Here is a 45561-nt window from a genome sequence, read left to right on the forward strand (position 1 = left end):
ACCTAGTTATTCAATTAGGTGCCTCATATAATATATTATTTATCAATCAATATATGGCCATATTATTCATTAATAAACAGATTTACTTGTTCGACATCTCTAAATGCTAAGTCAACTTCTCTAATCGCTAACCTATAAGTATGATTTGGGTCGTTTTCTTCAGTGCATTTGTTATCACTATTATTTCTTTTTTTGTAAGTATCCGTGGAGATTATTTGATTATGTAATTTAGTAAACTCTTCTCCCTTTAAGGTAAAAAGGTTGTTCCAATCAGCTAGATGTTGTTTTACAAATTCTCGTCCCTCATCACATTTAATATCAGCTATATTGATATTGGGAACAATATGTTTAGTTAAATCAGCATATTTTTTGGGTTGATTTGGAAACTGTAATGTTTTGAGTTCTTCGTCAGTTTTAGCTAGATAATCAATAAAATCAGCTTCACGAAATAATTTATACCTTATTGGATCTGAAGAAGTACTTTTTTCAACGCTTATTTGCTCTGGCAATTTATCATTTATACCATAACTCCATGCTACACCATATTTACCATAATATCTTTCAATAAATACATCATTAATAATTTTAACTGGAAGTTCTATATCCCACGGCTCGCCATTGATAGTCACTTGGAAAGTCTTTACGTTTTTGATCATTTCGTTTTTTCTTGTTTGACCCTTAGTAGAATAATAGGCTTGATATATATAATAGTTAGATTGGGTCGGATTGATAAACCCATCATTATATGATTTCGTAGGTTTAACTATGAAGTTTAATGATTGACCATTATAAGTTAACTGATGTTTACCATATTCAAAGGTATGATTAACGCTTGATTTGGCCGGAATAACTAACTCATTACCATCAATTGATACTTTTATTTCCTTGTCGGTTGGATTATCTATTTGACGACTTATAGTATCTTCATGAGTGCTTGATTCGAAACAACCAACCAAAGAAAGGCTACATACCAAAAGCAAAGAATATTTCAATTTTTCCATAACATTCATTTATTTAATTTATATTTCAAGGATGCGAATCTTAACATAAAAAAAACGATGATGTTAACAGAAAAATTAAAAGGCACTAAACCTAATTGAAAGATTTAGTGCCTTTTATTGTAATAATTAAATCTTTTAACAAAGAACAATTTTCAAATTTTATTTGACAATAAAAAAGTATATATCACGTCCTTTAGTTAAAGCTTCATCTAAAGGGCTAATAGCTTTTGAATAAGTTTGTTCAGGATCTTTATCTGTAGGACAAAGTTTTTTAGAATCACGTAAGGCAAGCATGCCATCATATCCCCCTAATCCTTCATACTTACTGTCAAAATCACTTCCTGTTAAAGTAAAAAGTTGTTGCCATTTATCTAATGTATCCTGCAAATATTTTTTACCTTCATTACATGTAATACTTTCTAAATCAAGTTTCGGGAATACATACTGATTAATTTCAGACAATTTTTTAGGTTTATTAGGAAAACTAACTTCATCTTCCTCTTCTAACCAATCTTCTTTTAAAAACTTCAAATATTCACTTTCACGATACATTTTAATTTTACGAGCCTGATAAGATTGATTTTTATTAAGTTTTTCAGAAATTTCGTCTGGAATTTTTTCATCAATAGAGTAATCCCATCTATTATCTTCATCTTCAATAAAGAAATCATTAACCACTTTTACAGGAAGTTCAATCTGTACTTGCTCACCATCTATGATAACATCAACTTTATTAAGCGTTTTCTCATATAATTTGTCAAAGGTTTCATCACTAGTGTTGTCAGTTGCATAAATAAAAGTATGTAACATATAGTTGCTTTGGGTTGGATTAATAATGCCTGTACCATCAAATTTTACAGGTTTTACCACAATGTCAAACGACTCATTATTATAAGCTAAATTATGTTTACCATATTCGAAAGTATACTTAATTTTTGAGTTAGCAGGAATGACAACATCTTTACCATCAATTACTAACTTAATTTCATTGGCAGTAGGATTATCAATTAAACGAACTTGTGAGGTAGGACCATTAAAACAGCTACAAAGTGTTATGCTGCAAGCTAATATAAGAGAGTATTTTATTTTTTTCATCACATTTAACTACTTTTTTAAATAATATTTATATCAAAGGGTCTAAATATTAACACAACGAATTTTAGAGTAAATCATCAAAATCTAAAACTTTTTATTAAAAAATAATAAAATCAAATAGAGTCATTGATTTTATAACAACTAGCATCATAAATTTATTTTAATTATTTATAAATAATCAATATGATGTATAACAATATAAACTATTCTAATTTATTACTAGAATAGTTTATAAATAATTATTTGCTTATTGTTGGGGCCAGATAAAACGACCTTTCGCATCAGGATCTTCACTAATGAATTTTTTAAGTGCATCTGATTGGTAAAGTTGTTTAACCTCTTGAGCCCATTTACTGTTCAAATTTTCTTTTTTTACTACAACCATTAATTCTAAATTAGGTGTTAACTTTTCTTGTACTAAAACATTATCAGCTGGAACTTTACTTAACCATGCAACACCACCTGGCATTATCGCATAATCAACTTCACCTAGAGTTCTAGGAATTAATTCCGATAATATCGATTTAAATTTTAAATTATATCTATTTTCTGCTATGTCATTTAAATCTAATGTTCCCGATTTACTATCAGATTTTAAAGTAATCCAATTTAAGCTTTGTAAGAATAATAATGATCTTGCCTTATTTGATGGATCATTGGGAATGACAATTGTTTGATCATTAGCTATTTCATCAATAGAATGATGCAATTGAGAAAAAAGCGCAGCTGAAATAGAAGGAATATGGACTAAAGAAACAAGATCACTATTAGTTTCTTTATTATATACATCAAGATAAGCTTGATGCTGTGCTGCACTAAGATCAATACTTCCTTCAACTAAAGCGGTATTTGAATCTCTAAGAGAGCTGAAATTTACCAATTTAACTTTATAACCTTTTTGTTCTAAAGCGGGCTTAACAACTTTTTCCATCATTATATTGTGCATACTTGGTGGCATACCAACTACGATCTCTTTTTTATCTTGTTGACTTTTTTGGGCTGATTCTGATTTATTGTCACAACCAATTAAAGTCAAACCCAACAGCATAATTATGCAAATATATTTTTTCATTATCACTCCCTATTTCAATCAGTAAAATAATCTAATTGAACAACTGATTCTATTATTTAGAAATAACATTATAGATAGTGATTAACTATTAGGATAATACGAAAAAATTATATCTATATTCATATTAGATATATGCAATTATTCTTTAGTTTTAGCTAAGTTTGAGATAGCATTTTCAACCGACTGCTCAGCCAAATTTTCTTTTAACCATCTTACAAAAGCTTTAACTTTGGGATTTCTTCCCTTGGAAGCAGAAACAACATAGTAACGTTGTTTGCATGTTAACGTCATATTTGGAAAGGGAGTAACTAACTCCTTTGATTCAACATATTTATTGATAATATGTTTTCTTCCCATAGCAATACCTGAATGATTAATCGCCGCGACGATAGCTAAATCGGATCGATCAAATAACATTGTAGGTAAATCTTCAAAATCTAGATCAATATTAAAGTGCTTCACCCAAGATTGCCATTCGTCGAAGTTGGTATCATACCCCCAAGCTTGATTATCATGTATTATTAAGCAATTTTTTAGATTTTCAATATTTTCAGTAAGTTGATGATATTCCGCATATTGAGGGCTACACACTGGTACAATCGTTTCATTCATTAAATGATAAACATCCAAGTCGTTATACTCTAAATCATCAAAATAAATAGCTAAATCAATACGATGACGATCAAAATTGATTATTTCATTACCTGTTAATATATTCAAGATAATATAAGGATGTTTCTTGTTAAATTCTGATATTCTTGGAACAAGCCAGCCTTGCGCAAAGGAAGGACGCGAATAAATGGTCAACGGCCCGATTAATTCCTGACTCTTTATTTCAAAGATTTCTTTATTTAGTATCGACAAGGACTTTTTTAAAATATTAAATAAATTTTCACCATCAGGGGTCAACTCAATACGGCGATGAAACCGGTTAAATAGCTTAAAATTTAATTCTTCTTCAAGCTTATTAATTTGATGGCTAACGGCACTCGGAGTAATACATAATTCTTCCGCTGCGCGCATAAAGGAATTATATCGTGCAACTGCTTCAAAAGTGTGGAATTTAGCTAATTGATATCCTGATATCAATCGGTTAGTGGTAATAAAACGATCATCATCAAACATTGTACATCCTTCCTTACCTATTTTCTTAACATTTAACTAAAAATGTTAAATCAAATACAATTAATTAAATTAATGATTGTTACTTTCTTACAGCCTGACACTTATTCAACCGAATCTTATTCATGTGAACATGATTTATAATCATTTGTCAGTTATCTCTCCATAAAATCTAATACACGGTAATTTTTACTTTAATTATAATAGGAAAACATTATGGATTCACAAATTTGGGTTTTAGGTGTTTTAATAACGAGTATTTTATTAATTGTAATAAGTATTATCAAATTTAAACTTCATCCGTTTTTAGCCTTATTATTATCCAGTTTTTACGTAGGTGCATTAATGGGAATGAAGCCATTGGCAATGATTTCTTCAATCGAAGATGGTATTGGTGGTACACTTGGCTTTTTAGCGGCAGTAATTGGTTTAGGTACCATTCTAGGAAAAATGATGGAAATATCAGGTGCAGCTGAACGCATCGGTATTACCTTACAAAAATGCCGCTTTTTATCACCAGATGTTATTATGGTATTGATTGGTATGATTTGTGGTATAACGTTATTTGTTGAGGTCGGCGTTGTACTTTTAATACCATTAGCATTTTCAATTGCTAAAAAAACCAAAACTTCATTATTAATGTTAGCGATTCCATTATGTACTGCACTAATGGCCGTTCATTGTATTGTTCCTCCTCATCCAGCTGCATTATATGTCACTAATGCTTTAGGTGCTGATATTGGTAGCGTTATTTTATATGGATTAATTATTGGAATAATCGCATCATTATCTGGAGGTCCTATTTTTTTAAGAATGATCAAAAATAGAATTCCATTTAAAGCTGTACCGGAACAATTTTCAGATCTAAAAGTAAGAACTGAAGAAGAACTGCCTTCATTAGGTGCAACATTGTTTACAGTATTATTACCCATTTTTCTCATGCTGATAAAAACAACTGCTGAGTTGAACATGGATAAAAACACTTCGATTTATACTGTTTTAGAATTTATCGGTAATCCTATTACCGCTATGTTTATAGCAGCATTTGTTGCCTATTATATGCTAGGTCTAAGACGTGACATGAAAATGTCTGACCTACTCAATAAAACTGAAGATTGCTTTTCATCAATTGCCAATATTTTATTAATTATCGGTGCTGGCGGTGCATTTAATGGTATTTTAAAAGCGAGTGGCTTGAGCGATAGTTTAGCAAGTATTTTATCCCATTTAGATATGCATCCAATTTTATTGGCGTGGTTAGTAGCAATAATTTTGCATGCTGCAGTAGGTTCAGCGACAGTTGCAATGATGGGCGCCACAGCAATCGTATCACCGATGCTAGCTCTTTATCCTAATATCAGTCCTGAAATCATTACATTGGCTATAGGTTCGGGTGCTATTGGTTGTACAATAGTTACCGATTCATTATTTTGGCTTGTTAAGCAATATTGTGGAGCGACAATGAGTGAAATTTTAAAATACTATACCACCGCAACATTCATTGCTTCAGTAGTTGCATTAATGGGTACTTTTTTATTATCTAATTTTATTTAGATATCTTTCAAGGAGCGAATATGAATCAAATAGAGATAAAAACACTTATTGCCGATAAACCGTTAGTAGAAAATTTAATTAAACTTCAACCAAGCTGTTGGTTTAATCCTAATACCACTACTTTAGCAATCGGTCTTCCTTACGTTGGACTAGATCAAACGGATATAAAAAAAGCGAGTGAACGATTAAAACGTTTCGCACCATATTTATCATTAGCTTTCCCTGAAACAGCTATAACCAAGGGTTTTATTGAATCACAGTTAGTTGAAATTACTAATATGAAAAAAGCCCTTGAAGCCAGATATAATGTTGATATCGCAGGTAAGCTTTATTTGAAAAAAGATAGTCATTTACCAATTTCTGGCTCAATTAAAGCTCGAGGTGGTATTTATGAAGTCTTAACTCACGCTGAAAAACTAGCCATTGAAAATGGACTATTATCAGAACAAGATGATTACAGCAAATTATATTCTGATAAATTTAAACAGTTTTTTAGTCAGTATAGTATTGCTGTAGGTTCAACAGGTAACCTTGGTTTATCAATTGGCATAATGAGTGCTAAACTCGGATTTAAAGTTAGCGTACATATGTCTGCTGATGCTCGAGAATGGAAAAAACAGAAATTACGTGATCATGGTGTTAATGTTGTTGAGTATGAGCAAGATTATGGTGTTGCGGTTCAACAAGGCCGTAAAGCGGCAGAGTCTGATCCAAAATGTTTCTTTATCGATGATGAAAATTCTACTACCCTATTTTTAGGATATTCAGTCGCCGGTGAACGCTTAAAGCAACAATTCAATGAACAAGGAATTAAAGTTGATAAAGATCATCCACTTTTTGTCTATTTACCATGTGGTGTAGGCGGTGGACCTGGCGGTGTTGCTTTTGGTTTAAAAATGGCATTCGGTGATAATGTACACTGTATTTTTGCTGAACCAACACATTCACCGTGTATGTTACTAGGGGTTTATACTGGTCTACACGACAAAATTTCGGTACAAGACATCGGAATTGATAATATTACCGCCGCAGATGGATTGGCTGTTGGTCGTGCATCTGGATTTGTTGGACGAGCCATGGAACGTCTGTTAGATGGATATTATACCTTGTCGGATCAGGAAATGTATGATTTGCTAGTACTACTGGATAAAACTGAACACATTCAACTTGAACCGTCTGCCCTTGCCGGTATGCAAGGTCCGGTAGTTGTAACTAACAACTCGGAATATTTAGAACGTATGCAATTCACTCCTCAACAATTACAAAATGCAACTCATTTAGTATGGGCAACTGGCGGTGGAATGGTACCGAAAGAAGAGATGCAAAAATATTTAAATTCAGGAAAAATTTAGTGACTGTTACTGACAAATATCTCAATGATATTTGTCAGTAAATTTAATTTTATACATTGTGACTAATTAAAGTGCTCCGACAATACGATGAGGCAAGTAAAGTTCTTCAAGATAAGCAATATCATCCTTAGTTAATGAAAGCTTTAATGCGCCTACCGCATCATCCAAATACAGAGTTTTGGTTGCCCCAATGATCGGCGAAGCTACGCCTTTGGCAAATTGCCATGCCAGAGCAACTTGCGTCATGGTTACTGCATATTTTTGCGCAATTTCATTAACCCTTTTCACTATATTCATGTCGATTTGTTGCGTACTATCGTATTTAGCAACTGCAGTTTTATCAGTCTTACTACGTAGAGTATTGGTCTGCCATTCTAATCGGGAAAGTCTACCTGCAGCTAAAGGGCTATAAGGAGTTAATGAAACATTGAATTGCTTACAGACAGGAATCAATTCTCTTTCATCTTCACGATATAATAAATTATAGTGATTCTGCATCGAAACAAACGGCGTCCAACCATTTTGTTTAGCGACTAATTGCATATTATAAAATTGATAACCATACATCGCAGAAGCACCTAATGCTCGTACTTTACCACTCTGAACTAAATGGTGTAACGCAGCCATGGTTTCCTCAATCGGTGTACTGTAATCGAAACGATGGATAATATATAAATCAACATAATCGGTACCTAATCGTCTCAGGGATCCTTCAATTTCTCGCTCAATTGCTGTTTTAGATAAATGCCCTTCATTAAAATAGACTTTAGTAGCCAGTATTACTTTGTCTCGAGCTATATTTCGTTTAATCGCTCTTCCTACATATTCTTCACTAGTACCACTAGAGTATGTATTTGCTGTATCAATAAAGTTAATTCCTAGATCTAAGGCATGTTTAATGATTGTTTCACTTTGTTCTGGATTAAGTGTCCAATCATGCATTTTACTGGCAGGATCGCCAAAACTCATACACCCTAAACAAAATCGTGAGACTTCAATATCAGAATTACCTAATTTTATATAATCCATACTTTCTCTCCTAACTAGCTAATAATAGATTGATTAACTTAATAAATTGTTAAAAATTCAATCTTAGTTATGAGTATTTTATCGTTAACTTTTATTGAGATAAACGTGTTGTTCATTTATAGTATCATGAATTAAATTCATTAATTGTCTATTTATATCCTATGTATAACTATAATGAACTAAGTTATTTTATTACTATAGCTAAAGCAAAAAGCTTTGTTGGTGCAGCCAAATCTTTAGGTGTTTCGTCATCTGCACTAAGTCATAGCATGCGAAACTTAGAAACACGTTTGAGTTTACGGCTATTTAATCGTACGACTAGAAGCCTTTCATTAACAGAGGCAGGAGAACAACTTTATAAACAAATATCCCCTTTATATCGACAAATCAATGAAGAAGTTGCCGCTCTTGGTGATTACCTTGATACTCCATCGGGTACCATTAGAATTAATGCATCGAATATTGCTATTGAAAATTTTATATACCCTAAATTAAGCCAATTTTCACTACGCTATCCACAAATTAAAATTGAAATTCAATGTGACAATAACTTAGTTGATATTGTCAAACAAGGTTTCGATATGGGCTGCCGAATCGGTAATGATTTGGCAAAAGAGATGATAGCAGTAAAAATATCAGATCCATTGCGAATGGCTTTAGTGGCTAGTCCTGATTATTTGCATCAGAGAATAAGACCAAAACAGATAAATGATTTAGATCAACATTTATTAATTGGCAAAAAAGTTTCAACCCAATATGGAATGGAATCGATATGGGAGTTTGCCGATAAAGGTAATATTATTCAATATCACCCTATTTCTCACTTCACAATCAATAATCATTTAAGAAAACAAGCTACTCTTGATGGTTTAGGTATTAGTTGGATTGGTTATCCGGATGTAAAAAATGAATTAGCATCAGGACAACTTATAGAATTACTACCTGAATATTCAATTACATATGAACCTTTTTATATTTATTATCCAAGTCGCAAGGGGCATTCAAATGTATTTAGACTAGTATTAGAAGCATTAAAAAACTAGTTTAGTTTCAATATGGTTGATAAAAAATGACATGAAAAATTAATATTAAAATCTACAAATAATTTTATGTTTAATATTCGTTGTATAGTACATTAAAATGAAGCTTAGATAAGTTTAAAAATAAATTTTTTTCTTATGTTAAATAATGTATTGAACTTTATCGATATTAGATAATATCAGCTTAAATAATTAGTTATTTAACAAAAAATAACTAATTATCTTGCTGGCGCTATGTTATTGAACGGTTTCGATATGGTAGCGTTTTAATAACATATTACTGAATTTATTGTGCGGATCTAGACGAGCTTTAAGTTTAAAAAATTGCTCAGCTTGTGGATATGCTCTTTGAAATTGTTCTGTTGTCGCATGTAATTGATAAGGTAGATAATAACTTCCTTGATTTTCCAAAACAGCATCTATCAATTCCCTTGTCCAATTACCAACATGTTGTTTGCTTAATTCATCAGTATCTTGTTGATAATAGACCACAAACGCAAATACTTCCGATTTTGCCCAAGCCAGTAATGAACCACTATCTTGGTTGGCGTGACGAATAGAAATATTAATAACATTAACTTTATTTTTTTTCAAAATAGTGACTAATTTGGGATAAAAGTGATCAAATTGTTCAACAGGTATAAAATATTCCTGTAAAACAAAGCTTTTATTTTTAGTCGATATCGGCTGCAAATACGAAACATCATAACTAGCCTCATAATTACGCCACATGACTGGTTTTTTTATATAATAAAAATCATCAAATAATTTACGTAAATTTTTACCAGTAGACGAGGAAGATACAATTTTGATTGGCTTTTCCAGATTATGCGATTTTTTATCATCAGATCTTAATCGTTGCAAAATCGTTAATGGTTCTTCAGTCTGTTTATAAGTAACAGATCTCACTCTTTTATAGTCTGGTGGATAAATTATCGCATTATGGAATATTGATTTTTTATCAGAACGAATATATTGGGTAAAATATTGATAATAGTTTGTAATTGGCATAGCCTCACTAACGCGTTTTACTTTTACATTATCAGCAAGTTGCAATGTCACCTCAGTGATTATACCTAGACCACCATATCCACCAATAGCACCATAGAATATATCTTGATTTTGCTCAGGACTAGCTATTACTACTTTGCCATCAGCTAACACAATTTTAAATTGTTTTACCGAAAGAATTATAGGTCCTTCACCTATATATCGGCCATGAACATTAACACTTAATGATCCACCAATACTAAAATTAGCATAGCTTTGCATTATTTTTACAGATAAATCATAGGGATCTATAAGCTCCTGAACTTGAAGCCAAGTTGCCCCCGTCTCAATAGTCAACAGTTTTTGTTCAGGTTTAAAGTCAATAACATGATTTAATTTACGAGTATCAATTTGCACCGCCCCTTGGATTGCTGTTTGTCCTCCCATACTATATTTACCACCAGCGATACTAATTGGTCCAGTAGCCTTTTTAACTATATCAACAACTTGTTGAGTAGATTCTGGTTGCACAACTGCTGCAACTTGAATCGGTGTCATTCCAGTTACATCATTGACTTCTACTGCCATAACAGTCAATGGCAATAAAAAACCAAGTACAGATAATAATAAATTTATTTTTTTCATTTTATAGAAAAATAAGCACTATGAGATAAGATAAAATATGATAGCCTATTTGAGTTGAAAAGTATGTATCTTAGATTGGCTAATATTGTTCAATAAATTGTCATCCTCTAAGAATAATTAATTTAATAAATTTGAATATTATTAATATATAATTTACCCCCTTAAGTATTTTAAAAATATCTTAAGAGGGTAAAAATCAATTAATTATTTTGATGACTTATATTGACGTTTAACTTCTTCTGTAGCTTTACGAAGATCTTCTTGGAATTTAGGAAGAGTTTGTAAGCGAGAATATTCAACAGCACCAACAATTCGTCCAGCATCAACATCACTTTGCCAGTGAGCACCACAGATCATTCGGCTTTGACCAAATTCATAACCACGTTTTATAATGGCTTCTGCATGAGAAGGTGCCATTTGAGCAAGTACTAATGCCACAGTCCATCCATAAGAAGTATGCCCAGAAGGATATGATCCATTCTTACGCAACCGATCTTCTTCATTAACTGGTTGACATGTGTGATTACCAAAGAATACAAATGGACGTTCTCTCATATACGCTTCTTTTGCTGTTTTGGTAGCATTATCTGCTGAATCAACAAGAAGATCACCTAACATTTTATAAAGCGTCGGTGTTGTTTCTTGTGAAATAGTAATTCCCATTGGTTCAGAAAATATTTTTGCCATATTAGTAGTATGTAAATCTGCATCCATGGTTGCTTGCTTCCAGCGAGCTGTATCTTTAAATTTATAACCTTCTTGATATGCAGCTTTGTCCGCTTCAAATACTGCTGAATCATTTTTAGGAGGTCCTGGAAGATAATCATTACTACTTACTGCCTCAGCTGCTGTATGATAAGTAGGTCCAACTTCATGACCTAAAAAATCTTCTGTAGAACCTGGTTGAAAGGCCATTGTTGTTGAAGACATAAATAATGAGCATACTGCAATAGCGATTCCAGCTATTTTTAATGAATTTCTTTTATTATTCATATTATTTCCTTAATTGTAATTTTAATATTCCTAAATAGTTATTTTTTATTTTTCTGTCTTAAAACAGTGCGTTACTTATTTAATATTATTCCCAATTTTCCTCCTTGAATTTCATTTATCAGTTAGGTGAATCGATTCAACACATTTAGAAAAAAAATCCTTTTTTTAAATAATACAATATTAAAATTAGTGCCAACAAATTTTAATATTAATTAATGTGATAAATATCACATATTATTTTCATGATATAAAATTTAAGCACTTTAATTTATGCAATTAACACAATATATGTAATCAAGTAAATATTGTTCCAAATACGTGTTTCCAATTTATATTTAAAATACTCATATCTATTTATACTTCGAGCTAGTTATCTGACAATTTTCACAAAGTCTTATAATTGAATATTGAATCATTCTAATTTGTAAAAAATATTGAGGAGTCTATACCATCTTATTGATATTAGAATATGAATAAATCGGTCATAATGTGCGGAAATAATGCGGATAAGAGTTATCTATGGTAAAGGCACATACTAAGTTAAAATCAACCATATACAAAGAACCCACACAACCCATTACTGAGCGGTTTTACACCATGAGTTACAACACCTAATCTGGGCAGACCTAACCCCATACCACAACTGACCATTAAAGGTCGCTGGCTGGAAGCCTTCGGCTTTACCATCGGTAAGCCAGTCATCAACGATGTACAACAGAACTTTTGATTATCAGGATTAAAGGGGGCTGAGCTAAGAGGAGGGATTTATTCATTAGTAGATGGTTTCACACTGTATGCTTGATAGTTTTATTTTTCTTAAAAAAACACCCATTTTTTTTAAATACCAATTAAAATCTGGAATATCTTCCCCAAATAAATACTGACGATTTATTGACAATGACATAGATAAATAATTAGGGTAAATTAATAAATTACCGCCTGATTTATTATCATAAACCATCACTATACCGACTTTATCCATAATATTATGAGAGTTTATAAACTCGTCTAAATTGAACAAATTCATATCGATATTTAACCAGTTATAATCATCGATATCATTTGACGATAGATAAGTAACCGTATTTTGATAATAAATATTCCTGCCATTATTTATTAGGCACTTTAATATCTCTTTAGGAGAATATTCTTGTGCGAAATATATATTGCAGGTTCATAAGGCATTAATGACATTAATAATTCTGATAATTCATCTGATGAAGTCATACCATCTTTACCCATATGCCCGGTGTGCAGTTTTATCTGCTCAGCTAGCCATGTTGCAGTGGCGCCGGCTAGGCCACGAGTAAACTTACGAAGTAAATTGTAGACATAAAAAATCCCTGTTTTTGGCTGGGACAATATTAATACTAGCAATTATTTCTTTCTTCATATTTTAATCTGATATTAGTAGATGATAAAAGTTCATTTACTTTGTCCAGAAAATTGATACATTCTTGTGGTATTTCATACTGAAAAAAAATTTCTATCAGAAAATCAATTTTTCCTTTAGCTGCTGGGAAGCTTTCATATATTTCACCACTTTCAATGAATCTTAAATAACTATTTATCTTTTCTTGTAATAAAAATAAATGATTATTTATTTCATCATTCCATGATAAATGATCTGTTATACCCAAACTAATTACTGATTCATTGTTCTTGAGTATTCCAATCATATCAAGTTTATTTATATCTTCTATTGACATATTATTGATTGCCTTTTATTCATTTGGTCTTATTATTTCAACTTTTGAAGGTGGAATTATTGTTCTACCTTCAAACCCTAGTTTACCTTCTCCAACAATTACCCCGCCACTTTTTTCTAATTCAGGAAAACCTACTTTCTGATTCTTAGTTAATAGAGCAGTTTGTGAACTTTTGCATTCAATATATATTATATTTCTTTGTTCATCTTTTAACATGATATCGACTCTGAATGAGGTGTCACTACATCATCATTTTTATCTATTTGGTTGATTTCAGCGATTCGGTCTAGTGCTGCTTGTTTTTCATCTCCTTTTTTGATGGCAAACTAGCTTTTAATTGCTTTTTTTCTTTACCAAGCGCCTTACCCAAAGCATTATTCTCAACAGCATTTTTACTACTTTTAATAGCTGCACAGACATCATCAAAATCACCACAGCAGGCAGCAACGGCAAGGCCTGATGCCAGTTGAAATCGTTCGCTGATGGTTTGTTTTTCTTCTTCGGTTAAATCTATGACTTTGCCATACAGTTGTTTGCGGGAGGATATCTGCTGCAACTTCACCGACCACTGCACCGGCTCCGCTCGATAGCGCTGAGTTGCCTTGGAGCTTTGCGACTACAACACCAAGTATTCATCAAAGACAATTGCCTGAATCAACTCGGTTTCACCACAGGTCAATCCGTCACCATTATCACTAAAAAATGAAAATTAATTGTCCAACTTGCGAATTAGATCTCATTATTGGTAATTAATTAGTTTAGTTCTTCGATAAAGATCGTAGAGCTGAACTAATATAAATATCAACCAATTTCATATTCAACTACTGTATTAATTGTTAAAACAATCTTATTGACTGATTGTAAAAAATTGATACATTCATCTGGTATTTGGTACTTAAAGTATATTTTTATCAAAAATTTTTCTTTACCTTTAGCTGCGGGGAAATACTTATAAATATTCCCTGTCTCGATTATGTTTATATAACTATTTAATTTTTGTTGTAATTTATATAAGTGAGATTCATAAGGAAAATCCCATGATAAGTGGTCAGTTAAACCTAACTCAACATAATTGCTGTTGTTTTTAGGTATTCCAATCATATCAAGTTTATTTATATCTTCTATTGACATATTATTGATTGCCTTTTATTCATTTGGTTTTATTATTTCAACTTTTGTTGACTGATGGTTTCTTTATTTAATTGGGTTCCCTAGTAAGCTAATTATTTTATTTTTATGATACGATAAATCGATTCCTGAAGGTAATTCACTAATATAAGGAGAATAATTAGGTTGATTATTAGTTAAATGCAAATGTATTCGTTTTAAATTATTGTTAATTAATATAAGTTCAATTCCATGCGTAAAAAATTATAATATTTGAATTTTTCAGGGCCTATATTCTATAGGATCTTCTGATATCACAGGTTTTTCTCCTATAGAATTCATCAAAACAACAAATTTATCGGATGTTTCGAATGTACTGAAAGGTACAATAAATTCTTTCCATTCTAAGGTAATTAATAAATTCCCTTTTCTTTGCTATGTGTTTTTATCTTATTAATACAGCCAATGTTATCAAACAAAGAGTCCCATTTTTATTAAACTCAAAATGTAATGAATAATGTGTCATATGATATAATATCCAACGATTCACATATCCCAAAAAAGGGCTTTGTTCATTTCCACCTACTTTTAATGGTTTCCCTAATAACTCAATGACCATTTTTTCAGTATATTGAAAATCGATCCCATTCAATAATTTTCCATAATATATAGAATAATTATCCTTTTCCTTACAAAAGAATTGAATATGATTCAGATATTTTTTTCGAAAACCGATAAGTATACCTGTTTGAAAGAACTCATAATATTTAGTTCGATCAGGATCATTATATTCAATAAGATCTTCTGATATTTCAGGATTTTCACCAATTTCATCTTTTAGCGTATAAAACTCTGAAGAATTTTCAGATTTACCTAATACATCAACTAATTGCTGCCATTTAATCATGATCACTAGATCCCGTTTTCTTTGTTGCGTGTTTTTATTTCTGGCATCTTCTACTAACTTCGAATCATACCCTTTTTCTATCATATTTTTCGTAATGCGTCAGTATCTCTTTTAACCACATCATAAAGATTTTCTGCATCTTTCATGATTTGTTTTGCAGTGTTTTACCTCCATATGCTGGTCTTGCTTGATGGACATCTTTTGCAACTTCAACAGCTGTTGACTCTGCATATAGTTTTTTCATTTCAGTTGGAGTTAAAGGTCGTCGAAGCTTGGCTTCTTCAGCTTTTTAATGTATCAAATGATGGAATGTGATCCTGCTCTATCCCATGACCAACTTTTGCCTTTGCTTTAAGTTCCCTATAAGAGCCGACATTAAGAGCTTTTACTTTATTCTGAGCTTCTTGAACCAACTGACTAGCTTTTTATTTGTATATCGCCTACTTTTAATGCCGCTTTTGCTTCTTTTAAGAGCTTACCAGCTACATCACCTACACTAGGTATTAATCCAACTAATGCAATGGCATAATCAATAATATCTTCAGCTTCAGCAATTAGAGATAAGATAAAAGTAACTAAGTTGTGGTTTTAGGAATTTTGCCAGTCCACCAAATTGGTTTCTCGTCAGGTTGTAAATTATCGAAAACAGATAAAGGGATCATACTATAGCTTACACAATAAGGAATGGTAGTAATTGCTACCATTACAGGTTCGTAGTTATAATCAGGACGCGATTTAAACGCTTCATAACTTACTATAGCACATTCAATACACTCATAAAATGTTTCAAAATATTTACCAAAAATTTCAAATAAAGTTGATTTAGCTCTATCTAAATCACTTTTAACTTGACCTGATAATATTTTACTCCAATCAAATGCTTCTCTATCCAACTGTTTAAACTCTTTTTCTACCAATTTCATTAATGCTACGGCGTCATCTAACTCTTCTAATTTTAAATAACGACGATATAAGCGGTCAGTAATTAGTGACCAATTTTGGTCAGGATATTTAGGTAGAACATAATATGAAATACAGTCAAAAAATAGCCGCATATCACTATCTGTACCTAAATTAAATATTGAACCTCCACCTATAAAACCGTTTTTTAGTGACATAATTTATTTACCTTATCATTTAAAAAAATTCAATATTCTATTAAATATATTGTACTTATGCTGAACCATTCCAATTTAGTTTATCTTTCTGTTCGTTAGGTATGAGTTTACATAACTATTTTCTTATTGATACCTCCCTAGTATCAATAAGAAAAGTATTTGTTGTTGCCTATACATTACAAGATAATAATTGATTTGTATAAAAAGTTTCACCTGTTTTGTTATAAATTTCTATTTAATACTCTTGCTTCATTGTTATGGTCATAAACGGTAAGTTTCCTACTGGTCGGTGAAAAAACTGTCATTACTAGTAACAGTTCTAATTGATGATTATATTTTTTAGGTAATGGCTATTTTGATTTAGTTTATTGAGGTTTATTTGTAAAAATAATTGAGGAGTCTATACCGTCTTATTGATATTAGAATATAAATGAAGTGTTAATAATTTGGGTGAATTATGCGTAAAAGAGTTAACTATGACAAAGGATGTTACTCTTCACTGATTATCTTTAAAACCCTCTAGTTGGCTAAATTCTGATCCAACACAGACCATTCACCATTACCACTTAAAAAGACGAGTTAATTGTTCAATTTGTGAACTAGATCACTGAGTGGATAAATAGTTAGTTCAGTTCTGCGACTAGTCTCGCAGAACTTGATGACAGATGCATAAACTAAAGATCATCTGTACATACGACATCAATTGCACCACAAGCTCTAAATAACCATTTCAATGCACCTGATGAAAAAGGATCATCTAATGCTGTAACCTCGATTAAAAAATGTGTATTTTCAATTTCACCATCAAATTTATGAGCATTCCACCAAAACCACTCTCTACAATCGGGCTCTAGCCATGCTAACCAATTAGATAAAGTCCATGCTTTATCTTTTTTAGCTTCTTCTATTTTTTGCTCATAACTTAAGCTATCCCAATATATTTGTTGATTTTTAACTTCTTCTTCAGTTAATTCTTTAGCACAATGATTAATAAATATATCAGGTAATATTTTTTTCCATAATTCAAAAGAAGGCCAAACTAACTCTGAATTATAGTTTACTATTACTAACACTCGTTTAGCTAAGTTTAACACTTCATCAGCATTATTATTACAACGTATAATAAACCTAGCTATACCAACCCCTGTAGCTTTAACAGTATGATCTGGAGGATTTTCAAATCTTTCCCTTTCTAATAATAACTGTTTACTAAATTCACTATTTATTACCATCTTTACCATCTCTTGGGACAATAGAATTTATTAATTCATCAAATTGATAGAGTTTTATTATTTAGTTTGGTTAGAATGCTTACATCAGGTCCATTCTTATACTCCATCATTGTTAACCAATTTTACTTCAGCAGAGTCGGCGTTAGAGCGCCCATAATAAGATCAAAAACAATTACCAATTTTCTTTTGCCTCTAAAATTGTTTCTTTAAAAAAATACCGAAATCTTTTGCGAGTTATGTACTCATAATATACCTATTTTTTAAATTCATTCGCTCTATTTTTCTAGTATTTAGGATGCCATTTATTAAACCGATATAGATCTATCCCTGTTGGAATAAAACTATCATTAACATGGATTAAAATAGAAACTGCGATCTCATTATATACCTTCTTAAATTCATATTAAGTCGTTTTATAACTAGTGCCTTTTCAAGGATAATGAATTAAAACATTACTAACTTTATCTGTTCCTTTAACAACTCTCCTAGTGACCAACCTTATTACCTTGATCCCATATCATTGCACTTCATAAACCTGTTTGATTTATTATTTCGAAAGCACCCTCACCCAAATAGCCACCTTTCCAATCAATCCCCCCTTTTTACTGAGAACATTGACTAACCGGTTAGCATCTTCAATTATAGTGATCTTTATCTGCTAGCTATTGATAGATTTATTAAATGAATATTGATATGAGAAATTAAATATGATTGATGAATTTAAGGTTGGTTAAAAATTTTCAAAAGAAAAATCACTAACCATTTTACCGTCATTCAAAATTTTTTTGATATTTGACTTACAAAAGAATGAGAATTAACTAATTGATTTTGTTGGTGCCAGTGGTCGGACTCGAACCGACACGCTTTTAAGGGCGGCGGATTTTGAATCCGCTGCGTCTACCAATTTCGCCACACTGGCATTAGAAGTGTAAAAAAGTAAACGTTGGCAATTATACTAAGCTTTGCAATATCTGCAACAGATATTATTCTAAATGCAGTTGGTTGCCTAAAAATTCTACTACCATCTGCGTTTCCAGGCTGGTAATTTTTTTAAAATTGTATAAGCGGTCTCTTTGGCAACAGAATAATCAATATTATGATTATTGGCATACTTAAGTGTTACCTCGTGCCATTTTTCGTCAAATGATTTCATTGTTCCATCGTTATGAGCACAATGTTTACAGTAGTTTTTTGACATATCATGCAGAGGATAATCAGCAATAGCCGTCATGGGCATACCACATGCAATACACATTTTCATATTTTCTATCCCCATTAATTAGCTAAGGTAATTAATACAAAACCAGAATAATATACTTAAAAATGCTACTCCGAGTTGAGCTGAATTACAAGTTATGAAAAAAATAGATGTTTAAATATCAAAAATTAAAATCGATTTGTGAAGAGGTAATTTGGTTATTTTGTTGTCGTTGCTGTTGTAAAAATTGATAATAACGTCTTATGGCCCTTTGTTTACATAACCGCAAAACTTCTTGTTTTTGATGATTAGAATAATTTAGCCAATTAAATCTTTCGTCTCGAGAACGATAGCATTTTATACAATACCCTTGCCTATCCATTTGACATACTCTTTGGCAAGGATTTGGTATGTCAAAAAATTCAATTTGGTCCAATAACTACATCATCCTTTGTAGATTCAATCAAAGATTAATTATCTTCTAAGCCTAATCCTTTACTTAAGACTTTAAAACAATCATCACAATCATGCGTTGCAGCATCAAGCAGTGTTTGAGTCGGTGCGTGGATTAATTTATTGGTTAATTTATGCGAAAATTCAAAAATAACATCGTCAATATTGGCGCCTTGTTTGATCGCATTTAATGCTTTTAATTCTAATTGACGTTTGATAGTTTGAGCGTTATTACGGTACTGTTTAACATACTCTACCGCATGGCGTGTTTTTAACCAATCAATATATTGCTCTGATTGTTCTTGAATTATGTACTTGGCTTCATTGGCTGCGATTACACGTTGCTCAAGATTATTTTGTACCGTTTGTTGTAGATCATCGACAGTAAATAGATGCACATCTTCCAATTGGCTAATTTCTGATTCAACATCTCGAGGTACAGCTAAATCAATAAATAACATCTTTTTATTATTTCGCTCATGCATAGTGCGCTCTACCATCCCCTTACCAATGATAGGTAATGGGCTAGCAGTTGAGCTAATAACAATATCAACATCTTTCAGCCGATTAGCTATATCCGGTAATGAAATGATTTCAGCCTCAATAGATGAAGCTAATTTTAATGCTTTGTCTCGAGTTCGATTGGCAACAATGACATGTTTAAAGCCATGAGGTTTGAGATAACGTGAAATTAGTTCAATTGTTTCACCAGCTCCAACTAACATCACACTTAATGCAGACGTATCAGTAAAAACATCACGCGCCACTAGGCAGGCAGCATAAGCAACCGATGCAGTATTGGCGCCAATATTCGTTTCAGTACGAACAATTTTAGCTACATGAAAAATGGATTGAAAAAGTTTTTCCAATTCCGTTGATAAACAATTGTTTTGTTGTGAAAAACTATATGCTTGTTTAACTTGACCTAAAATTTGCGGTTCACCAATAATTAATGAATCAATGCCACAAGCTACCGACATCAGATGTTCAACTGCTTGCCGACCATCATAACAGTAAAGTGATGATTTAAATAAAGCCAAATCAATACTATGATATTGTGCTAACCAATTTTCAACCGATTGCCTTACCCGCAGAAAATCACTTTCATGATCATAACTTAAGTAAATTTCGGTTCGATTACAGGTTGATAGGATGGCACAACCAGCAATTAAAGGGTGCTGATATAAACTATATAATGCTTTATCAATAACCTCAGTAGAAAAAGCCAGTTTTTCTCTTAAAGAAACGGGAGCTGTTTTGTGATTGACACCTAATACAGTAATAGACATTGCATTGATTCTTTTATAATAGTTTGTAAAGTTTTTATTAAGAACTCATTATACCTAAAAAAAATAATAAAGGTTAATTTCAGTTACCTTTTCTTATTCAACCAATTATCAGCTATAATACGCCTTACTTTTGACCATACACAACTAAAGAGTTAATTTATGTCTAAAATTAAATATTTGTTCGTATTCATTCTGCCGTTTATTCTTAGTGCGTGCCAAACAACTAAATATCAAACAAATGTATCTGTAGAACAGCAATGGCAAAACCATAAACAAGTTCTTGCACAAATTAATTCATTTCAAGTTAATGGTAGTATTGCTCATATAGGAACGAAAACTAAAAGTTATGGTCGTTTTCTTATTACACAGCAATCTGAAAATTATTATGACGTAAAATTAACTACGCCAGTTGGCACAAATATTTTAACCTTAAAAGCCGAACCTAATTACGCCGAATTAATTGATAACAATGGCGCTCGCTACCAGGATATTAATGTGGAGCTATTAATGAAGAAAATATCCAATGTTAATATCCCACTTAATTCTTTACATAATTGGTTGAAAGGTTTTTCTGATGATAGCCAAGCTGATAAAATTGATAGCTCAGGCAGATTATCTTCCACCTCATTTATGCAAAATAACAATAAATGGTCACTAAAGATTAGCAGCTACTCTACTTATAACTATAAAAATAAAAAAATTGATTTACCTGCTATCATTGAACTTTCTCATGATGATGAATTAATTCGTTTGAAAATTAGCAATTGGATCTTACGATAACGGATAATAATGATGAATCAATGGTTATCACCAGCTAAATTAAATCTATTTTTATATATAACTGGGCGACGCCCAGACAATTATCATGATTTACAAACTTTGTTTCAATTTATTGATATTTGCGACAAATTGACCATTACGACTCGTGATGATGGGCAAATTAATCTATTAACCCAATTTGATAATATTCCTGCAGATAAAAATCTAATTATTATAGCCGCTAAGCGTTTAAAATCTTATGTAAACAATAATAAGCTTGGTGCAGATATTGCCATAGATAAAATGATCCCCATGGGGGGAGGACTTGGTGGCGCTTCGTCAAATGCAGCAACAGTACTGGTCGCATTAAATCAATTATGGAATTTAAATCTGTCGCAAACTACCTTGATGGAAATAGGTAGCACAATTGGTGCCGATGTACCTATTTTTATTTATGGGCATTCTGCTTTTGCAGAAGGTATTGGTGATCAGTTGCAACAAGTTGATATTCCCCAATATTGGTATTTAGTCAGCTCCCCTAATATAGAAATTTCAACGGTCACGGTGTTTAATGATCCAAATTTGCCACGAAATACACCTAAGCGTAGCATTGAACAACTGATGTCAATTTCTATTGATGATTTTAGTAATGATTGTGAAGCGGTAGTACGTCAGCGTTTCCCAGAAATTGATAACCTTATTCAGCAGTTATCGCGATATGCTCCAACCAGATTAACTGGCACCGGTGCTTGTGTTTTTACACGTTGTGAGTCAAAGCAACATGCGTTGTCAATACAGAACGAACTTAAATCCTGCTCCGTAAAAAGCTTTATTGCTAAATCATTAAACTCATCACCACTGTACACTAATTAAATAATTTTCTTAAAGCAATAATCATTGACCATATAAGTGATTTAAATTTATATGGTCTGTGATTAGCTATAAAAACATAAACTCATTTTACTGCATCATTAGGTATTACAAAAAGTCGATGATCATAATATTCTACACAATAAAGACCTTCAAAACTCTTATAACCTTGTTTTGCTAAGTTTGATTTTAACCATTTTTCATCTTTACCAATTTGTTTTAAAACATCATCTACTGGTTGTTCATTTTCTAATACAATAACTGATATATCTTTGTCGCCTTTTTTTACAATAGATAATTGTCCATTCGGTTCCAAAATAGCTTTTTCAACATCATGAATAGTAAAAACATTTTTCATTCTTAGTAATACAGCAAAACTGGCTAGATCTAAATTAATTGCGGTGAAAGCGTCCAATTTTAATTTACCCTGATCCATCAATATAATTGGGTTACCGACAATAAATGCCTTAGCATTTTGACTGCGTTTTTTTAAATAATTAGAGCTATACATAATTGCCGTCCACATCAACAAAACGATAATAAAATCATATATGGTTAATTTGGGGTTATAGATAATCCCGCCAGCAATGCCACCTAAAATCATATTTCCAATAAAATCAATGCTCGACATTTGTGACAATGAAGTTTTGCCGGTTATTTTTAAAAATAACACAATACAGATAAATACAACCAACAACTTCAAAGCAATAATAAGGAAATCAAGATAACTAAGCATAGTACTCTCCAAAATGTTAAATACCTAAGGTAATAGAAACAATTAGTACTAAAGTTGATGATAAAAACAGATTTAAATGTTAATTCTTCACAAGATATATTAATTGTAATGAACTAAGGAATGACTATTTAATAATAAAAACCGTTAGTGATAACAAGTGATGTATCAATATTAGATTGATAATAATCATTTTAGCAATTTATTTTTATTAAACAGCTAAAAAATTTGCTAAGAAAGTGAATAAAATAGTTGTCAATTTTTCGGTTGCACAACGTATAGCATTTTTAATAAGCTTAGGTCATAAATTTTCGAAATTACTAGACAAGACAGAATTAAATGCTAATAACTAACCCTAATCAAAAAGAGACTTATTACCAAGCTTTACTTGAAAGAGATCATAGCTATATTGGGATCTTTTATGTCGGAGTCAAAACCACTTCGGTATTTTGTATTGCAACTTGCCGAGCAAGAAAACCAAAATTTGCCAATGTCGAATTTTTTGATTCATTCAAATCAGCGCTTAATGCCGGTTATCGACCTTGCAAAATATGCAAACCAACCGAAAACGCTAATCAAGCGCCCGAAGAGATAATTAAAGCCCTAGCATTGATTAATAATAATCCCAAACAAAAGATTACTGATTATCAGCTAAGACAAAACAAACTAAGTCCTGAAATTATTCGCCGTTGGTTTAAAAAACATTACGGAATTACTTTCCATGCTTATCAACGAATGTATCGAATTAACAATGCTTTTCAAGAATTAAAATCAGGAAAAAATGTTATTAACACTGCGTTTGATACTGGTTACAATTCTTTAAGCGGATTTGGGTATACCTATAAAAAAATCATGAAAAAATCACCTTCATCAGACGATAAGCAAGACGTGATCTTAATCGACAGATTAACAACGCCTTTAGGTCCAATGTTTATCTGTGCAACAAACCAAGGAATTTGTCTATTAGAGTTTGTAGATCGAAGAATGCTCGAAACCGAATTTGAACAACTACAACGCCTACTTAAAATGAAAATTATTTTTGGCGAAAATAAACATATCAAACAAGCTAAGGTTGAAATTGCCGAATATTTTGCAGGAACAAGAACAAGCTTTACCATTGCCTTACATACACCAGGTACCCTATTTCAACAAACCGTTTGGGATTGCTTGAAACACATTCCCTATGGAGAATTGACCACTTATAAACAGCAAGCCCAAAGAATTAATAATCCACAGGCAATTCGAGCTGTAGCCAATGCTAATGGTTGTAATCGAGTTGCAATTATTGTTCCTTGTCATCGAGTAATAGGATCGAATGGAGAGCTAATTGGTTACGGCGGTGGGTTGGAACGAAAAAAATGGTTAATTGAACATGAAAATAAAAATCGTAAAAACTGATAATTATTCAAAAAATAATTATGAGTCAATCAATATGCTCAGTTAGATGATATTGTAAAAACTATAGAAGAAAATTGCTTTATACAACGTCATCTCTTTTTGAGATGATTACTTAAAATACTGAAAAATCAGCTCAATAGAGTGTATAGCAAATTTAATGTCTATAACCAATTCCATGTACCGTTTTTATTAAAGTTGGTATGCTTGGGTTAATTTCTATTTGTTTTCTCAATTTTGAAATATGTTGATCAAGAGTTCGACTATTAGGTAAAAAATCATATCCCCATACATAATCAAAAAGCATATCTCGAGTAACAACTTGATTTTTATATTGATATAAACATTCTAAAATCTTAATTTCTCGTAAAGTTAATTCAATAATCTGATCATTTCTTTTAGCGTATAATTCGGTAGGATATACATTTAAATCGCCAAATTGAAAATAATCTTCTTTAGAAAGATTTCGATGTTTAGATTTTAAATAACGTTTAGCAATAGCCTTAATTCTTGCTCTAAGCTCATGAATACCAAAAGGTTTATTCATATAATCGTCAGCACCTAGTTCTAAACCAATAACCCGATCGATTTCTTCATCTTTAGCGGATAAAAATAAAATTGGCACATCTTCATTTAATTTACGGATTGCACGGCAAACAGAATAGCCATCAAGCTCGGGCATCATAATATCTAAAATAATAAAATCGGGTTGGTATTGATTGAATAGTTCCAGCGCAACTTTACCATTAACAGCTTTAATAATAATGTAACCCTCTTTTTCTAACAAATCTGACATGCCATTAAGGATGTGCTTATCATCTTCAGCAATTAAAATTTTCATTCTACTACTCCATTAATATCAGTGAAAATGCCATTCCAGGATTATGATTCATAACTTTAATCTCTCCGTGGATCTGACTAGCTAACTGCTTGGCAATCGTCAAACCGATTCCTGTACCCGAAACTCCTTCAGTTATCGATGAATTGACTCGATAAAATGGTTCAAAAATCTGTTTTAATAGATGGCTGGCAATACCATCTCCATAATCACGAACAGTAATTGTTACCAGTTTTCCTTTTCTGGTCAAAGATAAATCAATTCGTTTACCATTAAAAGCATATTTCTCGGCATTGCTCAAAAAGTTATTGAGAATTTGCATGACACTATCTTCATCAGTATCAACTATACAATCATTTTCAAGAGTAGTGATGTTCAGTTGTAATGATTTAGCCTCTAAAATAGGTTTAAAAGTTTGATATATCTGTTTAATTAGTATGGTTAAATTTACTTGTTTTATATTTAAACGACTTGGCTTATTAAAAGTTAAAACATTTTGCACCAATCGAGTTAATCGTTTACTTTCAGCACGAATTATGTGCAAATATTCAGGAACAGGTGTCGGCTCATCTTCTAAATATTCGGATAACATTTCAGAATATAGTGTAATATTGGTCAAAGGGGTTTTAAATTCATGTGATACTTGACCAACAAAACTCACCTGCTGTTTTGCTAAACGCAAAGTTCGGCTATATTCTCGATAGGCATAGCAAATAAGTCCAAGCAGAACAATAAGGAATAAGCCAATAACACCTGCACCTAGCAGATATAAATTAACTAAATTTGGAGAGGGATAATAATAAGTTAAATGCCAATTTTGCAAGGGATAATCAAAGACAATCGAAATTTCATTATCAAATTTTTCACCATTGCTATAAATTTGTTTATCGCCATCAGATAATCTAAAATTATCAGCAAAAACTTGTTTATCTAATAAATTGATAGTGTCAAATGAAAATTTTATATTGGAAAGTTCAAAACCAATAATATTATCCGATTGGATTGTCCAATAAATTAAGTGGTTATACATTTGATACCAACCAGAGCTTGGTTGAAACTGTTCAGTATGATCTTGTTGATGGAGCAAAACAGAATTATCTAAAGCAATTGATTCAACTAATTTATGCCATTGAGAATCATCAAAATCACTTAAAAATAAAATCCTATTTTTGTTGATGATAAAAATATTTTTAATATCAGCTTCTGTACCTAATAAATATTCAGCTTTAGCATAGTTGTTATCAATTTGTAATGCCAAACGACTAAGATAAGAAACTCGCTGATTTAACAACGATTCAATCGATAATTTGATATTATTCATATGACTTTTAGCGAGTAAGGTTTCATTATTTTCTCGTAATAAAACCTCATGTTCAACGCTTCGCCAACCTAAATAACTTATAAATGTCATTAATATCAATAAAGATAAAATCGTTGTTAATTTCTTCATAACTATTTTTTAATTACATTACTTTTTGAGTCAAACTGTTGTTGAGTTATTATTTTACGAGAAACATTTCTATTCTGATTTTTAACGGCATCGGCCATAATATTATTTTTCTCAATTTGGCCATTTAATCTCGCTTTTGACGAAGGTGATACGATTATGTCTGAAAATGATGCAAGTCTACTGCTATTTTCTATAAGCATCATTTCTGCTTGCTCTTGCATACCTTGATCATAGAGCTCTAATGCTTTTTCATTGGCAATTGTCACTTTTTGAATTTCTGACTCTGCTAAGACATCTTGGATTATTGAATCCTCGACCAATTTTTGATTATTGGTATACGCAATGTTAACCGATTGAGTTTGATGTTCAATCTTATTTACCAATAAATTATCATACTTCAAATCAACTTGAGCTAAAGTTTTATTTTGACCCACTTTACCTTCATCAGGTATCACTTCTAACAATACATACTTTTCTTGGTTTGAAAACAATTGATTCATTTTAACCGTGATTTGATTCTCTTTGATCACGCCATCTCGACCGAGTAAACGCACAGGTTTAACACCATCTTTCAATTGAATAGTAATCACAACGTCTTGAGCAATAGTTGACATTACATCAGTAAATTCGTGAACAAACACATTTTCGAGATCGGCAGAATTATTTACAAATACATGATTTCCATCACTATAACTTGCGATCGATGACATTAATAATTCATTATAATCAGAACCAATCCCCATAGTGGTAATAGCAATATTCTTTTTCGCGGCAATAATAGCCAATTCAGATAGCTCATTTACTGAGCTTGGACCAACATTAGCTTGACCATCAGATAGCAAAATAATACGATTAACTTTATCTTTTGTCAGTTGGTTTTCAACTTGCTTAATACCTTTACTTAAGCCAGCAAATAAAGCTGTTCCTCCACCGGCAAAAACATTTTTATTAATTAATTGTATAATTTTTTGTTTATTTTTCACTTTGGTTGCAGGCACAATCACTTTTGCTTCATTATCATAAGCAACAATAGATAGCGTATCTTCTTCATTCAATAAATTAACCGCAAAAATAGCTGCTTCTCTCGCTCTTTCGATGCGCTCTCCACCCATTGAACCTGATTTATCAATAACAATCGCTAAATTAATAGGAACGCGTTTATTGGTATCAATTTTTTGGCCTGATAATGAGACTTTTAAGTAATTTTTTTCTGGATGGCCTTCCATTATAACTGGTGAAGACAATTCTGAACGAACTTGAATTTGTTTCACCCCACTGTTTTGTTCTGCATAGCTTAATAAGCTACAAATAGAAAGCCCCAACATGGCAAATATTTTAATAAATTTCATAGTGTTTCCCTTCCTGTATAAAGTTTATTCAATTATTCACCAATTGCCAAATAAACTGTCTAATTAATGTATTTAATTGTAGAAATTTGTAAAAAGTAAAATCATAACCGAGATAAAATTATCGTTTAAAAATATGTCTATTCGTACTTAAACTAACCAATCTCTAGATTTTACGGTGTGTTAACTGTTTGTTTATTGCCAGTCAAAACCGCATAGGTATATAATAAAATATTATTTGCTCTTAAAGAGAATAGTTAGAGAACATTTAATATGACTCAATCAAAACTTGAACTTATCAGAAATAGTATTATTACTATACCTAATTATCCTAAACAAGGGATTTTATTTCGGGATATTACCAGTTTATTAGAAGACCCAATCGCCTTCAGAACATCAATCGATCTTTTAATTGAGCATTATAAAGATAAAAAAATCGATAAAGTTGTTGGTACCGAAGCGCGTGGTTTTATTTTTGCCGCCCCTCTTGCTTTAGCCTTAGGTGTTGGTTTTGTGCCTGTTAGAAAACCGAATAAGTTACCGCGTCACGTTTATAGAGAAGAATATCAACTCGAATATGGTACCGATACTTTAGAAATGCATTGTGATGCCATAAAACCTAATGAGCGAGTATTGATTATTGACGATCTACTAGCAACAGGAGGGACCGTTGCAGCAACCGCTAAATTAATTCAAAAAGCGGGAGGGATCGCTGAAGATGCCGCTTTTGTCATCAATTTACCTGATTTACAGGGTAAAACCAAATTAACCGCTATGGGAATCAACTGCTATACGTTAGTCGATTTTGCTGGTGAATAATCTTTATATTATCGGGCGATAATTCGCCCTACTTCTAATCTCATATTAGCGATGCTTATTTTAAATATAAACAATTAATTGTTGTTGCTCACCATTTATAAATTCCTCTCAATATTTCTGATCAAGAAAATAGCATAAAAATGCATATTACAAATCTATAAGCTAATCAAAAAGCTTGATTTTGTTTTTTTAATGAATTATTATTCAAAATTACTGCATAATTATTACAAGGAATTTATAAGATGAAAAAATTTAGTCATATCATTGCTAGAACACCGGCGAAATCATTAATTAATGGCTTAACGTCAGCTAATCTAGGCAAACCTGACTATCAAAAAGCGCTCGATCAACATAACAGCTACATTCGAGCATTACAACAATGTGATGTCGATATCACCATTCTGCCAGCCAGTGAAGAATTTCCTGATTCAGTTTTTGTTGAAGATGTTGCCCTTTGTACACCTCATTGCGTAATCATTACTAGACCAGGAGCCGAATCTCGTCGAGCTGAAACAGAACTAATTACTGAGGCTGTTAGTCGTTTTTATCCAAATAAAGTTGAATATATTAAGGCACCAGGCACCGTAGAAGCGGGTGACATCATGATGGTTGAAAATCACTTTTACATTGGTCTTTCCGCTCGAACCAATCAAGAAGGTGCAAACCAAATGATTGCAATATTGCAAAAATACGGTTTAACTGGTTCGGTCGTCACTTTAGAAAAAGTATTACACTTAAAAACGGGACTTGCCTATTTGGAACACAATAACTTATTAGCTGCAGGTGAATTTATTACTAAGCCAGAATTTCAACATCTCAATATCATTGAAATCCCTGAACAAGAAAGTTATGCCGCTAACTGTATATGGGTCAATGAACGAGTGATAATGCCGGCTGGTTATCCTATTACTAAAGCCAAAATTGAAGCACTCGGTTATCAGGTCATTGAAGTTGATACTTCAGAATATCGCAAAATTGATGGTGGAGTAAGCTGTATGTCATTGCGATTTTAATTTAAAAAACCACAAAAATTAAACCAACTAAATAAGAAAACAATATGAATACACCAGTAAGAAAAAAGCTTGGCATACTTCCTCTCACATTACTGGTGGTGGGAAGTATTGTCGGTAGTGGTATTTTTAGCCTACCACAAAATATGGCTGAAGGCGCCGGTGCTGGTGCGATACTTATCGCCTGGGCCGTAACATTATTCGGCATGTTTATGCTGACACGAATATTTCAATATCTTTCTATTCGGTTTTATAAAATTAATGAAGGTTTATATGGTTATGTTCGTGAAGGATTTGGGGATTATATCGGTTTTAATGCCGCGTGGGGTTATTGGATATCAGCTTGGATGTCTTGTACTAGCTATTTAGTTATCTTATTTAGTGCATTAGGCTCTTTTGATTGTTTTGCATTTTTTGGTAATGGTACGACAATTCCTGCCGTTATTGCCGGACTTATCCTTTTATGGATTATGCACTTTTTTGTCATTAACGGAATTTACCAAGCATTTTTACTTAATTGCCTAGTAACGCTAGCTAAAATTGTACCTATCGGTTTATTTATCGTTTGTGTTGTTTTAGCCTTTAAAGTTTCAACTTTTAACACTGATTTTTGGGGAACACCACAATTAGGTTCAATCATTGATCAGGTAAAATATACTATGCTATATACAGTATGGGTTTATTTGGGGATTGAAAGTGCTACTGTCTATGCTGCACGAGCGAAAAATATAATCAGTATAAGTCGAGCCACCTTTTTTGGTTTTGCCATTACAAGTCTTTTATTAGTTTGTGTTTCTGTTCTTTCATTAGGCATTGTGCCACAACATGAACTCGCACAAATGAAAAATCCGTCAATGGCACTAGTAATTGAACATGTCGTTGGTAGTTGGGGGGCCACATTTATTAATATTGGTTTGATAGTTTCTGTAAGTGGAGGATTATTGTCTTGGTTAATGTTAGCTGCAGAAATGCTATTTTTAGCCGGTCAAGGTAAACAACATACTGTCCCTAGCTGTTTTGGTAAACTTAATAAAAACAGTACACCAGCCAATGCTTTGTGGTTAACGACCAGCTTAATTAGCTTGTTGATTATACTTGCTCATTTTTATGAATCAGGTTATAACACGCTGATTCAATTATCAACATCTATGGTGCTTATCCCATATCTACTTTCAGCACTGTTTATGTTTAAATTAGCAATACATCAACCTAGAAAATACCTAATTTTCATCGGCGCATTTGGTTCGCTATATGGACTTTGGTTAATCTATGCTGGCGGCATATCATATTTGCTACTATCAATGATCTTATATAGTTTTGGGCTGCTGTTTTATCTTTATGCTAGAAAGCAAAGACAATTGTCAGCATTTAGCTATTTACATGATAAAATCTATGCCATAGCTATAGTGGTACTAGCCATTATTGCCATTATTTACTTTTATATCATTCCTAATTAATCAACGAACTAGGCGTTATTTTCGAAATAGATAAAAATCGGCCAACAATTGTCTAAATTGTTGGGAATAACGCCCTTCTTCATCTCGCATACACAGTGATTGGCATTCAATATTAGCATGCTGATTAAATGAAAATGCCATCAATACTAATGAATAGTCTTTATTGGCTGTATATTTAACTTGCAGTTCATGACACAAATATAATTGATTTGACGTAGTCAATTGCTTAAATTGCTCGGCAAGATGATAAGGTAAAACCAAACAAAACAACCCTTGCGGATTTAATAATCGTTTTACTACATCAATAAGTTGTTGATAGTTGAGACTTTCAGTATAACGGGCTAACTGCCTCTCTGAACTTCTACACTCTACAGCTGACTGAAAATAAGGAGGATTAGTGACAATTAAATCATAATACCCTCGTTCAGTGGTTTTAAATTGATTTACATCGATATTTAATGGCTTAATATTTTTAAAGCCTGCATTTAAGCTATTCTCTCGACATTGCAATACCGCTTGCATATCAATATCAATCGCATCAATTTGACATGTTTGATGTTCTAAACGTTGAGCCAACATTAAAGCAATTACACCACATCCGGTACCAATATCTAAGACATGTTGTACATCGGATTTAATTGGTACCCATGCGCCTAATAAACAACTATCCGTTGTCACCTTCATTGGACTTTTGTCGTGAGCAACAAAAAAACGTTTAAAGGTAAAACCACCTTGTTTTAATGGTAATTGATTATTTGCCATGCTTAAATTTTCTAAATAATGGTTTATTCGATGCAATTGCATCAGCCCAGCGAGTTGGTTCAGGCAATCGATAACCTCGTAAACACTGTTTTACCCAATGTAATGCGCTAGTTTGGCTAATTTTGTGCCCTGCGGAAATAAATAACGGATTACAGTTATTTTTACTCTGCAAAACCCAACCAATTTGTTCATGTTTATCAAGCAAAGGGGTTACGTTACCCGCTTGTTTTGTTTGCTCTTGATATTGCCCACATAATTTGCTTTTTGCAACGCCAATAGTTGGCATATCTAACAATAAACCAAGATGGCTAGCGATACCTAATCGTCTTGGATGAGCAACTCCCTGCCCATCAACTAATAACAAATCGGGCTTTTGCTTTAACTGTTGCCATGCATTGAGCAAAGCAGGATACTCACGAAAAGACAAATAACCCGGAATATAGGGAAAGCTCGTATCCAATCGAGCAATATGATACTCAACTACATCAAAATCGGGAAAAGTCAATGTCACTATCGCTGCACGCGTTACCGAGCCATCTTGCTCAAACCCAACATCAGTACCACCAATTAGTTTTATTGTTGGATTAAAATTATCCACCAAGCTTACCTGCTCGGCTAATTGTTGTTGTGAAAGTTTTAATTGTGCTAAATTGATAGACATTTCAATTTTGCTCAGTATTATGAGTTACAATAAAACGATTTTACCAGAATTAGTATGCCTTATACATTAACAAATCCTAGCCAATTAACCGAAGAGATAAAAAAAAGCCGCTTTATTGTCAATGCAGCTCCAATTACTAATGCTCAGCAAGCAACCGAGTTTATCGACAACATCAGTGATCCAAATGCAACACATAACTGTTGGGCATGGAAAATTGGTCAACAGTATCGCTTTAATGATGATGGTGAACCAACCAGCACCGCCGGCCGCCCTATTCTATCGGCCATTGAAGGTCAAGATTGTGATCAGGTGGTAGTGGTGGTCACCCGCTACTTTGGTGGCATCAAATTAGGCACAGGCGGACTCATTCGGGCTTACGGTGGTTCGGCTAGTCACTGCTTACAACAAGCAGAATTAATCGAACTTATTGCTAGAACATCATTACAATTTCATTGCTATTACAATGAATGGCCAATTATTGAAAACCGCTTAAAAGAACTAGATGCAGTCATTGAACAACAAAATTTTGATGCTGAAGGTGTAACTGTCATTATTGCTATAACACAAGATAATGTAGTCATACTTAAAAAAAATATTAGCGATATTACTCGCGGTAGAGTGATTATCAAGACTTAAAACACCTGTGTAAATATCCATCCAAATACAGCAAAAAAATTGGTAGAAATTGTAGAATGCGTATTTTAATTATAAAACAAACGGTTATAATTAGAGTGTTCCCTATACACATAGGGATAAACCGGTTTTTAGTCGTGAATATTGGTCGGGAACACCTGTGTTCCCTATACACATAGGGATAAACCGGGAAAGGGCGAGAATGAAGAAATCACTGAGCCGTGTTCCCTATACACATAGGGATAAACCGCCTGCCATTTATGATTCCTTGCTATTTTCTATGTGTTCCCTATACACATAGGGATAAACCGTATATCTCAATCCAACACAAATTTTTGTTGTGGTGTTCCCTATACACATAGGGATAAACCGTCTTAAAACCAGAAGATGAAGTAGATTTTATTCTGCCTGGTTATATGCCTATCGTGTGGTCACGTTTTTATGCCAGTGATCTGCACTATGAAAGTATGCTAGGTAAAGGTTGGATACTACCTTATGAGCAGCACCTTTACCAAGAAAACAACATCCTTTACCACGTTGATAATCAGGGAAGAACGCTACCTTTTGAAATTATCGAAGAAGGCCAAAAAATCTATCTTGCTGATGAACAAATTTTTTTGATTCGTACCGAAGGTGGTCATTATGCCATCCAGACCTTAAATGACCAATTCTATTATTTTGGAGAGGTGTTCGATAATGGTGAAAAAGCTTACCTACAACGCATAGAAGATAAGTTTGGTCACTATATCCACTTTAACTATGACAATGACCAACTGACCGATATAACAGCAACAGGTGGTATTAGGCTACACCTACATTACCGACATCCCAAAGGTAAAGTTACTGAAATAGTGCGTATTATTGATAACCAAGCTGTTGAAACAATGGTGCAATATCGCTATAACCATGATGGGCAACTGATTGCTGTTATTAATCGTAATGGTGATACCACACGTTTATTTGACTATCAAGATGGTCTTATGGTGCAACATCAAAACGGTTTAGGCTTTAGCTGTAACTACCGTTGGCAAACCTTAGATAACCAGCCCAGAGTTATCGAGCACTGGACAAGTGATGGCGAACATTATCATTTTGACTACGATTTAAAAAATCGTTCAACACGGATTACAGATGCGTTAAAACGCCAATCAGAGATCCGTTATGATGAACGCTACCAGATGACCTATTGTCGAGATTTTGGAGGGGAAGCGTATCAACTCGAGTATGATGATAATGGCAACCTTATCACCTATATCCTACCCAATGACAATAAAATCAGCCTTAAATATGATGAACTCTCACGTCTTATTGAAGAGACAGACCCACTAGGTAGAAAAGTAAGCTACGCCTACCATCAAGCGACCGATTTACAAACACAAATTACCTTTCCAGATAATAGCTGCTGGCAAGCTGAATATGATGATAAAGGTTGCATCATTAGCCAAACAGATCAGCTAGGCAATACAACCTACTATTACCCAACAGAGGATGGTGTACCTTACGCTATTGTCGATGCCCTAGAGAACCGTAACACTATTCTATGGAATGAATTGGGACAAGTACAACGTTATACCGACTGCTCCAATAAAGTCACCGAATATCAATATGACGAAAATCTCCACCTGACCAGTAGAACCAATGCGATAGGTGAAAAAATTCGGCTGTTACGCAAACCACAAGGTGAAGTTACCCATATTATTCATGCCGATGGTATACAGGAAAGCTTCACCTACAATGCTATGGGCCAACTACTAAGCCATACCGATGGTAAAGGTCAAACGGTTTATCTATCGAGAAATCCTAGAGGGTTGCTCACCAAACGCTTTGACCCTAAAGACCAAACCATTATTTACCAATATGACGTAGTCCAGCGTCTGACCTCACTCTTTAATGAAAACAACGAAGCCTATCGTTTTAGCTATGATGATAGTGATAGACTAACTGAAGAAGTGAGTATTGATGGGATTAGCAAAAGATACAGCTATAACCCTGATGGCTACCTAACCGCTATTACAGAAATGGGCATTGATCAACATCTTAAAACTACTGAGCGAATAACCTTTCTTGAAAGAAATAAAGCGGGTCTTTTATTAACAAAAACCACCGAAGATGCTGTTTATCACTACCAATATACCCAAGCTGAACAGTTAACACAGATTGACCGTAAGCCCACAGCTAAAGGTAAAACACTCGGTATCATTGAAGACAAAGTCAACTTTAGTTATGATCTAAAAGGACGTTTACTTCAAGAAGAAAACCTACAAGGTCACTTAGCGTATCTATATGATGCGCTAGATAACCTCACCTCTTTGACCTTACCTGATGGCAAGCAGTTTATTCATCAATACTATGGCAGTGGTCATCTGCATCAAATTAGCTTAGATCAACTTATTATCAGCGATTTTGAGCGCGATGACCTGCACCGTGAAATATTAAGAACCCAAGGTCATTTAACCAGTCGTTTTGGCTACGATGCACAAGGTCGTAAACACTGGCAATATGCCTCCCAAAAACCACTAGAAGAGCTGACCACTCTAACCAACACACAGCAACTGCCCATAGATAGACAACTCAAAAGCCGTGATAATGTCCTCTTTAGGCAGTATCACTATGACCCCGCTGGCGAACTCACAACCCTGCTTGATAAAGCCAGAGGTAAAACAGACTATGGCTATGCAGAAAATGGTCAACTGCAAAGCGTCACTAGCCCCATTCAACAAGAACATTTCACCAGTGATGCTGCGGGTAACTTCTTACCTGCACAAGTTTTACCTTCCAAACGATTTGCTTTACACAATCGCATTACCGACTATGGCGATATCCATCTTAACTATGATGCATGGGGCAATGTCGTTGAAAAATCCATTGGTCTTACCAAACACCAAACATTCAGCTACGATTGTGAAAACCGCCTAATTAAAGCTCAGACCTATGACAATGGCAAACTTATCTTGGAAAGCACCTACCAATATGATTGCTTGGGACGTAGGATAAAAAAACAAATTGATGACCTTCAACGTAAACAAAAAACACAAACTCAATTTCTCTGGCAAGGACTAAGACTACTGCAAGAACAAACACCACACAAACAAATCACCTATATCTATGAACCTAATAGCTATATACCTTTAGCTAGAGTAGATAAAGTAAATAGCCAACAAGAGATTTACTACTACCATACAGACCAAATAGGAACACCGCTAGAGCTAACGAATCAACGAGGCAGCATTGTATGGCAGGCTAACTACAAAGCATGGGGTGAGGTAGAAAGTTTACGCATCAATGAAATAGAGCAAAACCTCAGATACCAAGGCCAATACTTTGATGAAGAAACAGAACTTCACTATAATACTTTTAGGTATTATGATCCGCAGGTAGGTAGATTTACTACTCAAGATCCTATAGGATTATTGGGCGGATTTAACTTGTATAGTTATACCATCAATCCTACAGGGTGGGTTGATCCTTGGGGATGGTGTGGTAATAACCAGCCATGGAAGACTATAGTAGAGGACGAGAAAGTTGTTGCACAAGCAGGAAAACTCAATCCCCAACAGCTTAGAGCATACGAAGAAGCAAAAGATATTTTAGCTCAAGGAAAACCTGGTAGAAACCAGCATGTACTAACAGGAGATAGAAAAGGAACTTCAGCTATTGATTTGGTTGGGTCAGGAAAGGGCCGAGGAAGAATGAGAGTCATTTTTTCAGAAACCAAAGATGGCGCAATAAATATACATGAGATTGTTGATTATCATTAATGAGAGATAAAAATGAAAAAAACCACATGGAACTATCGTGTAATGAATAGTCATTTGAATGGGTTAGGGATATATGAGGTCTATTATGATGAAGATGGAAATATAAACTACTTTAGTAATAATGTGGTTTCACCTAGAGGTGATTCTTTAGAAGAATTAAAAAAAGATTTAGTACTTTATATGGAAGCCTTGGAAAGGCCTATCTTAAATTATGACAAACTTATAGAACAGTTCGTGAAATAGCAAAATGAAAAAAGCAAATGAATTTAATAAAATTCAAAACTTTGATGATGTCATTATTAAACTTCATCACAAGGGGCTCTCAATCATAGACTCTATAAAATTTTTAAAAAATCATTATGGATTAACTTTGAAAGAAGCAAAAGAAATAGTAGATAAAAGTCCAGTATGGACAGATATAGTCGAACATAGTAATAAATTAATTGATAATTTTTTAGATAAGTGTGAAAAAAACAATAATTAAGTGATAGATTTGATATTTCCATACACAAGCCAACCTGTATTAGTTGGGATGAACTTTAGCCCACATAAGCTATTAAACTTTATCCATTAATGAAATAGTACATGTTAGACGTTGATCGGCTTGAGAAACATATATCTGACGCATTAGGAATCCCATTACATGAACTTTGGCCTTCTCGTTATGTTCGGGGAAAAAGGTAAGGAGTAAGTTTAAGGCTGCATTAAGCGCTATTTTGTTTTTTTATTTTTTGAACTGGTAATAAATTGATAGCGGCTTTTTTGCCAATCAATCCACTGGCTTAAAGCATCAAGTTGCATGATGTTTATTTGTTTTAAAAAATTTTTACGCCAATAAATTAAAGTCCGTTTTGAAACACCTAATTGTCGATCAATTCCAGCATGACTTATCCCTTCACTTATAAGGTCTATGTAGGGAAGCCATAAGTCTATAAAGTGCATTTTATGAAATGGGGTATTTGTTAATGGATTAAACGACTTATTACAATGCGTACATATAAATTGGGGACGATCAGGATTGATGATAGGGCTAATCAATCTTGGGCATTTTTTATGACAATGCGGGCATGTGTTCCCTATACACATAGGGATAAACCAGAATCAATTTCAATTTCATCAATAAATAAATCGTGTTCCCTATACACATAGGGATAAACCGAAGGTATCGATTTAATCGACCAGATTTTACCGGTGTTCCCCTATACACATAGGGATAAACCGGAACTTTTCGCGTCAAATTTTGTTCTATCTCCGTGTTCCCTATACACATAGGGCTATTGAGTTCCCTGTGTGTACAGGAATTAACTTCAAATTCAAACAAACCACCTTCTGGCGGTTTTTTATTGCCCAGAATTCCTAAATAACTTACTATTGCCAAAAAAGGAGATGGCATGAAAAGAATTACTTTATTTGGGATAGCTTGTTTTGCTTTGTATGGTTGCGGTAACGATAGTGATGGGCAAAAGGTCACTGAGGAGATGTTACTTGGTGAGTGGAACTGCAAAGTTAGCTCGCAAGAAGCAGAATCAAGGAATGGTAAGTTACAAGATTTTGGTGATCCAGAGTTCGAGGAAAATAAATACATTTTTACCAAAAAAGATGGAAAGCTTTTTGTAAGTTTATCTTTATATAAAGAAGATTTAATGCCTTTTAATCTAGAGGATATTTACAAAAGACCTGAGTATACGGAATATGATAGACAAAGAACTCAAAAGATTAAATACCTATCAAAAGATAGTTTTAGTCTAAACGGTACATATACAATCATCGATAAAAACAACAAACCAACTAGCAAATTTAAAGAAGAATATGTTTGTGATCGTATTAAAGAATAAGACGTTTGTTTTCTAGTGAAATTTAACTATTTTTGACCAGCAAAGCTAAATATTACTGGTCAAAAAATTGCTAAAATAGAGTTAAATCTTCGGTTCAATTATTTAAATACAACTAAATCTTTATAAGATTCATTAACAGCACTGATTAACGACCTCACTTGCGTATCACCATCAATAAAAATGTAAACATTATCTAATCGAGGATAATATTGCTTGAAAAATTTTCCACTTTTGGTACCTGCTGGACAAAAATGAAAGACAAGTACATCCTCGCTACAGCATATTGCCATAAAATCATCCCAATAAAAAATTCCTTCCATATCGATCGATTTGATATAAATACCTTCTTCGAAATAAGCACAATAACATTCAACAGGCCATTCAACATTTTTATAAAGTATCTTAGTCAAACGTATTTCTAAATATACATTGAAATAATAATTTACAAGATAGATTAAAATCCCTATATCAATCAATGGAATTAGAACCGAATACTCACCAATTTTGCGGGCCAAAGAAGGAGATGATAAACTTATGATGTACGTTACTATAATAGCTAGGATAAAGGCTATAATCATACCAACGAAAACAATTATTGTCTTTTTAGGGAAATACATACGACGAATTATTTGGGGAATTTTTGCAAAAAGCTCTGCTCGTGATTCAAACCTAATTGTACGCTCAAACAAAAAATGCGATTGTTTAGGATCGAAAGCATAATAAGGTTTTTTTATTCGTTGTTTCATTGATATTCCTAACATTATTCATCTAATGATAAACATAATTATTATAGAACATAATGATTGGATGTAAATTACCTCTTATATTTTGACTTATCGCATATAGATATTCCCCGATTATTTTATGCTATCCTATACCCTCAAAATATTTATTGTTAGTTAATGATGTGTAAAAATTATTAAGAGTCTTAATGTAATTCTATTTATCTTTCAACTCATATACTGTACCGTCACCCCAAGTACCAATATAATAGCTACCATTATGATAAGCTAACGCTACTGCTCCAGATAAATTGCCAACTAAGGTCGATACTTTTTTAGTTTTTACATCAATTTGTCGAACCATTCCAGCACCATTATCAATAACGGCAGCAATATTTGGTGCAACTGTGACAATACCAACTCCGGGACGGTTAAAATCCGAACCTAACTCAGTTTTATTACCATTAGGGCTGATCATGGTTAAACGACCACTGTATTGTGAAACAACTAAACTATTATCAGCTAATTGAGTAACACCAACTGGTGTTGTTAATCCACGAGCAATAATACTTTTTTGCTTGGTTTTAAGATCAAGAGAAACTATTTCACCTGTTGAACGATTAGTAATAAGTAATTGACCTTGATTAGAAAAAGCGATACCGGTAGGAGTATGATAACCATCAGATATTTTTTCTGATTTACCATTACTATCAATTTTTACAATGTAATCATCTCCATATGATGAAACATAAACATTATCTTCTCCATCAATAACGATACCTGCTGGTGAAGATATACCTGAATAAAAAGTCTCTGTTTCACCATTTGATTTGACTCTCGTAACTGAGTTACCTGACCAATTGGTTACATACATTAATCCCTTACTATCAAACGCAATGCCTGTTGGTGCACTAAAGCTTGAAGAAATTTTAGTTAAATCAGCCATACAGAATGCTCCATAAAAACAACAAAATATAAATAGTGAAAATTGTAACAATCTTTTTTTCATGATGAGTCTCCTTATTAATAAATACCTACAATTTTATTTTCTATGATTACTTTTGATAAGTTGAATGCCAACTAACGCTAAAATTAGATTAACTATTGCCAACACAACACAAATAACTATCACGCCATTCCAAGCCATATTTTGATAAACGATGCCTAATAAATAAGTACCAATACTGCCTCCGGCCAAACAAGAAAGTAAATATAAAGATGAAATTGCACCGCGCGAGTTAATTGGCACAATTTTGTTAAGCATAGCAATAACTAATGGCTGAAGACCAAATACAAATAAAAACAAACTAAAAATACCTAAGCCAATAATAAATAAACTTGAGCTATAGCCAATAGTCACAACCGATGCACCTATAGCTAGCAAATAAATAATTAAAAGATAGCGTTCATTTAAAACCTGCAATAATTTACTGGTAATTATGGTACCAATAACCGCGCTGAGACCGGCAAAATTAAGCCATCCCAAAACTGTTGCAGATAAAGAGAAAGGTGCACTTTTTAGATAAAATGTGAGTAATGAAGATAATCCTAAGTAAACAAAGAAGAGTACAAAACCGACAGATAAAAATATAATCACAGTTTTATCAAACAGTAATTTAATTGCCGCTAAATAAGTACCAAGTACACTGGTGGTTGAAGATTGATGACTCGATTGTTTTATACTAAAAGGAACAAAAAGACATACTATGGTTATCAAACCGGCATATATGGCGAAGGCAACTTGCCAAGACCAAAAATCTGTCAACATTGCAATCACACTTCGGCTAAAAATAATGCCAACAATCGAAGCTGAGATCATAATTCCCATTGCTTGGGATAATTTATGATTCGGTGTGTTTTTAGCCGTATAAGCGAATAATGCAGCAGGAACAGCTGCGGCAAAAAAGCCGATTAATGACATGATAACTAAATACAAATTAAAATTATCAATAATCACCGATAAAAGTAGGCAACAAACCGCCCCAATACTTCCGATTAGAACAAGTAATTTTGTTGAGACTTTATCTGATAGCGGACCATAAATAAAAAACGAAATAGCATAAAAAAAGCAAGATAAACTAAACACATTTCTGGCAGCTAAAATATCAATATGATAAGTTTGAGAGATCTCTTGAAAGATAAGTTGGCTGATATAAACCGAGCCAACTAACAGCACGATTAATAATGCTGACAGCACTATACTGGATTTTATTTGTACAGGTTCTTCTTTAGATATTGAATCCATAAACGAAATACTAATTAAAAATTGATTAAAGTTAAGAAAGGTTAGCTAACAAAATAAGAATAGAGAAATACATATTTTGTTATACGAAATTCGTATTGCAGAAAAATCACATAAACAAATGCAAAAAATAAAGTTCTCATTCATAATAATAGTCTGAATTGAAATAGATAAATTACACAACCATTTGCAAGCCAGTAAAATAGTTTATTAAGGATAATAAAATTTATGGATATCTATAGCAAAAGATTACCAACAATTAAGCAATTACAATATTTTATTGCTGTTTGTGAAGAACTCAGTTTTACTGGTGCAGCTGAAAAACTAGGTATTAGTCAACCACCTCTTTCAACACAAATTAAAAATTTGGAAGATACTTTACAAAACACACTTTTTTTAAGAAATTCACACAATGTTGTATTAACCAAAGAAGGTGAAATATTAAAATCAAAAGTAACCCAATTATTAAATGATCTTTGCAATATCACTAAATCAACTAAAACAAATACTCTTGAAAAAGTCACGATAGGGACAACAAAAACTCTATCATTTGACTATATTCCTTATTTCAAATTATTTTTGTCAGAGTTTAGAGATGAAACTAAAATATATAAACATAACTACACATCAAAAGAACTACTGCTTGAATTACAAAAAGGCAATATCGATTTTGCAATTGTCTCCGATTATCCAACTAGAGATTTTAGTGAAAACTCATTACTCATTTATCAAGAACCAGTAACATTAGTATTACCGGCAAGTCATCCATGTAGTCAACAAAACAAAGTAAATCTAAATGATGTAACTGATTTGCCGCTGTTTTGGTTTAAACAGCAGGTTAATCCTTTTTTTTACGATCAATGTGAACAAGTATTCAATAAACTAGCCCATCCACTATCTCGTCGAGCCGAACTTGCTGATAATTTATCTATGCTACTAGAGGTTGCATTAGGTAAGGCGATGATGCTTCTACCACAATCTATGGCGCAAGCTAAAGTTGATGGAGTTACCTATAAAAAATTGATCTCAAATCAAGATAAAAAATTAAAAATAAATATTTATCTGATTTGGCGTAAAGATTTAAAAATCACCGCAGTTAATCAGGCGATAATAAATTATTTTAAGCGCGGTTAAACTATAGAATGGCTTTATTAGGATCGCAAAAAACACCTCTCCTCAAAATTTTCATTTTTTAATATATTGGTGTTTACCGTAATTTACGTTGTAAACTTTCAATAAAGTTTTCGATAACAATATTGTTATCATAACCACGTTGCCAATTTCTTAAAAACATGACTTGTTTCGGATTTAAATAGATATGCTTGCCTTTATTTTCTACGCTTCGCTCATTTGAAAATAAATATGCAGAAGCTAAATGTGAATCTGATTGTTGAGCAGTGATATTTTTATTTAGATTATTATTAGTTTGAGCAAAAAACTGCTTAAACCAGTTATCATAATCAGCTAAGTCATATTCACCGGTTAATTGATAACCCCATGCTGTTTTGTGGATATTTTTAAAATAAAAATGCAAATTCCGTTTTGGAAAAGCACAATAAACAAATTGATATTGTTGTAATTTTCCAATTGTATATGCTGATATTTTAAAATTATGTTGCAATATTTGGGTAACAATAAAAGCCGATTGATTATAGATTCGTAAAAAAGAACCTTCATCAATTAGGCTTAAAAAACCTTGTCTTTGACTAACTTTTAATTTCTCTTTAATGTTAATGTTCATTTTTTGTTCGTAAATTCCTCGGCGTGATAACGCTTAACGCGCTATCACGCCGGTGACTTGGTGACTTTCTTTTTCATACTTTAGTCTTCATGATTTATTCAATACTTTTTATAATTATAAAGTTATAGCCATCAAAAGAAGTGACTAATTAAGCAAAATCACCATAATAAAAAGCATTGATTCCATCTTATTTTTGGCTTCTACTTGCAAACTAGAAAATTAGGAGCATTGACATCTTCAGCATCTACTCCAACTAATCCTGTCGAGATACTCACATCGACATGCTGTCCATAATCACTGCCATAATAACGATCTTTAGTCCAATATCTATCTCTATCATCCTCCCAATTAGAGTTCGGATAAGATTGCTGAACGGTATACCCCCATTCAGGCAAAAGCCCCTCACCAATTGCTCGTGTATAACCATTGACGATTTTAAAACTTCCACTAAGTTTGTATTCAGGTGCATTTGTTAATTCTTTATAAGAAAGCATTCTATCTTCTGTACATATATTGATAGCATCCATCCAATGACTCCAAAATCCTTTAATTGGTTTTGCCCATACACTAGTAGGATTAAAGGTATAATCATGTTTTATAGTTGAATCTCTCTTTAATATTGCACGGACAGTTACATTTCCACTGGGTTTACCATTTAAAGTGACATAACCTTTCTCATCGACTTCAACTTTTCCTCCTGGGTTATTTGGAATTGTAAAAGTATAATCACTCGCTGCACCTGTTAGTACTAACTGAAATTTGGCACCATCAAACCCCGTTGTAGGAAATTTTTTACCGCCAGATAAAGTAGGCTCAGTTTTAAATCCCCAATTAGGCACATAATCTGAATTATATCCACCACCAGCTAGAGTTCTAACCGTATAATTAGGGTCATTCCATCTAAGAAAATTAGAAGATAGGTCAAAGCTTAACCATTGATGCTCTGGATTTTTTTCTATAGCATAAGGTTTTGCATAGCATAACTTTGATATTGCAGTGATTTTGTATACTTTTTTTATTGTTACCAAATCACTATGTCTTGGAATACCATATTGTGAAAAAGTCTGTATTTGATTGCTGATCTCTAACATTAATGGCATTGAATAACCACTACCACAGCCAATTATCTGATTATCTCTAGGCATTATTTTATTACCATTAGCATCAAACCATTGCCAAATAGTTGTAGTTATTAAAAATGGTTGGAAAGGATCGATACCATCACCATCTATATCTTGATAATTAATTTGATTGTCTAATTCTTGATAATCAAATTTTTTTACGACAAATTGGGAGAAAGTTAAATCACCATCAAACTCTTTAATTTCTTCTTTTATATTACCTGTTGTTTCACTATAAAATACGTTATTTACAGTAAAACCGTACTTATCTGCCACTATTTGTTTATTAACCACCTTGGGACTATTTCCCTGTATAACATTGATAGTGAAACTGCTTAAGCCATAAGTACAAGGTACTATAGTTGGATATAAGAAAATAATAAGTAACTTGAATTTTAAAAAATGCTGGAAAGAATAGGATAATAAGTTAGATGCCCGATGCCCGATGCCCGATGCCCGATGCCCGATGCCCGATGCCCGATGCCCGATGCCCGATGCCCGAT

General features: G+C 32.9%; 46 protein-coding genes, 1 tRNA gene, 2 pseudogenes and 1 CRISPR repeat array. Of the genes and pseudogenes, 18 read left to right on the forward strand and 31 right to left on the reverse strand.

All coding sequences use genetic code 11. The features are described 5' to 3' along the window. Positions 1-62: 62 nt before the first annotated feature. From B6C84_RS09295 to dsdC, 4 genes are all read right to left on the reverse strand, one after another. Positions 63-980: a hypothetical protein gene (locus B6C84_RS09295; RefSeq protein WP_133052312.1), complete on the reverse strand. Its 918-nt coding sequence runs from the start codon at positions 978-980 to the stop codon at positions 63-65. 180 nt (positions 981-1160) lie between these two features. Continuing rightward, complete coding sequence (locus tag B6C84_RS09300) at positions 1161-2096, reverse strand: hypothetical protein (protein ID WP_086354298.1); 936 nt, start codon at positions 2094-2096, stop codon at positions 1161-1163. A 247-nt stretch (positions 2097-2343) separates the two neighbouring features. Then, positions 2344-3168, reverse strand: coding sequence for a MetQ/NlpA family ABC transporter substrate-binding protein (locus B6C84_RS09305; RefSeq protein ID WP_086319789.1), 825 nt, complete (start codon positions 3166-3168; stop codon positions 2344-2346). 138 nt (positions 3169-3306) lie between these two features. Continuing rightward, positions 3307-4293 carry a DNA-binding transcriptional regulator DsdC gene (dsdC, locus tag B6C84_RS09310; RefSeq protein WP_086319787.1) on the reverse strand — a complete coding sequence of 329 codons (987 nt, stop codon included), beginning with the start codon at positions 4291-4293 and terminating at the stop codon, positions 3307-3309. A gap of 213 nt (positions 4294-4506) precedes the next feature. Here dsdC and dsdX point away from each other — a divergent pair, with 213 nt between their 5' ends. Both dsdX and dsdA read left to right on the forward strand, forming a co-directional pair. Further along, positions 4507-5844, forward strand: a complete 1338-nt coding sequence (dsdX, locus tag B6C84_RS09315; RefSeq protein WP_065578722.1) for a D-serine transporter DsdX — start codon at positions 4507-4509, stop codon at positions 5842-5844. A 20-nt stretch (positions 5845-5864) separates the two neighbouring features. Next, a complete protein-coding gene (gene dsdA / locus B6C84_RS09320; RefSeq protein ID WP_086319785.1) occupies positions 5865-7196 on the forward strand; it encodes a D-serine ammonia-lyase in 1332 nt (443 codons plus the stop codon). A 66-nt stretch (positions 7197-7262) separates the two neighbouring features. Here dsdA and B6C84_RS09325 read toward each other — a convergent pair whose 3' ends face one another. Further along, positions 7263-8225, reverse strand: a complete 963-nt coding sequence (locus tag B6C84_RS09325; protein ID WP_086319783.1) for an aldo/keto reductase — start codon at positions 8223-8225, stop codon at positions 7263-7265. 161 nt (positions 8226-8386) lie between these two features. On the opposite strand from B6C84_RS09325, the gene B6C84_RS09330 reads away from it, so the two are divergent. Next, positions 8387-9268, forward strand: a complete 882-nt coding sequence (locus tag B6C84_RS09330; protein WP_086319672.1) for a LysR family transcriptional regulator — start codon at positions 8387-8389, stop codon at positions 9266-9268. Positions 9269-9502: 234 nt separating this feature from the next. On the opposite strand, the gene B6C84_RS09335 is transcribed toward B6C84_RS09330, so the two are convergent. Then, positions 9503-10900: an FAD-binding oxidoreductase gene (locus tag B6C84_RS09335; RefSeq protein ID WP_086354297.1), complete on the reverse strand. Its 1398-nt coding sequence runs from the start codon at positions 10898-10900 to the stop codon at positions 9503-9505. Between the two features lie 204 nt (positions 10901-11104). Beyond that, positions 11105-11893 (reverse strand): acid phosphatase, encoded by a 789-nt coding sequence (locus B6C84_RS09340; protein ID WP_034903278.1) that lies wholly within the window; start codon positions 11891-11893, stop codon positions 11105-11107. A 616-nt stretch (positions 11894-12509) separates the two neighbouring features. On the opposite strand from B6C84_RS09340, the gene B6C84_RS11855 reads away from it, so the two are divergent. Further along, positions 12510-12620, forward strand: coding sequence for a SymE family type I addiction module toxin (locus B6C84_RS11855; protein ID WP_086354418.1), 111 nt, complete (start codon positions 12510-12512; stop codon positions 12618-12620). Between the two features lie 45 nt (positions 12621-12665). Here the strand turns inward: B6C84_RS11855 and B6C84_RS09350 are convergent, their stop codons facing one another. The 13 genes from B6C84_RS09350 to hemA all read right to left on the reverse strand — a co-directional run bounded on the left by B6C84_RS09350 (position 12666) and on the right by hemA (position 20906). Then, positions 12666-12920 (reverse strand): hypothetical protein, encoded by a 255-nt coding sequence (locus B6C84_RS09350; RefSeq protein ID WP_086354417.1) that lies wholly within the window; start codon positions 12918-12920, stop codon positions 12666-12668. 98 nt (positions 12921-13018) lie between these two features. After that, complete coding sequence (locus tag B6C84_RS09355) at positions 13019-13270, reverse strand: hypothetical protein (RefSeq protein ID WP_086354416.1); 252 nt, start codon at positions 13268-13270, stop codon at positions 13019-13021. Further along, positions 13264-13602: a DUF6572 domain-containing protein gene (locus B6C84_RS09360; RefSeq protein ID WP_086354415.1), complete on the reverse strand. Its 339-nt coding sequence runs from the start codon at positions 13600-13602 to the stop codon at positions 13264-13266. Before B6C84_RS09360 ends, B6C84_RS09355 begins: the two co-directional genes overlap by 7 nt. Before the next feature lie 15 nt (positions 13603-13617). Then, positions 13618-13818, reverse strand: a complete 201-nt coding sequence (locus tag B6C84_RS09365; RefSeq protein ID WP_086354414.1) for a hypothetical protein — start codon at positions 13816-13818, stop codon at positions 13618-13620. A 70-nt stretch (positions 13819-13888) separates the two neighbouring features. Further along, positions 13889-14164, reverse strand: a complete 276-nt coding sequence (locus B6C84_RS09370; RefSeq protein WP_165755513.1) for a VENN motif pre-toxin domain-containing protein — start codon at positions 14162-14164, stop codon at positions 13889-13891. Positions 14165-14403: 239 nt separating this feature from the next. Beyond that, complete coding sequence (locus tag B6C84_RS09375) at positions 14404-14733, reverse strand: DUF6572 domain-containing protein (protein ID WP_174565015.1); 330 nt, start codon at positions 14731-14733, stop codon at positions 14404-14406. Positions 14734-15154: 421 nt separating this feature from the next. Next, positions 15155-15700, reverse strand: coding sequence for a hypothetical protein (locus B6C84_RS09380; RefSeq protein WP_086354412.1), 546 nt, complete (start codon positions 15698-15700; stop codon positions 15155-15157). A 491-nt stretch (positions 15701-16191) separates the two neighbouring features. Beyond that, positions 16192-16734 carry a hypothetical protein gene (locus B6C84_RS09385; protein ID WP_086354411.1) on the reverse strand — a complete coding sequence of 181 codons (543 nt, stop codon included), beginning with the start codon at positions 16732-16734 and terminating at the stop codon, positions 16192-16194. Positions 16735-17408: 674 nt separating this feature from the next. Beyond that, a complete protein-coding gene (locus B6C84_RS09390; protein ID WP_065651095.1) occupies positions 17409-17966 on the reverse strand; it encodes a hypothetical protein in 558 nt (185 codons plus the stop codon). Positions 17967-18798: 832 nt separating this feature from the next. Further along, positions 18799-18885 (reverse strand) — tRNA-Leu (locus tag B6C84_RS09395). A gap of 99 nt (positions 18886-18984) precedes the next feature. Next, the gene (locus B6C84_RS09400) at positions 18985-19227 is read right to left on the reverse strand and encodes a zinc ribbon domain-containing protein (protein WP_034902590.1); all 243 of its coding nucleotides are present in this window, start codon (positions 19225-19227) and stop codon (positions 18985-18987) included. A gap of 118 nt (positions 19228-19345) precedes the next feature. Continuing rightward, complete coding sequence (locus B6C84_RS11860; RefSeq protein WP_082205068.1) at positions 19346-19546, reverse strand: DUF1289 domain-containing protein; 201 nt, start codon at positions 19544-19546, stop codon at positions 19346-19348. Positions 19547-19634: 88 nt separating this feature from the next. Beyond that, a complete protein-coding gene (gene hemA, locus B6C84_RS09410; RefSeq protein WP_086354410.1) occupies positions 19635-20906 on the reverse strand; it encodes a glutamyl-tRNA reductase in 1272 nt (423 codons plus the stop codon). A 159-nt stretch (positions 20907-21065) separates the two neighbouring features. Here hemA and lolB point away from each other — a divergent pair, with 159 nt between their 5' ends. Continuing rightward, on the forward strand, positions 21066-21686 hold the full coding sequence (gene lolB, locus B6C84_RS09415) for a lipoprotein insertase outer membrane protein LolB (RefSeq protein WP_034902600.1): 621 nt from the start codon (positions 21066-21068) through the stop codon (positions 21684-21686). 9 nt (positions 21687-21695) lie between these two features. Further along, on the forward strand, positions 21696-22538 hold the full coding sequence (ispE, locus tag B6C84_RS09420; RefSeq protein ID WP_086354409.1) for a 4-(cytidine 5'-diphospho)-2-C-methyl-D-erythritol kinase: 843 nt from the start codon (positions 21696-21698) through the stop codon (positions 22536-22538). Positions 22539-22620: 82 nt separating this feature from the next. Here ispE and B6C84_RS09425 read toward each other — a convergent pair whose 3' ends face one another. Beyond that, entirely contained in the window at positions 22621-23271 is a 651-nt protein-coding gene (locus tag B6C84_RS09425; protein ID WP_086354408.1) for a DUF421 domain-containing protein, read from the reverse strand. Positions 23272-23607: 336 nt separating this feature from the next. Here B6C84_RS09425 and B6C84_RS09430 point away from each other — a divergent pair, with 336 nt between their 5' ends. Further along, positions 23608-24666: a bifunctional transcriptional activator/DNA repair enzyme AdaA gene (locus tag B6C84_RS09430; RefSeq protein WP_086320678.1), complete on the forward strand. Its 1059-nt coding sequence runs from the start codon at positions 23608-23610 to the stop codon at positions 24664-24666. Positions 24667-24820: 154 nt separating this feature from the next. On the opposite strand, the gene B6C84_RS09435 is transcribed toward B6C84_RS09430, so the two are convergent. Genes B6C84_RS09435 through B6C84_RS09445 form a run of 3 tightly spaced genes read right to left on the reverse strand, consistent with a single transcriptional unit; the run spans position 24821 to position 28300 of the window. Next, positions 24821-25504, reverse strand: coding sequence for a response regulator transcription factor (locus B6C84_RS09435; protein WP_086320679.1), 684 nt, complete (start codon positions 25502-25504; stop codon positions 24821-24823). 4 nt (positions 25505-25508) lie between these two features. Beyond that, positions 25509-26951 carry a sensor histidine kinase gene (locus B6C84_RS11490; RefSeq protein WP_133052282.1) on the reverse strand — a complete coding sequence of 481 codons (1443 nt, stop codon included), beginning with the start codon at positions 26949-26951 and terminating at the stop codon, positions 25509-25511. Between the two features lie 2 nt (positions 26952-26953). After that, positions 26954-28300, reverse strand: a complete 1347-nt coding sequence (locus B6C84_RS09445; RefSeq protein ID WP_086320680.1) for a vWA domain-containing protein — start codon at positions 28298-28300, stop codon at positions 26954-26956. A gap of 270 nt (positions 28301-28570) precedes the next feature. On the opposite strand from B6C84_RS09445, the gene apt reads away from it, so the two are divergent. The 3 genes from apt (at position 28571) to B6C84_RS09460 (ending at position 31583) form a co-directional block, all read left to right on the forward strand. Continuing rightward, complete coding sequence (gene apt, locus B6C84_RS09450; protein ID WP_086320681.1) at positions 28571-29116, forward strand: adenine phosphoribosyltransferase; 546 nt, start codon at positions 28571-28573, stop codon at positions 29114-29116. Between the two features lie 242 nt (positions 29117-29358). Further along, positions 29359-30129 (forward strand): dimethylargininase, encoded by a 771-nt coding sequence (gene ddaH / locus B6C84_RS09455; RefSeq protein WP_086320682.1) that lies wholly within the window; start codon positions 29359-29361, stop codon positions 30127-30129. A 44-nt stretch (positions 30130-30173) separates the two neighbouring features. Continuing rightward, entirely contained in the window at positions 30174-31583 is a 1410-nt protein-coding gene (locus B6C84_RS09460; RefSeq protein ID WP_086320683.1) for a basic amino acid/polyamine antiporter, read from the forward strand. A 15-nt stretch (positions 31584-31598) separates the two neighbouring features. Here the strand turns inward: B6C84_RS09460 and B6C84_RS09465 are convergent, their stop codons facing one another. After that, positions 31599-32345: a tRNA1(Val) (adenine(37)-N6)-methyltransferase gene (locus B6C84_RS09465; protein ID WP_165754915.1), complete on the reverse strand. Its 747-nt coding sequence runs from the start codon at positions 32343-32345 to the stop codon at positions 31599-31601. After that, positions 32335-33000 (reverse strand): deoxyribonuclease V, encoded by a 666-nt coding sequence (gene nfi, locus B6C84_RS09470; protein ID WP_165601671.1) that lies wholly within the window; start codon positions 32998-33000, stop codon positions 32335-32337. The genes B6C84_RS09465 and nfi overlap by 11 nt, the downstream gene beginning before the upstream one ends. A gap of 60 nt (positions 33001-33060) precedes the next feature. Between nfi and B6C84_RS09475 the strand changes: the two genes are divergently transcribed. The 7 genes and pseudogenes from B6C84_RS09475 (at position 33061) to B6C84_RS09515 (ending at position 39232) form a co-directional block, all read left to right on the forward strand. After that, positions 33061-33642, forward strand: a complete 582-nt coding sequence (locus B6C84_RS09475) for an IMPACT family protein (RefSeq protein WP_086320685.1) — start codon at positions 33061-33063, stop codon at positions 33640-33642. Between the two features lie 95 nt (positions 33643-33737). Then, positions 33738-34011: direct repeats of the CRISPR family, unit length 29 nt; unit sequence GTGTTCCCTATACACATAGGGATAAACCG. A gap of 23 nt (positions 34012-34034) precedes the next feature. Then, positions 34035-34193, forward strand: a pseudogene (locus tag B6C84_RS11760) (DUF6531 domain-containing protein); the annotation flags it as partial. Positions 34194-34325: 132 nt separating this feature from the next. Next, entirely contained in the window at positions 34326-37397 is a 3072-nt protein-coding gene (locus B6C84_RS11745; RefSeq protein WP_483400861.1) for an RHS repeat-associated core domain-containing protein, read from the forward strand. Positions 37398-37409: 12 nt separating this feature from the next. Then, on the forward strand, positions 37410-37640 hold the full coding sequence (locus B6C84_RS09495) for a hypothetical protein (protein ID WP_086354393.1): 231 nt from the start codon (positions 37410-37412) through the stop codon (positions 37638-37640). Positions 37641-37644: 4 nt separating this feature from the next. Then, positions 37645-37881 (forward strand): hypothetical protein, encoded by a 237-nt coding sequence (locus B6C84_RS09500; RefSeq protein WP_086354394.1) that lies wholly within the window; start codon positions 37645-37647, stop codon positions 37879-37881. Positions 37882-37982: 101 nt separating this feature from the next. After that, positions 37983-38081 (forward strand): helix-turn-helix domain-containing protein, encoded by a 99-nt coding sequence (locus tag B6C84_RS11865; RefSeq protein WP_108720923.1) that lies wholly within the window; start codon positions 37983-37985, stop codon positions 38079-38081. 707 nt (positions 38082-38788) lie between these two features. Continuing rightward, the gene (locus B6C84_RS09515; protein WP_034902637.1) at positions 38789-39232 is read left to right on the forward strand and encodes a hypothetical protein; all 444 of its coding nucleotides are present in this window, start codon (positions 38789-38791) and stop codon (positions 39230-39232) included. A 98-nt stretch (positions 39233-39330) separates the two neighbouring features. Here the strand turns inward: B6C84_RS09515 and B6C84_RS09520 are convergent, their stop codons facing one another. The 3 genes from B6C84_RS09520 to B6C84_RS09530 form a co-directional block, all read right to left on the reverse strand. Then, positions 39331-39978, reverse strand: coding sequence for a hypothetical protein (locus B6C84_RS09520; RefSeq protein ID WP_086320686.1), 648 nt, complete (start codon positions 39976-39978; stop codon positions 39331-39333). A gap of 193 nt (positions 39979-40171) precedes the next feature. Continuing rightward, positions 40172-40963, reverse strand: a complete 792-nt coding sequence (locus tag B6C84_RS09525) for a Vgb family protein (RefSeq protein ID WP_086320687.1) — start codon at positions 40961-40963, stop codon at positions 40172-40174. Between the two features lie 33 nt (positions 40964-40996). Then, a complete protein-coding gene (locus tag B6C84_RS09530; protein WP_086320688.1) occupies positions 40997-42199 on the reverse strand; it encodes an MFS transporter in 1203 nt (400 codons plus the stop codon). 225 nt (positions 42200-42424) lie between these two features. On the opposite strand from B6C84_RS09530, the gene B6C84_RS09535 reads away from it, so the two are divergent. Further along, on the forward strand, positions 42425-43330 hold the full coding sequence (locus B6C84_RS09535) for a LysR family transcriptional regulator (RefSeq protein ID WP_086320689.1): 906 nt from the start codon (positions 42425-42427) through the stop codon (positions 43328-43330). Positions 43331-43403: 73 nt separating this feature from the next. Here the strand turns inward: B6C84_RS09535 and B6C84_RS09540 are convergent, their stop codons facing one another. After that, a complete protein-coding gene (locus B6C84_RS09540; protein WP_086320690.1) occupies positions 43404-43937 on the reverse strand; it encodes a hypothetical protein in 534 nt (177 codons plus the stop codon). A 200-nt stretch (positions 43938-44137) separates the two neighbouring features. Further along, a pseudogene (locus B6C84_RS09545) lies at positions 44138-45561 on the reverse strand (hypothetical protein); the annotation flags it as partial.

The organism is Gilliamella apis (assembly GCF_002142155.1).
GTDB lineage: Bacteria > Pseudomonadota > Gammaproteobacteria > Enterobacterales > Orbaceae > Gilliamella > Gilliamella apis.

Bases quoted from the DNA above. Each gene is read 5' to 3' on its own strand.
- B6C84_RS09350 (WP_086354417.1), bottom strand. From the start codon at position 12,920: ATGAATTTGTTCAATTTAGACGAGTTTATAAACTCTCATAATATTATG.
- B6C84_RS09530 (WP_086320688.1), bottom strand. From the start codon at position 42,199: ATGGATTCAATATCTAAAGAAGAACCTGTACAAATAAAATCCAGTATA.
- B6C84_RS09435 (WP_086320679.1), bottom strand. From the start codon at position 25,504: ATGAAAATTTTAATTGCTGAAGATGATAAGCACATCCTTAATGGCATG.
- dsdX (WP_065578722.1), top strand. From the start codon at position 4,507: ATGGATTCACAAATTTGGGTTTTAGGTGTTTTAATAACGAGTATTTTA.
- B6C84_RS09380 (WP_086354412.1), bottom strand. From the start codon at position 15,700: ATGATAGAAAAAGGGTATGATTCGAAGTTAGTAGAAGATGCCAGAAAT.
- B6C84_RS09385 (WP_086354411.1), bottom strand. From the start codon at position 16,734: ATGTCACTAAAAAACGGTTTTATAGGTGGAGGTTCAATATTTAATTTA.
- B6C84_RS09500 (WP_086354394.1), top strand. From the start codon at position 37,645: ATGAAAAAAGCAAATGAATTTAATAAAATTCAAAACTTTGATGATGTC.
- B6C84_RS09540 (WP_086320690.1), bottom strand. From the start codon at position 43,937: ATGAACATTAACATTAAAGAGAAATTAAAAGTTAGTCAAAGACAAGGT.
- B6C84_RS09330 (WP_086319672.1), top strand. From the start codon at position 8,387: ATGTATAACTATAATGAACTAAGTTATTTTATTACTATAGCTAAAGCA.
- B6C84_RS09375 (WP_174565015.1), bottom strand. From the start codon at position 14,733: ATGTCAATAGAAGATATAAATAAACTTGATATGATTGGAATACCTAAA.
- dsdA (WP_086319785.1), top strand. From the start codon at position 5,865: ATGAATCAAATAGAGATAAAAACACTTATTGCCGATAAACCGTTAGTA.
- apt (WP_086320681.1), top strand. From the start codon at position 28,571: ATGACTCAATCAAAACTTGAACTTATCAGAAATAGTATTATTACTATA.
- B6C84_RS09365 (WP_086354414.1), bottom strand. From the start codon at position 13,818: ATGTTAAAAGATGAACAAAGAAATATAATATATATTGAATGCAAAAGT.
- B6C84_RS09525 (WP_086320687.1), bottom strand. From the start codon at position 40,963: ATGAAAAAAAGATTGTTACAATTTTCACTATTTATATTTTGTTGTTTT.
- B6C84_RS11490 (WP_133052282.1), bottom strand. From the start codon at position 26,951: ATGAAGAAATTAACAACGATTTTATCTTTATTGATATTAATGACATTT.
- B6C84_RS09520 (WP_086320686.1), bottom strand. From the start codon at position 39,978: ATGAAACAACGAATAAAAAAACCTTATTATGCTTTCGATCCTAAACAA.
- B6C84_RS09475 (WP_086320685.1), top strand. From the start codon at position 33,061: ATGCCTTATACATTAACAAATCCTAGCCAATTAACCGAAGAGATAAAA.
- ispE (WP_086354409.1), top strand. From the start codon at position 21,696: ATGATGAATCAATGGTTATCACCAGCTAAATTAAATCTATTTTTATAT.
- B6C84_RS09425 (WP_086354408.1), bottom strand. From the start codon at position 23,271: ATGCTTAGTTATCTTGATTTCCTTATTATTGCTTTGAAGTTGTTGGTT.
- hemA (WP_086354410.1), bottom strand. From the start codon at position 20,906: ATGTCTATTACTGTATTAGGTGTCAATCACAAAACAGCTCCCGTTTCT.
- B6C84_RS09325 (WP_086319783.1), bottom strand. From the start codon at position 8,225: ATGGATTATATAAAATTAGGTAATTCTGATATTGAAGTCTCACGATTT.
- B6C84_RS09390 (WP_065651095.1), bottom strand. From the start codon at position 17,966: ATGGTAATAAATAGTGAATTTAGTAAACAGTTATTATTAGAAAGGGAA.
- B6C84_RS09335 (WP_086354297.1), bottom strand. From the start codon at position 10,900: ATGAAAAAAATAAATTTATTATTATCTGTACTTGGTTTTTTATTGCCA.
- ddaH (WP_086320682.1), top strand. From the start codon at position 29,359: ATGAAAAAATTTAGTCATATCATTGCTAGAACACCGGCGAAATCATTA.
- B6C84_RS09340 (WP_034903278.1), bottom strand. From the start codon at position 11,893: ATGAATAATAAAAGAAATTCATTAAAAATAGCTGGAATCGCTATTGCA.
- dsdC (WP_086319787.1), bottom strand. From the start codon at position 4,293: ATGTTTGATGATGATCGTTTTATTACCACTAACCGATTGATATCAGGA.
- B6C84_RS09360 (WP_086354415.1), bottom strand. From the start codon at position 13,602: ATGTCAATAGAAGATATAAATAAACTTGATATGATTGGAATACTCAAG.
- B6C84_RS09535 (WP_086320689.1), top strand. From the start codon at position 42,425: ATGGATATCTATAGCAAAAGATTACCAACAATTAAGCAATTACAATAT.
- B6C84_RS09445 (WP_086320680.1), bottom strand. From the start codon at position 28,300: ATGAAATTTATTAAAATATTTGCCATGTTGGGGCTTTCTATTTGTAGC.
- B6C84_RS11865 (WP_108720923.1), top strand. From the start codon at position 37,983: ATGTTAGACGTTGATCGGCTTGAGAAACATATATCTGACGCATTAGGA.
- B6C84_RS11860 (WP_082205068.1), bottom strand. From the start codon at position 19,546: ATGGATAGGCAAGGGTATTGTATAAAATGCTATCGTTCTCGAGACGAA.
- B6C84_RS09300 (WP_086354298.1), bottom strand. From the start codon at position 2,096: ATGAAAAAAATAAAATACTCTCTTATATTAGCTTGCAGCATAACACTT.
- B6C84_RS09515 (WP_034902637.1), top strand. From the start codon at position 38,789: ATGAAAAGAATTACTTTATTTGGGATAGCTTGTTTTGCTTTGTATGGT.
- B6C84_RS09400 (WP_034902590.1), bottom strand. From the start codon at position 19,227: ATGAAAATGTGTATTGCATGTGGTATGCCCATGACGGCTATTGCTGAT.
- B6C84_RS09460 (WP_086320683.1), top strand. From the start codon at position 30,174: ATGAATACACCAGTAAGAAAAAAGCTTGGCATACTTCCTCTCACATTA.
- lolB (WP_034902600.1), top strand. From the start codon at position 21,066: ATGTCTAAAATTAAATATTTGTTCGTATTCATTCTGCCGTTTATTCTT.
- B6C84_RS09465 (WP_165754915.1), bottom strand. From the start codon at position 32,345: ATGGCAAATAATCAATTACCATTAAAACAAGGTGGTTTTACCTTTAAA.
- B6C84_RS09430 (WP_086320678.1), top strand. From the start codon at position 23,608: ATGCTAATAACTAACCCTAATCAAAAAGAGACTTATTACCAAGCTTTA.
- B6C84_RS09495 (WP_086354393.1), top strand. From the start codon at position 37,410: ATGAAAAAAACCACATGGAACTATCGTGTAATGAATAGTCATTTGAAT.
- B6C84_RS09305 (WP_086319789.1), bottom strand. From the start codon at position 3,168: ATGAAAAAATATATTTGCATAATTATGCTGTTGGGTTTGACTTTAATT.